Raw genomic sequence first — 55,773 nt, forward strand, 5'->3', positions numbered from 1 at the left:
CTGCGACCGTGAAGCGGTGCGCATCGAGCGGCGGATCGCCGACGCGCTGAGCCCCGCCGAGCGGCGCCAGCTCCGTGACCTGCTGGCCAGGTGCGTCGAGGCGATCCACGACTCCGGTCAGCCGGAAGCGGGCCGCCGAGCCGGTGGGTGAATATTTGCGTGACGCGCATATTTGCGTGGTACGCAAGTAGTGCTACCGTGGGTGGCATGACGGGGTTACGGGAGCGCAAGAAGGCCGAGACGCGGGCGGCGCTCGGCTGGGCCGCGATCCATCTCACCGCTGAGCGCGGCTACGACAACGTCCGCGTGGAAGACATCGCCGAGGCGGCCGGGGTGTCCCCACGCACCTTCAACAACTACTTCTCCAGCAAGGCCGAGGCGATCGCCTCCCGCCACCTCGACCGGAGCCTGCGCACCGCCGCCGCGCTTCGCGAACGCCCCGCCGACGAGCCGCTCTGGGCGGCGCTCACCCAGGCCGCGCTCGAGCAGTTCACCCGCGGCCCCGAGGTCGAGGCGATGCCGTCCCCGGCCCACGCCCAGTGGGTGGCCGGCGTCCGCACCATGCTCGCCGAGCCCGCGCTACAGGGCGAGCGGCTGCGCGCCGTGGCGGTCGCCGAGGCCGAGTTGGCCGCCGCGGTCGCCGAGCGCACCGGCACCGACCTCGCCACCGACATGTATCCGAGGCTCGTCGCGGCGGCGGCCAGCGCCGCCGTCGCCGTCGCCATGCAGCACTATCTCGACAGCGCCGACCCGCCCACCCCGATCGAGCACCTCATCACCGACGCCTTCACCCAGCTCGCCGCCGGCCTCCCGGCGCCGCCCCGCTGACGCCCGACCTCGGCTCACGCACCGCCTCACCCACGTCCTCACCCGCGTACCCCGCGGTGGGCCGGCCGCGCGCCGCGCCTGCCGTGGCGATGACGCACGCCCGAAAAGGATCACGACTATGATCGATGTCCTCATCGTCGGGGCCGGCCCCAACGGCCTCATGCTCGCCTGCGAACTGGCCCTCGCCGGCGTCCACCCGGTCGTCCTCGAACGTCACGTCACGCCCACCGGCGAGCCCCGCGCCAACGGCCTCGTGGGCCAGGTCGTCCGCCTGCTCGACAGGCGTGGCCTCTACGCGCGGCTCAGCGGCGAGAGCACCCCGCCGAGCCCACGACCAGCCTTCGTCTTCGGCGCGTTCCCGTTGGACCTCACGATGCTCGCGGACAACCCGCACTACGTGCTCGGCGTGCCGCAGGCCCAACTCGAGGCCGCCCTCGCCGCCCGAGCCGCCGAGCTCGGCGTCGACCTGCGCCGCGGCCACGAGGTCGTCGACCTCCGCCAACGCCCCGACGCGGTCGAGGTCGACCTCGCCGACGGTACGCGGCTCAGCGCCCGCTTCCTCGTCGGCGCCGACGGTGGCCGCAGCGCGGTGCGCCGCCTCGCCGGCATCGACTTCCCCGGTGTCACGAACGACCTGTCGGTCTCCCGCACCGCCACCGTGACCGTTCCCGCGTCATCCCTCGACCCCGAGACCGGCGGCCTGCGCGTCCCCGGCTACGGCGTCGTCCCGCCGTTCCAGCACACCCGTACCGCACGCGGTCTGATCGTCTGGGCCCCGTTCCCCGGCCGTCCGGCGATCCTGAGCACGACGGAGTGGCCCGACACGCCGCCCGGCGACGAGACCCCGATGAGCCTGCCGGAGCTACGCGCCAGCGTCACCCGGGTGCTCGGCGTCGACGTCCCGGTCGGCGCACCGGACGGCCCCGGCCTGCTGCGGCGGCTGACCGGCGGCAACACCCGCATCGCCGCCCGCTACCGCGCCGGCCGGGTGCTGCTGGTCGGCGACGCCGCGCACGTGCACCCCGCGATGGGCGGTCCCGGCCTCAACCTGGGCCTCCAGGACGCCGTCAACCTGGGTTGGAAGCTCGCCGCCACCGTTCGCGGCTGGGCGCCGCAGGGCCTGCTCGACACGTACGAGAGCGAGCGTCGCCCCGTCGCCGAACGTGTCGTCATGTCCACCCAGGCCCAGTCGGCGCTCGTCGGCCCCGGCGACGAGATCACCGGCCTGCGGGAACTCTTCGCCGAACTGCTGCGCAAGCCGGAGGTGACCGGGCACATCGCGGCGCTGATGTCCGGCGCGGACATCCGTTACCCCGCCGACCCCGCGGACCCGTTGGCCGGTCGCTCCGCACCCGACGTGGTCGTGCACGGTGACCACGGCCCGGTGCGCCTCGCCGAGCTGACCCGCGTCGCCCGGCCGCTGCTGCTGGACTCCACGGGTGCCTACGGCGGGGTCGCCGCGCCGTGGCGGGACCGGGTCGACGTGATCACCGGCGCCCTGGAGGGCACGACAGCGACCGCGTTGCTCGTACGCCCCGACTGTTTCGTCGCCTGGTCCGCCGGGGACCCCGCCACGCTGCGCGCCTCGCTCACCCAGCACTTCGGCCTGCCGGAGTGAGAGGCCGCCAGTTCACGGTTGCCCGCCGCCCGCACGCGGATCAGGGCTTGCGCCGTAGTTCGCGCAACACGCCGTGCCGACGGGCGGCCCACACGAGCCGCCGGACGCTCGGATGCCGCACGAACAGCACGGCAACCTGGCGGATCAGACCGAACCGGTTGTCGCGTGCCTGGTTGTCGAGCGCCTGCCAGATCAGCTCGCGCACGGTGGCGCTGTCCAGCACGGCTCGCAGCTCACGCCGCACCGCGGGATCGTCGGCAGCCGAGGCGATGGCGACGGCCTGACCCGGGCGGTCGGCGAGCGGCTCCACCGCCGCCGCGACGAGTGGCCGGCGCACCTCGTCCTGCTCCAGCAGCAGCAACACGGCTTCCCGAATCTCCATCGTGTCCAGGGCTGAGCGCAGCAGGTTCACCAGGCTGCGCTCGACCTCGCGGTCATGATCCGCGACGGACAGCGTGGCCAGCAGTACCGCCACCTCGTCGAGATCGATGAGGTGGCGCAACCCGCTGCGGAACTCCGGCATGCCCCAGGCAACCTGGAGTGCCTTGACGAGATTGCGGTTCATGAACCATCCGCTACCCGAAAGCGACAGGCGGCGAAACCCGGCGGTCAGACGAATCGCCGGACCGGTAAACCGCGCGGGCCGACGCGGTGTCTTGCTTGGTGACGAGGCCCGGGAGGTCCGATGAGTGATTCGCGTGGGGCGGAGTTCGATGACTTCGTTCGCACACGGTCGGTGGTGCTGCTGCGGGTTGCCTTCCTGTTGACCGGGGATCGGCACGCGGCGGAGGACCTGCTCCAGGAGGTGTTGGAGCAGGTGTACGTGCGCTGGCGGCGGGTGCGGAGCAGCCCGGAGGCGTACGCGCGACGTGCGCTGGTGAATCGGTCGATCAACAGGTGGCGTTGGCGTGCCCGGCGTCCGGAGCGGGCGCTGGGTGACCACGACGGGGTTGCCCGGGACCACGCCGACGCCGTCGCGGTTCGTGAACTGGTCGTCGGGGCGTTGCGGGCGTTGCCGGCTCGGCAGCGGGCCGTGGTTGTGCTGCGTTACCTGGAAGATCTGCCGGTCGCCGACGTCGCGGCGGCCATGGGGTGCTCCACGGGTGCGGTGAAGAGTCACGCCTCGCGTGGGTTGGCCCGGCTGCGGGAGGCGCTCGCGGAATCAGGTCTCGCCATGCCCATCACCGAATCCAGGAGTGCGCGATGACAGTCAACGACAGTGAGGTGCGCGAGATCCTGCGTCGCGCGACGGATGACCTGGCCGTCCCGGCGGGGCTGCTGGGTGCGGTACGTCGGGGTGGAGGGCGCCGGTTGGTGCGCCGCCGGGCCGTGTTGGCGGCCGTCTGCGTGGCCGTGGTGGCCCTCCCCGTGGCCGGCGGGCTCCGACTGGCCGGCGACGGAGGTGCGGCGCCGGCCGTGGCGCCGCTGTTCGACGAGCCCACCCGCGGTGACCTGGCCGACGACGACGGCTACCTGCGGCAGGTCGACGAGGCGTGGGAGCGCCGGCTGAAGCATTTCGGTGAGACGAAGCGCGGCGAGCCGCACGTCGTCTGGGCCGGTAACACACCCGCTGGCCCGGCCGCCTACGTCGTGGGCGGCAGCACGAACGGCACATCCGTGGGGTTCGTCGAACCCACCGCCGACGGCCCACGCATCGGCACCCTGACGCAGGTCGACGGTTCCGGAACGGATGGCCTCGAGCAGGCGGCGCTGCTCGGATCGCAGCGCGACGTCCTGCTGGTGCTCGACTTCGGGCAACAGGTGGAGTTCTCGGCGGACCTGCGGTATCTACCCGACGGCAAGGTCGAGCGGACCTTCACTCCGGTGGCGTTCCGAGACGGCGCGGCGGTGCTGCCGGTGGCGCCGCAGCGCACGAAGCTCACCGTCGCGCTGTCCCGGACGCCGGTCAGCCCGGCGAACGTGATCCACATCAACAACACCGAACTGATCCTCGCGCCTGACGGCCAGGACCGGCCGGCGTCACCGCTGTTCCGCCACCTGTTGCCGGGCGCGCAGCAGGTGTGGGGCAGCGACCCGGCTGCCGAGCAGGTGAGCGCGCCAACCGAGGCCATCGCCGACTACCTCGACCCGGTGGGCGCGCACACGCACAACGGATCTCCCCGTCTGTCGGTCTACGGGGCAACCCCCGACGGCCGGCGGCTCCTCGTGGAAACCATCCAGTACGACGACGACCCGACCCGCGTCATCGCCCTGCTCGCCGGCAGGAACCTGCCCTTCGAAGTGGTCGCCAGCACGACTGTGGACTGGCTGGCGCCGCTGCCGGTGCGGCTACGACTGCCCGACGACCAGGGTGTTCTGGTCGCCGCCGAGGGGTCGGCGTTGAGTTACCGGGTCGCCGGCGGTCAGTGGCAGGACGCCGGCCGTAACGCGGCGCTCCTTCCCGCCGCCGCCACCGACGTACGTGTCAGTGGTGCCGACGGCACCACGACAAGCGTCCCCGTCGGGTCCTGATCCAGGACCTCGGCAGCGGCTTCGCCGAAACCGGGGTGTCCGTCGAGCCCGGACACCCCGGTTTCAGGAAGACCGAGTCGATCAACGTCAGGGGCGGTTGTGCACGAACCACGCGTCTCCGGCGGGCAGGGCGACGGCGACCTCCCACCGGCTCAGCTCGAGGTTCGGGGCGAGTGCCTTGAGCTGGCCGGCCGCGGCCCACGCGTCGTCGCCCGCCGTCGGGCGACGACCCACCTGGAACTGGAGCATGGTGCCCCACGACGCGACCAGACGGGCATCCCACAGGTGCCGCCACTGCGCCAGCACCTCGGCGAGCTGCTGCTGGTCCTCCCGGGTCAACGCACCGAAGAAGTCCACCCAGTACGCGGAAGCGTGCACGTCAGCGGTGGGCAGCAACATGAGCAGAACGCTGTCCGGCGTGTACCAGTAGTCGTACTGCGTCACCAACCGCACGCCATCCAGCACCCGGGCGTGCAGCTCGGTGTCGGCGAGCAGCCGCTCGTACAGGGTCCGTTCCAGCTCGGGGACCGGAGTCGGCAGCACCACATCCGTCACCAGGGCCGACAGGTCGACACCGGCCACGCCGCGCGCGTGGAACTCGATCTCGTCCTCGTCGGCCACGTGGTCCTCGCTGTAGTGGCGGAAGGCCGACCAGGGTTCGGAGGACCGCGCGGCCTCGACGAACGCGTGCAGCTCCGACGTCGACGGCCCCCGCTCGGGCTCCGGCCGAATCGTCATCGTGTCGTCGAAGTCGTCGGTGACCAGGACCGGCAGCCGTCCGGTGACCGGCACCAGTGCGTCGGCCGCCTGCCACGCCTCCCGCAGGCGCTCGGGGTCGAGGTCGGCGACGAGGACCGTGCCCGACGGGCCGTGCCCGATCGGCAGACCGGCAAGTGGCGTGCCGACGAATGCCGCTTCGATCTGGTCGAGGTCGTTGCGCACGGCGAGAGTATCCCCGACTTGACCCGCGTTCGTGGGGCGCGGACGGCTCCGGCACTCGGCGGTCGGCTGCCCGATCCGAGCGCCCAGACCCTGGTCAGAGGAGCCGGCCGTCGTGGGCGAGCAGGGCGATCTGGGTACGGTTGTCGAGATCCAGCTTGGTCAGGATGTGCGAGACGTGGGCCTTCACCGTCGTCACGCTCATCAGCAGTTCACCGGCGATCTCGGCGTTGGAGCGCCCCTGGGCGATGGCCAGCACGACGTCGCGTTCCCGGGGCGTGAGCAGGGCCAGGCGCTCGCGCGCCCGCTCGTAGGACGCGGCCCCGGAGGCGACCCGCTGCATGAGGCGGCGCGTCACGCCCGGAGACAGCATCGGGTGACCGGCGGCGACCGCGCGGACGGCCTGGCTGATCTGCTCCGGCGGGGTGTCCTTGAGCAGGAAGCCGCTGGCACCGGCGTGGAGGGCTCGCACGACGTGCTCGTCGGTGTCGAACGTGGTGAGCACGATGATCTCGGGTGGCCGGTGCCGGCGACGCAGGCGCTCGGTGGCGGTGATGCCGTTCACGCCGGGCATCCTGATGTCCATCAGCACCACGTCGGGCATGTGCCGGTCCACAGCGGTGATCGCCGTGGCGCCGTCGGCGGCCTCGCCCACGACGACGATCCCGTCGGCGCCGTCGAGCATCAGCGTGAGCATCCCCCGGACGAGGGGATCGTCGTCGACGATGACGACCCGGATCGGACCCGTCACGTCGGCCACGGCAGCCACGCGGTGAGGTGGAAACGCCCCGCGGCGTCCACGTGGTGCGCGACGCGACCACCGGTGAGCGCGGCACGTTCGGCGAGCCCGATCAGACCGGTGCCGACGCTGCCGGTGGCGCCGCTGTCGGGCGTGGTCGGGTTGCTCACCGCGATGCTCAGGCCGGAGCCGGGCGCACCGCCGAACACCAGCCGGACCGGCTGCCCGGCCGCGTGCTTGCGGGCGTTCGTCAGTGCCTCCTGTGCGATCCGGTACGCGGTGCGGCCCACCGCCGGGGGAATCTCGACCGGCGGCCCGAGCGGGTCGTCGACCTCGATCTGTTGCCCGGCGGCCCGAGCCTCGTCGAGCAGGCGCGGCAGGTCGGCGAGGGTCTGCCCGGGCGGTGCGTCGGTCGGCGACTCGGCGTCGTCGCGGCGCAGCAGCGTGATGACCTCGCGCAGTTCGTCGAGGGCGTGGTGCGCGCTGGCCCGGATCACCCCGGCGGCGGCGCTGAGCCGCTCGGGCGGTGCGTCGGGCCGGTACTCCATCGCGCCGGCGGCCGCCGCCAGCAGTGACAGCCGGTGGGCCAGCACGTCGTGCATCTCCCGCGCGATCCGGCTGCGCTCGGCCGCCCGCGCCTCGACGACCCGTCGTTCCTGCTCCTGCTCGGCCCGCCGGGCCCGATCCCGCAGTGCTGCCAGCAGGGCGTGCCGGGCCTGCGCCCAGGTGCCCCAGCCGAGCAGGGCCGCGTACGCGATCGCCATCAGCAGCAGCCGCCACCCGTACGGCAGGCTGGGCACCGGCCGCCAGAACGCCTGTACCGCCTCGCCCGCCACGCCGACCGCCGCCGTCGTCGCTGCCTGCCGAAACGGCCGGTTGCGGGCGGTGAACAGCACCGCGAAGCTGGCCACCGGCGTGGCCACCGGGGAGAGCGCGACGAGCAGGCCGGCCAGCACGCCACCGATCTCCGGGCGGCGGACGACCACCGGTACGAGGATCAGGGCGGCCACCGCCAGGGCGACGTCGGTGCCGACCAGGGCGGCGGAGCTGGAGCGGGCGGCGGACCACAGCATGGACGCGACGAGGACGCCGACCGCCACGGTCGTCAGGCCCACCGGGACGGAACGCCACATCCTCGGCTGCGCTACCTCGCACGTCGCCGTATCCATTCGCGCAGGCTACTGGGCTCGCGGCGGGGCGGACCACCTCCTTTGGTAGTACGCCTCAGCGCCGGCGGACGTACGTGCCGCGGCGTCCGGACCGACGTGTCCGGCCGGCCACGGTCCGCAGACTCGGTGCATGACGAACAACCTTCTCCCACGACGAGCCGCGGTGGCGGCCGGCACGATCCTGGTGGCGACGGCCGAGTTCGCGCTTCTGCACTCGGTGGCGGGCGTCGACCTGGCGGTCCGGTCGGGAAGTTCGACCCGGCAGGTCACCGTGGCCGCGGTCGTCGTGGCCGCCGCGGTCGCGGCGCTGGCCGGTTGGGCGCTGCTCGCGGCGCTGGAACGCCTGACCAACCGTCCCCGTGTCTGGTGGACCTCGGTCGCGGTCGTGGTCCTGCTGCTGTCGCTCCTGGTCGGGCCGCCGAGCGGCGTCGGCGGGGGAGTGAAGGCGACTCTCGCGCTGCTGCACCTGAGCGTCGGCGTCGCCCTCATCCTCGGCCTGCCCCGCTCGCGCCCGAAGGGGCTGGACCGATGACCGCGCTGACCCTACGGAAGCAGGATGGCGCCTTCGTCCTCGACTCCGGGCCGTGCGCCTCGCTGCGTACCGGCTGGACCTGGCGGTGCGGTGAGATCCGCACCGGCACCGGCCGCTGGACTGTCGAACCGGCCGACCGCCGACGCATCGGGTTCATCGCCCGGGGCGAGCACGGCGTGGCGGTGCGACTCGACCCGAGTCGGTCACACGTGCCGGGGCCCGGCGGGGTGGCGCGTTGGTCGCCCGGTCGTGGCGGCGGTGAGCTGGTACGCGACGGGCACCGCATCGCGGTGCGTCTTTCTCGCCGATCGAGTGGGCCGATCCGCGTCGACGTCACCGGCGAGTGGGCCGAGGTGGAGTTGGTGGTGCTCGCCGCCTGTTTCGCGCTGATGAGTCAGCGGCGGCGGCGTATGTTGATCATGATGGCGGTCGTCAGCGGGGGGAGTGGGTGACCGCCGGGGCCTCGGGTCAGGTACGCGTCCGGAACGGGGCGAGCACGGCCCGGATCTGGTCGGCCGCGCCCCAGTCGTCGTCGAACTGCGCCAGTACGGCGAGGTGTTGTCGTAGCTGGATGATCGGCATCCGAGCGCGCCAGTCGGCGTCGAGCGCGGTCCGGTCCGCGTAGACCTCGAAGAACCGTCGCGCCTCCGGCGGGGGCGAGGTGGACCACACGTGGGCGAGGTCGACCTCGGCCCACGTGTAGGACACCGCCGGGTCGATGAGCGCCGGCTGCCCGTCCGCGGTGGCCAGGATGTTCTGGGTCCACAGGTCGCCGTGCGTCAGGCACGCGGGCCGGTCCGGCAGCAGGTCGGGCAGCCGGTGACAGAGCCGTTCCAGGGCCGCCCGGTCTGCGGCGTCGAGTGCCGCCTCCACCCGGGGCTCCCCGAGCCACCGGAGCAGCCGGTGCTCCGCGAAGAACACGTGGCCGTCGTCCTGCCACGTGTTGATCTGGCGGCGGCGGCCCAGCCAGTTGTCGTGGTGCCAACCGAAGCGGGGATGGGTCGTGTTCAGGTGCATGTCGGCGAGCAGGTGCGCGAGCCGCTCCCAGAAGGTCTCGCTGTGCGGCCTCGGGTGCAACACCGACAACACGAGCAGTCCACGGTCCGCCAGGAGCACCTCGGGTGTCGGCACGCCGCCGAGCTCGCGCAGGGCGGCAAGCCCGTCGGCCTCCGCCCGGAAGACGCCGTCGGCCGGCGCGTCGGCGAAGGCCTTGACGAACACCGGCGGCGCGTCCCGACGGGTGGCTATGCCCGCGACCGCCGCGACCCCGCCGGCCACCGGCTCCACCGCGACGACCTCGCCCATCCCGGCCGCGAGCAGGCGCTCCAACAGGATCGTCGTCGAGCGCATCAGGGCGCACTCCTCATTCTCGGCATGCTCGGTCACCACAGCCTAGGCGTTGGCGAACCACCTACCGGATGCGTCCACGGTGGACCGACCAGGATCTGCGCCGGCGATCAGCGCGCCGCTGCCGATCGCGTACGGGTCACGACTGCGGCGTCCCCTGTCCGTCCACCACCTGGATGATCGTCTTGCCCGGTGTACGGCGGGTGGGGGCAAATGCGGCGGCCGTTTCGGAAAGCGGGCGCACCGCCCCGACGACGGGGTTGAGCCGCCCGCTCCGGAGGCGCTGGGCGAGGTCGGTCAGCCGGGCGCGATCAGGTTCGACGACGAAGAAGATGGCTCGCCCGTTCCTCGGCTGGACGGTGGGCGGCATGGCGATGGTGACCAGGGTTCCACCCGGGCGTACCAGGTCGGTCGATCGTTCGAGGATGTCGCCGCCGATGACGTCGAGCACCACGTCCACCTCGCCGACGTGCCGCAGCTCGTCCGCCGCCAGGTCGACGAAGGTCTGCGCGCCGAGGGCGAGCGCGGCGGCGCGGTCGTCGGCGCGGCCGGTGCCGATCACGTGGGCGCCCACCTCCCGAGCGAGTTGGACGGCGATCGAGCCGACGCCACCCGCGGCGCCGTGGATGAGGACGGTCTGGCCGGTCGTCAGATGGGCGTGGTCGAAGAGCCCCTGCCACGCGGTCAGTCCGGAGATGGGAAGCGCCGCGGCCACCGTGTGGTCGATCCCGGCCGGGAGCGGGGCGAGGTTGCGGGCCTCCACCGCGCAGTACTCGGCCAGGGATCCGTTGCGAGCCCAGTCGGTGAGTCCGAACACCCGCTGGCCCACCGTGAGGCCGGTGGTGCCGTAGCCGAGTTCGACCACGACCCCGGACAACTCGTGCCCGGGGATGGTGGGGGTCCGGTCGCGGCCGGCGCGATCGGACCACGTTGCCGGCCAGTCGAGCTCTCCGGGCGTGAAGCCGGCGGCGTGCACACGCACGATGACGTCGTTCTCCGCGGCGTGCGGGTAGGGCATGTCGGTCAGGGTGAGCCCGCCGACACCCGCGCTACGGTCGCGCACGGTGATCGCTCGCATGCTCGAAGCCTTTCCAGAGAGTTCGTCGGTGGGCGTGCCGGTGGGGACCGGCGGTTCAGCTCGGCCAGGGCGATCCGACGATCCGCTCGACGGTCGTCACCCGCTGGAAGCCGGGGATGAAGTGTTCGAGGATGTCGGAGTTCACGGTGCCGTTCGTGGTGTCGGGACGATTCTTCAGCCCGTCGACGTGGGCTCGCAGAAACTCGTCCTTGAAGTCACCCCGTGGATGGGCGGCGAGGATGGCGTCCAACTGACCGCGGTCCAGTCCGTCCAGGCCGAGGCCGAGCACGTCGGTGAGGACACCGAGGTAGGTGGTGGCGATCTCCGGGCCCATCCGGTCGGGAACACCCGGCGTGGTGTGCAGCGCGATCGCCGTCCAGACGGTCTCGACGGCGGCCGTCGGGAAACCCCGGTCGAGGAGGAACCTGCGGGCGTGGTCGGCGCCATCGATCTCGAAGCGCTGCTCGACGTCGGAAAAGGGGGTCAGCAGACCGGAGTCGTGGAATATCGCCGACAGATAGAGCAACTCCGGGTCCGGTTCCACGCCAAGCCGGTGCGCGTGCATCAGGCCGAAGAGATAGACCCTGCGGGAGTGGTGGTAGAGGAGAGGCCCGGCCGTCTCCTGGATGTGCCTGGTCGCCTCCGTGACGGCTGTGGTGTCCGGAATCGCCAACCCCGCGATGACCTCTGGCATGGTTCCTGGCCTTTCGGAAACGTGTCGGTAGCTGCTTGCGACCCCATGCTGCCCCCCGATCGTCGTACGCCGCCGCCCTTCTCCGGCCAGGAAACCCTCATATCCGGACGGGCTGAGATCGCGGAGGTGCGGCCCGTCACACGGCGGCGTGCTACAGATGAATCGTGTCCATTCCTCCGGCTCGCCGGCCCGGTGCCGGTCGCGACCGTCGGAGCCGGGCCTCCCACCGCGCGCGTCCGGCGCCGAGCAGACCGCGGTGGTGAACGGCGGCCCCCATTCCGTCGCGATCCTCGTCTACGACGGAGTGACGTTGCTCGACGTCGCCGGCCCGGCGGAGGTGTTCAAGGAGGCGAACCGGTTCGGCGCCGACTACCGGATCATGCTGCTGTCGCCGACCGGCGCGGACGTCACGTCGAGTCTCGGGATTCGGATGGCGGTCGACGATGCCGTCTCCCCGGGGCCGGCTTTCGACACCCTGCTGGTGGCCGGGTCGGATCACTACCCGCGCGCCCACGTCCCCGTCGACCTGGCGGACGCCGCACGGATACCGGCGGCCACGGCCGGCCGGGTCGCGTCGATCTGCACCGGGGCGTTCGTCCTCGCCGCCGCCGGCCTCCTCGACGGCAAGCGCGCGACCACGCACTGGCAGGTCGCGCACGAGCTCGCCGCCCGGTGTCCGACCTGCCGGGTCGAGCCCGACGCGATCTACGTCCGCGACGGCACCACGTACACCTCGGCGGGAGTGACCGCCGGCATCGATCTGGCGCTCGCCCTCGTCGAAGAGGACCACGGGCCAGACCTGACGCGTGACGTCGCCCGCGCCCTCGTGGTGTACATGCAGCGTGCGGGCGGCCAGTCCCAGTTCTCCGCGCCGTTGCAGGGGCCGCCGCCGCGCTCACCGGCTCTGCGGCGAGTCACCGACCTGGTGACGGCGGACCCCCGCGGCGACCACTCACTCGGTCAACTCGCGAGACGCCTCAACGTGAGCACCCGACAGCTCACCCGGCTCTTCCACGACGAGCTGTCCACGACCCCGGCCCGCTACGTGGAGAGCATCCGATTCGACCTGGCCCGGGCGCTGCTCGACCAGGGCCACACCGCGACACAGGCCGCGACCCTCGCCGGGTTCCCCAGCTACGAGAGCATGCGACGGGTCTTCGCCAGGAAGCTGTCGATCAGTCCCGCCGCCTACCAACGGCGGTTCGGTACGGCTCGCCGCGCCCCCGAGGTCGGCTGAGCGCGCCCGTGCGGCCAGCTTCAGGGCCGGCTCCGTGGTTGGGCGAGGAAGCGCAGATACTCCACCCGGTCGAACGGGTTGCCGTCGGTGCGGGGGCGACACGGCGGGTCGCCGGACACCGGGCGGTCCCCGCCGGGTGCCGACGACCACAGCCCCTCCCCGCTGGACAGGTCCGGCAGCCGCCGCTGCGCCTCCGGTTCGCGCCGCGCCGGCAGCACCCCGCCGATCCGCCAACCTGCGGCGCTCTCGTCGGTGCCGTCGATCCGGGCGCCGAGCCGGCCCAGGTACGACGTGACCGCGCCGAGCCGGTCGGTCGGTACCTCCGCCTCGAACCGGCGGCACGGCTCGAAGACCCGGGTGCCCGTCTCGGCGAGCGCCCGCATGAGGACGTACGGCGTCAGGTCCCGGAAGTGCCCGGCCGTGGTGATCGGCGACCAGTAGCCGCTGTGGGTGAGGGTGACCCGGATGTCGGTGACCGGCCAGCCGTGGCAGCCCTGGTCGAGAGCGGCCCGGGTGGCCTCCTCGATGGCCTTGTGGAACGACAGCGGCAGCGAGCCGAGTTCGACCTCCAGCCGGTACTCCACCCCGGAGCCGGGTTCGATCCGGAGCCCGACCGTGCCGAAGAAGCCGTGCCCGATGATCTCCACCGCCGCGCCGGTGCCGGTTGGCCGCTCGACGTGCATCAGTCGACCCGACCCGAACTCGGCCTCGATCCCGTACGCCTCGGCCAGCGTGGCGGCCAGCACCTCCCGCTGCACCTCTCCGTAGAGCAGCACACTCGTGCCGCCGTCCGGGGCCACCCGGGTCCGGATGAACGGGTCGGTGTCCGCGATGTCGAGCAGCGCGGCGTGCAGGGCCAGCGTCCGGGCCGGATCACGGGGTCGCACCACCGCCTCCAGGGTCGGCGCCGGGAAGTACGACCGCCCGTCGAGGCCGGCCGGGCTGCCGAGCTGGTCGCCGAGGCGTACCCCGGTCAGGCCGGCGACGCGGGCGATGTACCCGGCGGTCAGCGCGGCCGGCGGATGGTCCCGCCCGGTCTGCTCGGCGCGGTCGGTGGCCGCGCCGACCACGTCGAGCCCGGTGATCCGAGCGCGGGTCGCGGTGACCCGGCCGTCCGGTTCCCGGCGGTACGCGACGACCCGCTGGCGGGCCCGGAGCTGCCCGCCGTACGAGCGCAGGTACGCCACGCGCTCGCCGGCCGGGTCGCGTTCGATGGCGAAGACCCGGGCCCGCGGCTCGGGTTCCGCCGGTGGTGACGTCGGGAGCAGGGTCGCGATGGCGTCCAGCAGCTCCGGTACGCCGGCTCCGGACATCGCCGAGCCGAACAGCAGGGGGTGGATCCGCCCGGCCGCGACCTGGACCCGGAGCACTCTGTCGATCCGATCCGGGTCGGGCGGCAGGTCGTCCACCAGGTCGGCCAGCAGCTCGTCGTCGTGCTCGGCGAGGGCCTCGGCGAGCCGGTGGGCGCCGCTGTGGTCGTACCGCGGATCGTCTCGCCGGAAGGTGGCCTCGGGGGTGCCGGGCGCGCGGACCGTGCCCAGCGGGGCGACGGCCGGGGTGAGCAGTCGGCGCACGTCCGCGACCAGCTCGTCGGTGCGGGCGCCCACCCGGTCGATCTTGTTCACGAAGATCAGTGTGGGTAGCCGGAGCGATCGGAGGATCCGCATGATCCGTCGGCTGTGCGGTTGCACTCCCTCGACGGCCGACAGCACCAGGATCGCCGCGTCGAGCACCCCGAGCGCGCGTTCGACCTCGGCCACGAAGTCGCTGTGCCCGGGGGTGTCGAGCAGGTTGACCTGGCGGTCGGGTAGTCCGAACGCGGCCACGGCGCTGCGGATGGTGATGCCCCGGCGGCGCTCGATGTCGCCGGTGTCGGTCTGGGTGGTGCCCGCGTCGACGCTGCCGAGCCGGTCGATGACTCCGGTGGCGTGCAGCAAGCGTTCGGTCAGGCTTGTCTTACCGGCGTCGACATGGGCGACGATGCCGAGGTTGATGGTCTGCATGGGCTGACGGGTCCTCGAAAGCTCGCGTCCGGATGGGCGGGAAGGTTTCGAGTCCGCGCATCGCCGTGCTCCCGTCGGTCGTTCGTTGCCCCTGGTGACGCCGGGCGGATGGTCGCCCGGGTCCAGCTTCGGGTCACGCTGGCACGGCCGGGGCCGACCGGTCCACCGAATAACGCGTGGGCGGCCGTCACGTGGCGTGATCCCACCCGGACGGGTGGCGCTTGATTACATCGCTTCGCGTCAATAGATTGAGGCGGGGCGTCGCCGAGGTTCCGGGTAACCGGGCGTCGGCGACTGACAGGTCCAACCCGAGCCGGGCATCGCGGTCGTACGCACCGACCAGCCGTTGTGGCGCGCCGCCGCGCCACATCCAGGGCGCGTTGGCGTGCCGCGTCCCGTCCAGGACGCGCGCCGCCGCGCCGCCACCCTCCCGCTCGATGGCAGAAGGACCTCTCATGACGATTCTCCGCGCCCGCCCCGGTCCGACCCTGGCGGTCGTCGCCGCACTGGCCGCCGTGACCGCGACCGGAACGGTCCTGCTCACCAGCCCGGCCGCAGCCGCCCAGGGCTGCCGGGTCGACTACACACCCAACCAGTGGCCCGGCGGGTTCACCGCAAACGTGAAGGTGTCGCCCGGCGACACCGCCGTCTCCAGTTGGACCGTCACCTGGACGTACGCCGGCGACGAACGTGTCACGAACGGCTGGAACGCCACGGTCAGCCAGTCCGGCTCGACGGTGACCGCCCGCAACATGTCGTACAACGGCAGCATCCCGGCCGCCGGGGTCGCCGAGTTCGGCGTGCAGGGCACGTACGGCGCCAGCGGTGGCGCGCCGACCGGGTTCAGCCTGAACGGCGTACCGTGCAACGGCACCGGGCCGAGCCCGACCGGCGTGCCCACCACGTTGAACCCGACGACGCCGCCGCCGACCAGCGCGCCACCGACGACGCCGCCACCCACCAGCGCGCCACCGACGACGCCGCCGCCGACCAGCGCGCCGCCCACGACGCCGCCGCCGACCACCCCGCCGCCGACCGGGTGTGCCGGGGCGGTGCTCTGCGACGGCTTCGAGAACCAGACCGGCTCCACGCCGTCCGGCGACTGGACCGTGGTGAACCCGGACTGTTCCGGCGCCGGCACGGCCACCATCGACACGGCCACCACGCACAGCGGCAGCCGGGCGGTCCGGATCAACGGCGCGGCCGGCTACTGCAACCACGTCTTCATCAGGTCCACCAAGAACCTCGGCAGCCTGGGCAGTGTCCGGTACGGCCGCATCTGGGTACGGCACACCACGGCCCAGCCCACCGAGCACACCACGATGATGGCGATGACCGACGCCGCCGACGGCAACAAGGACCTGCGGATCGGTGGCCAGAACGGCGCCCTGCAGTGGAACCGCGCCTCCGACGACGCGACCCTGCCCGAGCAGAGCCCGGCGGGGGTGGCGCAGAGCATTCCGCTGCCCACCAACCGGTGGACCTGCCTGGAGTTCATGGTGGACGGCTCGGCGGGTCAGCTCCGTACCTGGCTGGACGGCGCCGCCATCACCGGGCTGACCGCGGACGGCGTACCGACGCACGACATCGACGGCCAGTGGTACAACCGCACCTGGCGGCCCCAGCTCACCGACCTCAAGCTGGGCTGGGAGAGCTACGGCGGCGGGGCCGACACCCTCTGGTACGACGACGTCGCGATGGGGACCAGCCGGATCGGCTGCTGACCCGTCGAGCCGGGTGAGTCCGGCATGGTGGCTCACGTCCCCCTGCGCGCCGATCGGTCGACGCGCAGGGGGCACGTCACCGCGGGGCGGGGTTTCCCGATCCGTCGGCGCGTGGTTGGCGGCTCGTGGTCAGCCGCGTCGGCCTGCCCACAGCGGGCTGTCCACGTAGTGGTTGTCGTAGTGGTCCTGGGTCTCGCGGACGTCCTGCCAGGTGGCTTCGCCCCGGTGCACCGTGTCGAGCAGCCGGTAGTAGTCGAACCGGGGCTTGCCGGGGGTGATCACCACCAGAAAGTCGGCGTCCTGTCCGTCGGCGGGGGCGAAGGCGTGCGGGGTGTTCGGCGGGACGAAGAGCGTGTCTCCCCGGTGCAGGGTGTGCAACTCGTCGCCCACGAGCATCTCGAGGGCGCCGCCGAGCACGAAGAACAGCTCGCCGGAGCCGGTGTGCAGGTGTGGTGGCGCGCCGTCGGCGCCGTGCTTGAGCAGGGTGCGGTTGCTGGTCAGGGCGCCATCGGTGTGCTCCGGGTCGAGGAGCAGTGTGATCACGCTGGTCGGGTCGCTGTCGAGAACCTCGGCCTGGGCCGCGCGTACCAGTGTCATTGTCGACTCCCTCGATGATCGCTGATTTCTAGACATTAGATGTCCAGGAATGGTCGAGGCCAGAGAGGGTGATACTGATCCCAATTCCTGGACAGGTAGGGTCCAGGATTATGCGGATGAGTCAGGGTGTCGAACGGGCCCTCCACACGTGTCTCAACCTGAGCTGGCTGGACGCGCCGGTGCCGACGGGCGCCCTCGCGGCGTTCTACGAGCTGCCGCCGGCCTACCTGAACAAGTTGCTCCAGGCCCTGGTCCGGGCCGGGATCCTGACGTCGACCTCGGGTCCGCGCGGGGGTTTCCACCTGGCCCGTGCGCCGGAGACGGTCTCCCTGCTGGACATCGTCACCGCGGTCGAGGGCCCCGAGGAGCTTTTCCAGTGCGACCAGATCCTTCGCCACGGGCCGGGGGAGCACGCGGGTGTCGACTATCGGCAGTCCTGCGCGTTCGCCCAGGCCATGCGGGGCGCCGACCTGGCCTGGCGGCGGGAGTTGGCCGGCACGACACTGGCCGACGTCCGGGCCGGCGTCGAGCGCGGGCACCCCGAGGCGCCGGCCGACACCCGGGCCAGAATCGCGCAACTGCGCTAGGGCGTGTGTCGGTGTCCAGGCCGGCCAGGGGCTTTGACGCACGCGAGGTGTTCTGCCCGTGGACTCCGCAACTCGGGGGGTGAAAGGACCGCACCGCGCTCGGCGGGCCGCTGTGGCAGCGGCCCACCGGGCGGCCTGCGGTCGATCCGGTGGGCTTCAGTTTCCGGTGCAGGTGGCGGTGGTCCCGGTGCCGTTTCCGGTGCCCTGGAAGCCGAAAGCGGTGGTCTGGCCAGCGGCCAGTCGCCCGTTGTAGCTCTGGTTCGCGACGGTGATCGTGCCGCTGTTACCGGTGGCAACGCCGTTCCACACCGACGTGACCGAAGCTCCGCTCGGCAGGTTGAGCGAGACCCGCCAGCCGGTGAGCGCGGTGGTTCCCGCGGTGACGGTGACGGTGGCGACGAAGCCACCGTTCCACTGGTCCTGGACCGAGTAGACCGCGGTGCAGGCGGGGGTGCCGCCGGGCGGCGGCGTGGTCGGGGGTGGTGTGGTCGGAGGTGGTGTGGTCGGGGGTGGCGTGGTCGGAGGCGGCGTGGTCGGGGGTGGCGTGGTGGGCGGCGTGCCGTCGTCGAGCGTCAGGTTCTTCTGCTGGACGCTCCACTGGCCGCGGCACAGACCGCAGTTGGGGCCGACGAAGTTGGCACCGGCGGTGGTGTCGCCCTTCAGTCGCCATTTGAGGTAGAGCACCGCCACCCGGCCGAACTCACCGCCGTTGGGCTGGTCGTACGTGCCGCCGTGCCCGACGTTCAGGTTGCCCATGAAGGCGGGCAGCCCGGCTGGCAGCTTGCCCCAGTCGTCGATGGCGTTCGGGTAGGCGATGTCGCTGGGTCCGCCGACGAAGTAGGCGATCGGCTTGGTCAGTCTCCGGAGTTGGTAGTCGTCGGCATCGTTCAACAAGCCGCTGCTGAAGATGCCGGTCGTGGTGACGCGGGGGTCGTTGGAGACGGCGTAGGCCTCCAGGCCTCCGCAGGAGAAGCCCGCGACGGCGACCTTCGTCGTGTCGATCCTGTTGTAGTACTTGCTGCCCTGCCGGGAGTTCTCCGCGACGGCCCAGTCGATGGACTGGGTGAGCTGCTGGGAGTTGGTGGAGCCGGATCCGTTCGGAGCCCCGTTGGCGATGGCCAGGAAGCCGTGGGAGGCGATCTCGCGGAGGAAGTTGCCCTGGGAGAGGCCGTTGGCCGAGCAGCCGCCGTTGCCCCAGACGACGATCGGAAGGCGTTCGGACGGGAGCGTCTGTGGCCGGAAGATGGTGTGGTTGGCCAGGCTGGCCGAGGTCTCGTAGTCGGCGGGATAGGGGCCGGAACCGCCGATCGCGGCGTCCGCCGGTGTCGCGCCGAGCGCCATGAGCATGGATGTGATCGGGACGACGGCGGCCGCCAGTCCCACGCAGATCTTCGATCTTCTTCTCATTCACTCCTCCAGCGGATGCGTCGATCACGCTCCCGGCGCGGCGGTGTGGTGATGGCGCCTGCCCGCCGACCATGGGCCCCGCAGGCGATCCGAGGGGAGCTGTGCGTGCAGTTACTATCACTGTCGTAACGATAAGTGTCAATGTATGGCCGGATTGCTCGGCTCAGGTGGTGGAGGATTGACGCGATCGGGTGGTCAGGGCGTAGCCGGCGGTCGTGACGCCCAGCGCCACGCCCCAGCCGAGGAACACCAGCAGCGTGGCGGTCACCGCCCACCCGTCCAGCAGGTCCGACCAGGGCAGCTCGCCCGCGACCAGCCGGCCGACGAACACCACGCTGCTCAGCACGCCGTAGGTGACGAGCGTGAGCGCCACGGCCCCGGCCGGTGCCACCGCCAGCAGCCGGGGCACCGCACGACCACCCAGCCCCGGCACCCACTGCGGAAACTGTTGCCCCCACCGCTGCACCAGCCCGAGAACGAGCAGCCCGGCGAGCGGTGGGACGACGGTGATCGCCACCCCCGTCGTCGTCGAGAGGGTGTTGTTGATGTCGTTCAGTTCCCGCTCGGAGATGCCGAACGGAACCCCGAGCACCCAGAGCCCGTGTGGTACGGCCCAGCCGACCACCGGCAGCGTGACCGCCACGTACGCCCAGCGGCGCGTCCACCGGGGCACCGGCCGGTAGCCGGGAGTCACCGGCCCGCGTCGGGGACCTGACGCGTTCGCCAGCCCGGCGAACAGGATTCCACCGGCCAGCAGTGCGAGCCGGGCGCCGAGGTCACGCCAGTCCGAGGGACGTCCCGCCAACGCCGCCGGGACCTCGAAGAGCAGGTGCAGCGGGAACGCGGTGACCAGAAGCAGTGCCGCCGCGAGCCAGCTACCCGTGGTCGCGGCCCGGCCGGGGAGGCGGACCGCGCCCACGACCACGAGCGCGAGGGCGACGCCGACTGCCAGCGGTCCCCAGCCCGCCCAGAAGGGCAGTGTCTCGACACGGTCGGCGCCGCATCCCCCGGCCGGATCGACCAGATCGGTCCGGTCACAGGCGGTGTACGCCCATCGACCGCCGGCGATCCAGAACAGGCGCAGGGCCCCTTCGCCGACGAGGAAGAGGCCGCACGCCAGCGCCCACCGTCCTACCCGGTCGGCGGCTGCGGGTCGGTGCGGACGGGCGATACGGTCGGACATGTCACTCCCCTGTGGATGGTGCCGTGCCGGCTCACCGGGCCGTTGGTCTCGGCGACCAGCAGTCACACACCGGCAGTCATGAGTCGATGATCTGCGGCGGTGGACGACTCCTCCTCCCCGGCGCAGGGGAGCGCGCTCCCCCTGTCGAGGGGACGACCGCGGGCTCCGCTCAACCCGCCGTGTCGGAATGGACCTCCACGTCGTAGAGCAGCTGCACGTGGCGGCGGCCGTTGGTGATGCCGACGAAGGTCGGGTCGCCGGCCGGGGTACGACCCTGACGCCACGCCTCCGCCCGTGCCGCTTCCCGCGACTCGTGGTGTGTCTTGCCGTCCTGGTGTAGCCGCAGAACGCGTTGGGCGGTGATCCGGTCGCTGTCGAGGTGGATTCGGAGCAGGGGCATTCGCCAACCTCCTTGCCGACGTAACGGATCGCCGTCTGATGTTCATCTAGCTTACCGACGTTAAGTTGCCTGTCCACTGCACTAGGGTGGCGCCATGACCAGCGCAGATCCGGGCGTACCGCCGACGCCCCCGGGCAGGCCACGAGAGAGCCGTACGCCACCACCCGTGTGGCTACGCGAGGAGCCGTCTCGTACGCGACGGAAGGCGCCGCTGACCCTCGGACGCATCGTCGACGCCGCAGTGACCCTGCTGGACGAGCGTGGCGTCGAGGGTCTGACCATGCGCGGCCTCGCCCAGCAGCTCGACGTGACGGCGACAGCCCTGTATTGGCACGTGAAGACGAAGGACGACGTCCTGGACCTGGCCGTCGACCGGATCTTCGGCGACGTGCCCATTCCGGACGTGAGCGACAACTGGCTGGAGGACGCCCGGCTCCTCGTCCGAGCATGGCGCGCCGCGATGCTGCGCCATCCCTGGGCACCGAATCTGGTCGGACGTCCGATGCTCGGGCCCAACGTCCTCGCCCGCACCGAGTTCCTACAGGCGGCGCTCGTGCGCGGCGGCTGTCGCGGGCTTCCGCTCGCGGTGGCCACGCGGATGCTTGCCAACTACGTCATCGGCGCCGCGCTCACCGAAGCCACCTGGCACCGGACCGCGGACCCGCGGGCGCGGGCCGCCGCCCGCGACCACATCGCCGCGCGGGCCGACGAGTACCCGACCCTCGACGCCTCCGGGCACCTCGACGACACCCGGTGGGACGACGACCTGCTGTTCGAGGAGGGCCTCGACGGGATCCTTCGGGCAGCGGCGCGGTCCGGGCTGCCGCGCTGACCGGCGGGCCGCCGGCGGGACCGTGCGGACCGTCCACCAGCTCACGCGGCTCTGGCGCACGACCCCGACCGGCCCGGAGGCCCGGAGCCACTGGCTCCGGGCCTCCGGTGTCGCCCTTCCCTCAGGAAGGGCTGGTGCAGGTGATGGTCGCGGGTGGGGTGGCGCCGTTGCCGGTGGCGGTGAATCCGAAGGTGGTCGACGCGTTCGGGGCCAACGTGCCGTTGTAGGCGGCGTTCCGGACGGTGACGGCGCCCGTGGTGCCCGTGTTGGTGCCGCCCCAGAGGCTGCTGATGGCCTGTCCGCTGGCCAGGGTCAGGCCGACGGTCCAGCCGTTGACGGTGGCGGCGGTGCTGTTGGCGACGGTGACCTCACCCTGGAAGCCGCCCGGCCAACTGTTGACCAGGCTGTAGGTGGCGGCGCAGGTGCCCGGCTGCCCGGTCGGGGGCGGAGTCGTCGGCGGAGGTGTGGTCGGCGGAGGTGTGGTCGGGGGCGGCGTGGTCGGTGGAGTCGTGGTCGGCGGAGGGGTCGTCGGGGGAGTGGTGGACTGGAACTGACTGAAGAACCGCCAGATCTCCCCCGAGGTCCAGGTCCTGGAGTCGTTCGGGCCGGATCCGTCGACCGGGCTGGGGGTGTGGTCGCCGTCGAACGCGGCCCACTGCACGGGATACCCCGCTCGGCAGCCCGCGTAGGTGGTGGTGATGTGGGTGAGGCTGCCCCGGCTCGGTTCGCGCGGGCTCTGCGCGGTGCAGCCGTTGTTCCTGACGAAGGTGTCGCGCAACGACCGGCCCTGGGAGATGTTCAGCACGCTGTCGTAGATGCCGTGGATGCCGAAGTAGGGCACGGGTTGGGTGCCGCCGTTGCAACCGCTGAGATTGGCGCCGGACAGGACGGCGACCGCGCGGATGACCGTGGGTCGGGCGCAGGCCACGGCGTAGCTCATCGCCCCGCCGTAGCTCCAGCCCAGGGCGAACCGTTGGGTCGTGTCGACGCAGAGGTCGTTCTCGATCTGCCGCGAGATGTCGTCGAAGAGGGTCAGGTCGCGACCGTTGGTGTTGGCCCAACCGGCGTTGATGCCCTGGGGCGCGACGAAGATCGTGGTGTTGTTCGACAGCGGCGCGAGCCCGTAGTAGCCGGCCGAGGCGACGTTGCTGGCCGAGCCGTTCAGCCAGTGGAAGCCGAAGACCAGCCGGTACGGGTTGTTCCGGTCGTAACCGTCCGGGATCCGCAGGATGTAGGTGCGACTCTGCCCGCCGCTCTGAATGGTGCGTGTCCCGCTGGCGAGTGTGGGGGCCTTGCCGCAGCCGGCGGTGGCCGCGAGTGTGCCGTTCGTCGCGGCCACCGCCACTCCGCGCAGGCTGCCGTTCAGCACGCCACCGGCGGTCGCCGCGAGGAGAACCGCCGCGCCCGCGATGAACGAGAGGACTTGTCTATGTCTTGCCATTGCTCGACTCCTTGCCGTTTGTCGTCCTGTGGTGGTGGTGCGCGGTGCCGGCGACCCCGGCCGTGCCGCTGGTGATTCCGGGGTTGTGGATGGCGGCTCACACCCCACCGTCCGCTCGCCGTCAGCGAGTCGGATCGAGCCGGCGCGGCGGGCACGGGTGGTGTGCGGGCCGTACCGCCGCTGGCGGGTTGTCCGCGACGGGAAGGGGGAGCTGGGGCATGCCGTCGGACCGAGACTGTCCGACAACCACCTGCGGTCGCCTGGCATCGGCGGAGCGGCCCGGACTGGTCACCGACTGGCAAGGGCGGCCGGAGGGCGTCGCCCTCGGCATGCCTTGTCGATCGACTCAGGTGATCGGGAGCGTGCCCTTCACCCCCGCGCCAGAAGATAGCATGTCGTCTATATAATGCTCAACCGCCCGAGTCGTTCCCAGGCGCTCTGAGCAGGCGTCGTACGCCAGCGTGCCGCACTTGTGCCGCAGCCCCTACCGGACCGGACGAGTGGCCGGGGACGAGGCGCTTGCCTGCCGTGTCAAATCGACGCCGACCGCGTACCGTCAGGACGAATACCTGCGCCAGCTCGCCAACTCGTCGCGAGAGAAGTGGCCGGTCCACACGTTCGAGGCTGGGCCCGCTGACGTCCTGAGGACGGGGGAAGCGAAATGAACGTCGCTACCATTGTCGGCGGCCTCGTCGCGCTCTTCGTTGTCGCCGCAGCGATCGTGAGTCTGCGCAGACGTGGTGCCACACCCGACTCCGTCGGTCGACTCCTGAGACTCCTCGCGGTCGCCGCCACCGCCTGGATCGTCGTTGCGCTGCTGCCGTTCACGATCGATGACAGCGGTGCTGCCGCCTTCTACCTGTTGGGTGTGCCGGTGGTCGCGGTGATCTGTCCCCTCGTCGCGGACCTGGCCCACCGTGCCGTCGCCACGACCACCACGGTCGGGGCGCTGGTCATGCTGGCGTGGGCGCTCCTGCTGGGCCTCGGCATCGGTCTCCGGTTCGCCCTTCCGGCCCTGCTGCTGGGGGCGGCGGCGATAGCCACCACGGCCAGCCGTGGCGCGACGGTGCCGAGCAACCAGGATGCCTGAGGCCGGCTACGGCGCCGCCCCTACAGTTGCCGTTTGACGTCGGTCAACCGATCGCTGAGGAAGGCGCGCTCGACGTCGTTGTCGGTAAGGGTCAGCGCCTCTTCGTAGGCGGTCACGGCCTGGGGCCACCGCCTCAGTTGGCGCAGGAAGTCGGCGCGGGCGGCGCTCAGATATCCGTAGGTGGCCAGGGCCGGATCGGTGAGCATCGGCGTGAGCGCGTCGAGTCCGGCCTCGGGGCCGTCGCGTAGCCCGACCGCGACGGCGCGATTGAGGCCGACGACGGGCGACGGCCACAGCCGGAGCAATACGTCGTAGAGCCCGACGATCTCGTTCCAGTCGGTGTCCTGCCAGGTTGGCGCCTCGGCGTGCACGGCGGCTATCGCGGCCTCCAGGGCGTACCGGGTGGGTGGCCGTCGGCGCAGCGCGTCGGTCAACAACGACAGTCCCTCGCCGATGAGCTGCCGGTTCCAGCGCGTGCGGTCCTGCTCGGACAGCAGCACCAGCCGCCCGTCGACGGACAGGCGGGTCTCCTGCCGTGCCGTGGTGAGCAGCAGCAGTGCCAGCAGGGCGCTGATCTGGGTGTCGGTCGGCATGAGCAGGTGCAGCATGCGGGCCAGACCGATCGCGCAGTCCACCAGGTCCTGCCGCACCAGGTGCGCGCCCACCGGCGCGGTGTGGCCGGTCGTGAAGATGAGATGGACGACCTCGAGGACGGCGCCGACCCGCTCGCCGAGATGGTCCGGGCCCGGTACCCGGTACGGGATGCGGGCCGCCGCGATCTTCCTCTTGGCCCGGGTGATCCGGGCAGCCATGGTCGTCGGTGGCACCAGGAACGCACGTGCCACCTCCGGTGTGGACAGTCCGCACACCAACCGCAGGGTCAGGGCGACCCGCGCCTGCCGGGACAGTGCGGGGTGCACGCAGGTGAAGATGAGGCGCAGCCGGTCGTCGACCAGACCATCCTCGGGGCCCGGCACCGTCTCGTCCGCGACGAGCAACGGCATCTTGCGACGGAACACCGACTCACGGCGCAGGACGTCCCGGGCCCGGTTGCGAGCGATGGTGGTGAGCCAGGCGCCCGGCCGGTCGGGAATGCCGCTCTCGGCCCAGGTCTCCAGCGCCTGTGTGAACGCGTCCTGGGTGCACTCCTCGGCGAGGTCGAGGTCGCGGGTCAGCTGGGCGGTGGTGCTGAGCACCTGGGCCCAGTCGCGGCGGTGGGCCTGCGCGACCGCCGCGACGACCATGTCGTTCATCCGTGGTCGACCACCGGACGGATCTCCACGCCGCTGTGTGCCGCGCGCACCTCGGGCAGCAGTGCCGCCAGAGACAGCACCTCGTCCAGGTCGGCCGCCTCCAGCAGGTAGTAACCGCCGAGCGCCTCCTTGGTCTCCAGGAACGGCCCGTCGGTCGTGTCGAGCTGGCCGAGCGCGTCCGAGCGCAGTGCGGTGGCCGTGGGCGCCGGTTCCAGCTGTTGACCGCCGAGGATCCGCTCGCCGGCCACGGCGACGAACGCCACGTGGGCGGCGTCGTGCGCCTTCCACTGCTCGTCGGTCATGGCGTCCCACTGCTGCGCGTCCCCGTAGATGAGGATCATGTACTTGGCCATGTCTCGTATCCCATCGTGTGCTGGCCCCGTCGGTCGTGGCCCCTACTCTGACGACGAGCCAGGAGGGCTCCGGATCGACAGTCGGGACGACATTCTCGATCCGACGACCGGGGGATCATCGCAGGCTCCGAGAGGTGGAAACACATGACACGTGGACGCGTGTTGGTGATCGGTCTCGATCCGACCAGGATTACGGGCTGGGACCCGGCGCCGGTCGTGGCGGCGATAGCACGCGGTCAGGCCCGTTTCGACGATCTCGGCATCGAGGCCGACCTGTGCCAGGTGACGCCGGACGAGGGCGCGGAGAGGGTGATCGTCGAGGCGCTGACCCGCGGAGATTACGCCTGCGTGGTCGTCGGCGGCGGCATCCGCAAGCACGAGCCATTGCTCGTGCTCTTCGAGAAGGTGGTAAACCTCGTCCGGCAGCATGCTCCCGGCGCGGCCATCGCCTTCAACAGCAACCCCGAGGACACCGCCGACGCCGCGCTCCGCTGGCTGGGCTAGGCCGCACGGCACAACTGACGCCGCCGGCGGTGCCGCCTCCGCGAAACTCACGGAGGCGGCACCGCCGGTCGGGTGGTGGGGCGGGTTCAGCTACGGGTGGACCACTGCTGGTTCTGCTGTCCGTTGCAGGCCCAGAGGAGGAGTTTGGTGCCGTTCGCTGTCCCCGCGCCGTTGGCGTCGAGGCAGAGCCCGGACTGGACGCCGGTGATGGTGCCGTTGGAGTTGATGTTCCACTGTTGGTTGGTGCCGCCGTTGCAGTCCCAGATGATCACCTGGGTGCCGTTGGTGGTGCCCCGGCCGCTGGCATCGAGGCACTTGTTGCCGTACACCTGGAGTTGTTTGCCGGCGGTCTGGGTCCAGCGTTGGGCGGTGTTGCCGACGCAGTCCCAGAGTTGGACCTGGGTGCCGTTGGTGGTGGTGCCGTTGGGCACGTCGACGCAGCGGTTGGACTGGGCACCCACGAGCTGGACGCCCTGTTGCGGGTTACCGCCACCGGCCGGCGCGTACGCGGCGGCGGCGATGTTGGCCTGCACCGCGTCCTCGGTCGCGGCCGTCGGGTAGCCGGAGGTCAACACACCTTCGAAGAAGGTGCCCCGCCCGGTGATGCTGTTGTCGCCGCCGATGCCGAGCAGGATGGCCCCCTCCTTCTTCATCGGGTGGTAGCCGTTGGGCCGGCGCCCGTCGAAGTAGGTGGTCAGGCCGCCCGACTGCGCGCTTCCGCCCCGGATGGCCCAGTGGTTCGGCTCGCCCTTGACCATCGCGGTGACGAAGCGGTGGTTGATGGACGCGATGTTGTTGTACCCGGCGTTCACCCCGGAGAACAGCCCCCACTCCAGGTCGGCCATGATCCACGGCCCGGCGCCGGCGCCGTAGCCCCACTGCTTGTTGGCGCCGAAGTAGACGGTCTCCATGATGGCGCGCTCGTCGGCCAGGCTGTTCGTCTGCGCGTTGCCGTAGTCGAAGCAGCACCACTGGTTGTAGTGCGTGCCGTCGACGACGGCGTAGATGCCCTCGGGCTGGTCGCCGGTGGCGACACCGTTTGTGTTGTTGTTGCGGTAGCCGGTGCCGGGGGCGATGTAGACGCCGTACGCCTTCTGGCCACCGACGGTAATCGGGGCCGCCTTCGCGTCGGCGAGGTTGTCGTATCCGCCGGCGGCGGGGCCGACGAAGTAGCCCGGGGGTGCCTGGGTGAGGCGGTTGTTGCGACCGGACTGGTCGTAGAGGATGGTGATGACGCAGTTGGTGTTGGCGCAGAACGTGTCCTGCGTGGCGGCGTTGACGTAGCCACCCTCGCTCAGCACGCCGATGTCGCGGGTGGTGTTGTCCGAGGACCGCCGGACCTGGTAGAGCGGGCCGTTGTACGCGCCGTACAACGCGCGGGTGGTGCTGTGCGCGGCCACGCACGGGGTGCCACCCGAGGCGTAGATGTCGCACGGTCCCGTGCCGGCGGCGTGGGCGACGCCCGGCGCGTCCGAGACCACGTAGATGCTGGCACCGATGGCGAGAACCAGCATGGTCCCCGCAGCGGCCATCAGGCGACGCAAGCGTCTTTTCACATTCATTGGATCCTCTCGGCGGTGTGGTGGGGTGTGGTGGTAAGCGACATCACACGTCACACCTTTTTACATTAATGTGCGTCCATCTATTGCGCTACCTTCCGCGGCCCGCGCGTCCGGTTCGGCGCCCACCGACATCCACCTCGTCAGGCGCCGGTTCCACGACGTGTCGGATTCGCCGGCTGTGCCCGTGCTGGCTGCGGAACTTCCGGACTCGGGCCGGAGATTCCGGACGGATATGCTCGTCAGCGAAAGACGGTGCGTCCCCGTGTCGGGGCAATAATCGATTCGAGGGCGCGGTATGAACATCGGGGAGATCGCCCGTCGGGCGGGGGTGTCCCGCAGCACCGTGTCCTACGTGCTGAGCGGGAAGCGGACCGTGTCGGAGACGACCCGGCAGCGGATCCAGGCGGTCATCGACGAGCTGGACTACCGACCGAACGCCAGTGCCCGCGCGCTGAAGGAGGGTCGCACCCGCACCCTCGGCCTGGTGATTCCCCCGGCGAGCCAGCGGCTGACCGACATGCAGTTGGGGTTCGTCGCCAGCGTCGTCGAGGCGGCCGCCCGCCACGACCTCGATGTGTTGCTGTCCCCGTCCGGTGGTGACCATGACCGGTCGTTCGAGCGGATCGTCACCGGCCGTCGGGTGGACGGCGTGGTCCTGATGGAGATCCGCCTGGCGGACGACCGGGTGACCCGCCTGACCAGGGCCGGTCTGCCGTTCGTCACGATCGGGCGGATAGCCGAGCCGCACGAGATGAGCTGGATCGACATCGACTATTCCGGGCTGATCGCCCGCTGCGTGCACCACCTGGCCGATCTGGGGCACCGGCACGTGGCGCTTGTGAACCGCTCCGCCGAGCTGGTGGCCGCGGGTTACGGCCCCAGCCACCGCGCGCTGGCCGGCTTCCGGGCGGCGGCGATGGAGCGGGGCCTGACCGGTGTGGAGGTCTGCAGCGGCGACGACACCGCCGCCGGCGAGGCGTGCGTGGAACAGTTGCTCGTGACACATCCGGACGTGACGGCCGTCGCCACCATCAACGAGGCCGCGCTGCCCGGCATGCAGCGCGCGCTGACCGGCGCCGGCCTGTCCGTGCCCCGCGACTTCTCCGTCACCGGTGTCGCCGCCCAACACTGGGCGGAGGACTTTCGCCCCCCGTTGACCGCCGCGGACGTCCCGATGGTCGAGATGGGCGCCGAGGCCGTGGCGCTCCTGTTGGAGAGCATCGCCGCCCCCGACGCCGTGCCGCGCCACCGGCTGTACAGCCCGCCCATCTCGTTGCGCTCCAGCACCGGTCCGGTGCGGGCCCGGAGAGTCGACGCGGCTACCCCTTCGTGACCCGCCGTTCCTCCCGACCGGCGGCCAGGATCAGATAGCTGCTGGCCGTCCAGGTGTACGCGCGGTCCCGGAGCCCGGCCCCGGTCTCGGCGTCGAAGTTCTCCGCGAACCCGGACTTCTCGCACAGCGCCAGGAACCGTCGACTGATCTCGTCGGCGACCCTGGTCTGCCCGGCCCGCCGCAGGCCGTCCTCGACCAGGACGGTGGAGGGTGCCCAGATCGGGCCGCGCCAGTAGCCGTCGGCGAGGTAGTGCGTCGAGTCGACCGGCTCGGTGGCCAGCCCGTGGGTGGTCAGGTGGGTTTCGACGCCCCGGGCCAGCGCGGCGGCGACCGGGGCCGGCAGGTCGGCGCCGAGCGCGACGGGCATCAGGTCGAGCAGGCTCCGACTCGCCCGCCGCTGGCCGGTGTGCGGATTGCGGGCGGTGAAGCGTTCGCCGTCCCACAGGTCCCGCAGCATGGCGCCGTGGATCCGGTCGGCCTCCCGGGACCACTGCTCGGCGGGCTCACCCAGCTCGCCGGCGAGGTCGGCGAGGCAGCGCAACTGGGACACCAGGAACGCGGCGAGGTCGGCCGTCTCGAGGACCCGGTTGGCGTCGAAGGTGGTCGCGTTGTCCCAGCCGCTGTCGTTGCCGTGCTGGTAGTGGGGCAGGTCGTGGCCGGGGGCCCGACGCGCGTCGAGCCAGAACCGGGTCCAGCGGGCCAGCCGGTCGTACGTCTGCGCCAGCGCCGCCCGGTCCGGTGGCTGGGGAAGGCGTCGACGCAGGTGCCGCAGGGCCCAGCCGTGGATGGGGGGCTTGACGTAGTTGTGCAGGACCTCGGAGTGCGTCACCGAGTCGGGTAGGGCGCCGGCCTCGTCCTGGTGGTCGAAGGGCAACTGGAACTGGTGCCAGGCCAGCTCCGGCTCGCCGGCGGCCAGGGCGATCGCGTTGAAGCAGTGGTCCCAGCTCCACACCTTGTCCATCCAGTGCTTGGACATCAGGACCGCGGGCCGGGTGACGAAGCCCGCCGGGGCGACGGTTGCGGACCACAGGACGTAGGCGGCGAGTTCGGCGGCCGGGGTTTCCGCCCCGCGCCACGGTGCGACAGCGTCGACGAACGCGGTGAACTCGGCGGCCCGGTCGCGGCACAGTTGGTCGAAGGTGGCCGACCCGGCGTACGGGCGGCGTGCGGTGGCGTACTCCTCGATCGCGATCTCCCACGGTTGGTCGCCGGGAAGGTCCACGTGTCGGTCCGCGCTGCCGAGCGCCTCGACGCCCGCACTGGCCTGCAGCGCACCGGCGAGCACGGTGACCCGGTAGCGGCGACCGGTCTCGTACGAGGTGAACACGTGGGAGCCGTCGACCGGGTCGTGGTAGAGGTAGGTGCCGCTGAACGGGGTGAGGGTGGGCGCGGCCGCCGCCACCCGCAGGCCGAGGCGTCGGCCCCGGATCCGCAGGGTGTCCGGGCCGTCGTAGACGGCCTCGATCCGGTCGGTGCCGTTGCGCCAGGTCAGCAGCGCGGGCGTGGCGACGATCGTGGCATCGGTCGCCGCGGGGGAGAGCCGCAGTACGGGGTGTAGCCCGGTCTGGTGGGAGACCAGGTGCAGATCGTCGGCGTACGTCTTCTCGGCGACCACCGGGGAGATGTTGAACCAGGCTCCTCGGTAGCTGAACGGGATGTCCTGGACGGGGAACTCCGGACCGGACGGGGCGACGGTCATGGGTGGCGGATGCCTTTCTGTGGTGCGGGTGGTCAGTCCTTGACGGCGCCGGCGGTCACGCCCATCGAGACGTAGCGCTGGGCCAGGATCAGCAGCACCGCGGCGGGGATGGAGGCGACGACAGCGGTGGCCATGATGGCGTTCCACTGCTGGTTGTTGTTGCCGATGTAGTGGTAGATGCCGAGGGTGATGGGCTGCCGGTCGCCGCCGCCGGCGAGCGTCGAGGCGAAGATGAAGTCCGACCACGACCACAGGAACGCGAACAGCGACACCGTGACGATCGAGTTGCGGCTGACCGGGAGCACGATCGACCAGAAGGCCCGCAGCCGACCGGCGCCGTCGACCACGGCGGCCTGGAGCAGTTCGTCGGGGATTCCGGACATGAAGGCCGTGAAGATCAGCACGGCGAACGGCACCGCGAGCGTCGAGTCGGCCAGGATCAGGCCGGGCAGCGTGTTCAGGACGCCGAGACTGAGGTAGATGGCGTAGAAGCCCATCGCCATGATGATGCCCGGGATCATCTGCGCGATCAGCAGGACGAAGCTCAGTGCCGTGCCGCCGGGTGGCCGCAGTTTCGCCAGCGCGTACCCGGCGGGGGCGGCCAACGCCACGGTCAGCGCCACCGTGCCGAGACCGACCAGGAAGCTGGTGCCGAGGTACGGCAACTGCTGGTCGAGGACGGCCCGGTAGCCGTCCAGCGTGCCGTTGGTCGGGAACAGGTGTGGGGGACTGGCCCGCATGTCCTGGTCCCGGGTGAACGACACGTTGATCATCCAGTAGACGGGGAAGAGCATCAGCCCGGTCAGCACCAGACCGACGGCGGTCTTCCACCAGACCCGAGGTGTGGAGGTGGTCATGGCTGGTTCTGCCTCCGCTGGATCCGGATGTAGACGAGCCCGGCGATCAGGGCCATCACGATGAGCAGGTTGCCGACGGCCGCACCCGGACCGAACTCGGGCAGCAGGTTGCCGAAGCCGAGTCGGTAGGACCAGGTCGCGAGCGTGGCGGAGGAGTTGCTCGGGCCACCCTTCGTCATGATCCAGATGATGTCGAAGACCTTCAGCGTGTAGATCAGCCCCAGCAGCAGCGTGATCGCGGAGACGGGGCGGAGCAGCGGAAAGGTGATCCCCCAGAACCGTTGCCAGCTCGACGCGCCGTCCAGCGCGGACGCCTCGTACATCTCGACCGGAATCGCCTGTAACCCGCTGTAGAGCACCACCAGGTTGAACGGGATGCCGATCCAGATGTTCGCGATGATCACCGAGGCGAGCGACCAGCCCGGCGAGGTGAGCCAGTTGACCGGGTCGATCCCGACGACACCGAGCGCCGCGTTGACCAGCCCGGAATCACTGTTGAGAAGCCACGACCAGGTCGAGGCCGAGACGATCAGGGGCAGCAGCCACGGTACGAGGATCAACGCCCGCAACGTGCGCGACAGCGGGAAGTGCTGGTGGAAGAAGAGCGCCAGGGCCATGCCGATGACGAACTGGAAGACGAGCGACGCGGCGGTGAAGATCAGGGTGTGCGACAGGGTGGATCCGAAGGCCGGATCGGTCAGGACCGTCCGGTAGTTGTCGAGGCCGGCGAAGGGCGCGCCGCCCTGCACGAACGAGCGGACGGTGTACTCGCGCAGGCTCAGGTCGAGATTGCGGTAGAGCGGGTAGGCGTAGAAGGCCACCAGGTAGAGGGTGACCGGCGCCAGGAAGCCCCAGGCCAGCCATCGGTTGGGCCGGCGGGCGCGGGACGGCGGAGGCCCGGGTGGGGCGGACTTCGCCGCCCCACCCGGATCCGGTACGGCAGTGGAGCTGTGTGTCGAGGGGAGCATGGTGTCGGTTCGGCGCGGTTACCTGGTCGCGGCCTGGGCGGCGGTCAGCGCGTCCTTCGGTGACTTCCCACCGCTGAGGGCCGACTGCACCGCGGTCCACAGCGATTCCGAGATCTTCGGGTACTTCGTGCCGAGGTTGTCGCCGGTGCGGCCCTTGGCCGCCCGGACCGCCTCCACCCAGACCTTGAGCTTGGGGTCGGCGGCGGCCTGCCGATCCTGCACGGCCGTGACGGGTGCGACGTAGGACAGCGTGGTGTCGGTGGTGAGCAGGTTGTCGGCGTTGGTGAGGCAGGCGACGATCTTCTGCGACGTCTCGTACCTGGCGGTCTTCTTCTGCACCGGAATGGAGACGAACTCACCGCCGGTGGGCGCCGGCGCCGGCCCGCCCGCGTTGGCCGGGATGGCGATGGTGCCGTAGGAGAAGCCGAGCTTCTCCGCGTTGGCCAGCTGCCAGGTGCCGTTCTCGGCGAACGCGAAGTCGCCGGTGGCGAACTCCTGCCAACTCGTGGTCTGGGTGTTGTTGATGACCGAGTTCGGGGCGAGGCCCTGCTTGAGCCAGTCGGTCCAGAGCGTCAACGCGGACACCGCCTGCGGTGAGTCCAGGCTCGTCAGTTGGGCGCCCGAGCCCCAGAACCAGGGCAGGAACTGGAAGCTGCCCTCCTCGGTGCCGATCGCGGAGAAGGTGATGCCCTTCTTCCCCTTGGCCTTGACCGCGTTCAGGGCCGTGGTCAGCGACGCCCAGTCCTTGATCGAGGCCGGGTCGACACCGGCGGCCTTCAGCAGGTCCTTGTTGTAGTAGAGGGCGAGGGTGTTCGCGCCGATCGGCACCCCGTACGTCTTGCCCGCGCTCTGGCCGGCGCCGAGCAGGTTCGGCGCCATGGCCGAGACGTCGAGCTTGTTGTCCTCGGTGGTGGTGAGCGCGCCGGCCTCGGCCAGTGTCGAGATGACCGGGTTGTCCACGATCAGCACGTCCGGCGAGTTGCTCTGCTGGGCGGCGAGCAGGGCCTTGTTGGTCAGGTCGGTGGTGTCGTAGCCGGTCCGCTCGACGGTCGCCGCCCCCGCCGAGGTGCCGCACTTCTTGAGCAGTGCGACCCACTCGGAGTCGGCGGCGAACTGCGGATACGGGTCCCAGACGAGGTAGGCGCCGCCGTCGCTGGCCCCGTCGTCGGAGGACGACGAGCAGGCGCTGCCGGTCACCGCGGCAAGGGCTATCACGGCGACGGCGGCCAAGCGCCGTCGACGACTGAGTCCTGTCATGTGTTGCCTCACTTCAGTCGATCGTCAGGTGGGTGTGCGGGTTGACCGTCGCGGGGTCGGACACCGTCCGACCATGAGGCGAACCGATTCGACAAATCGGTTCGCACGAAGATAGGTCCGCCGCTGTCGGCTGGTCAAGAGATGATCGGGTGTTCCGAAGGCTGCGCTGTGAAACGCCACCTTCACCGTGTCGTCACTTCATTGACATGGTTCAGTTCCTGGTCCTACGATCCGTGCGAATCGATTCGCAAGCAGCCCTCCGGAGAGCGTCCCCCGCGCCCCACCAAGGAGCCGCCCGTGAAAACCCCGTCCCCCGGCAGGTCAGGCCGAGCCCGCGCGCTCGCCGCCCGACTCGCGGTTGGCCTGCTCGCCGCCACCGCCGCCGTCACCGTCGCCGCGCCTCCAGCGCAGGCCGGCAACGAGTCGATAAGCGTCAACTTCGCCACGGACAACGGCACGCCTACCTACCGCGCGTCCGGCTGGATCTACGGCATGACCGAGAACGCCAGCGGTCCGGCGGACCACTTCTACCGAGACGTCAAGTTCCAGTCCATGCGCGCCGGCGGCGCGCAGCTCCCGGGCAGCGGCTGGGTCGGCGGCACCTACGACCGCCGGTGGAACTCCACACTCGCCCAGGCACGTCGGACCACTGCCCTCGGCGGGAAGTTCATCATCCTGCCGCACGACCTGTGGGGTGCCGACGGCGCCGGAATCTCGCGCTTCCCCGGCGACAACGGCAACTGGACCGACTACGACAACTTCCTGACCCGGCTCATCGGCGACGTCCGCGCGTCCGGGCTGAACGTGCAGTGGGACATCTGGAACGAACCCAACATCACCATCTTCTGGAACCGCCCGATCTCCCAGTACCTCGAACTGTGGCGCCGCACCTACCAGCGCCTCCGGGTGGAGTTCCCCAACCAGCTCATCGTCGGGCCGAGCTGTGCCTGCGTCCCGTCGACGAACCACGCCTTCTGGAACCAGTACCTGGACTTCGTCCGCTCGACGAACACGGTGCCGGACATCATCAGCTGGCACTCGCTGCCGGGCGACCCGGTCGCCAACGTCGCCGCGGCCAACGCCACCCTCGACCCCCGTGGCATCGCCCACCCACGGCCCTACCAGATCAACGAGTACGGCGCGCCCGACGAGCAGAACCCGGCCGACGGCGCCTGGTACATCGCGCGGCTGGAACGGGCCCGGGCCGACGGCCTGCGGGCGAATTGGGCCAGCGGGGGCAGCCTGCACAACGACCTCGGCAACCTGTTGATCCGCAACTCGGCCGGGCAGCACCAGCCCAAGGGTGAGTGGTGGAACTACCGCTTCTACGCCTCCCAGACCGGGCAGATCGCCGGGGTCACGCCCAGCCAGTCGTACGACGCGTTCGCCACGAAGGCGGCGGGCGTGGCCAAGATCCTGATCGGTGGTGGTCGTACCACCGGGAACCTGACCGTCAACCTCCAGGGCCTGGACACCACGAGCGGCATCGTGCAGAACAACCAGGTTCGGGTCCTCACCCAACGCATCCCGCACAACGGCGGCGGTGCCGTGGCGGGGCCGATCACGGTCTCGAACAGCGTGGTCGGCGTGTCCAACAACAACGCCACCGTGACCGTGCCGTACACCAACCAGACCGACACCTACGCCGTCACCCTGCTGCCCCCGGCCGACGCCAGCTTCCAGTCGGTGGCGGTGGCCCAGCACTCCCAGCAGTGCCTCAACAACACCGGCCTGAGCACCGCCGACGGCAACGGCCAACAGCAGAACTACTGCGACGGCGGCGACCAGCAGCTCTGGAACTTCAGCCCGGTCGCCGGCGTGGCCAACACGTACACCGTGGTCAACCAGCAGAGCGGCAAGTGCCTCGAGGTCAACGGGGCGTCCACCGCCGACGGTGCTGCCGTGAGCCAGCGGACCTGCTTGAACAGCTCGAACCAGCAGTTCACCCTCCGCAGGGTGACCTACTCGGGCAACGACTCGCACGACTACCAGCTGGTTGCCCGACACAGCGGCAAGTGTGTGGATGTCAACGGCGTTTCCACGGCGGCTGGCGCAACTGTCCTCCAGTGGACCTGCAAGGCGGTCAACCAGAACGGCTCGTTGAACCAGACCTGGCGGCTCCTGGGGCGGTAGTCGTCCCGGGAGAAGGTGACGCGCTGGCCGCCCGCCCCGCGGTCAGCGCGCCACCTCCCGCGCTGCATTCATTGACATGAATAAAATAAAGGTCATACGATTCGCTGCGATTCGCCATGCCACCACCCGCCCGTGGCGCGTCGACGATCCCCCCGCGCTTTCACAACTCCGAGGAGCCACCTCGTGCGAACCCCGTCCCGCAGCGGGCCAGCAACAGCCCGCGACCTCATCCCGAGACGCCAACGCGTCCGACGTCTGACCCTCCTCGCCGGTGCCCTGGCCGGGGTGCTCGTCGTCGTGGGCATCGGCGTCGGCACCGCCCCCACCGGCTCGCCCTTCGCCGCCGACGCCGCCGCGGCGGCGACCATCGCGCCGGGGCAGAGCACCCGGATCGTCGGCACGCCGTCCGGTCGCTGCCTCGAGGTGCCCAACTCCAGCACCACCAACGGCACCCAGACGCAACTCTGGGACTGCAACGGCGCCGCCGGCCAGACCTGGACCTGGACGTCGAGCAAGCAACTCCAGGTGTACGGCAACAAGTGCCTGGACGCCTCCGGCCGGGGCACCACGAACGGCACCCAGGCGATCATCTGGGACTGCAACGGCCAGAACAACCAGCAGTGGAACGTCAACAGCAACGGCACCATCACCGGCGTGCAGTCCGGGCTCTGCCTCGACGCCAACGCCGCCGCCACCGCGAACGGCACCAAGGTCATCCTCTGGGCCTGCAACGGTGGCGCCAACCAGCAGTGGGCGTCGCCGAACACGCCGCCGACCTCCGTGCCGCCGACCTCCGAGCCGCCGACCAGCCCCCCGCCGAGCGGTGCGCGCCCGTGTGACATCTACGCCTCCGGCGGCACCCCGTGCGTCGCGGCACACAGCACGACGCGAGCGCTCTACGCGGCGTACACCGGCAACCTCTACCAGGTCCGGCGCTCGTCGGACAACACGACCCGCAATGTCGGGCTGACCGGCACGGGTGGCACCGCGAACGCGGCGACCCAGGATTCGTTCTGCACCGGCACCACCTGCGTCATCACCGTCGTCTTCGACCAGTCCGGGCGCGGCAACGACCTCTGGTACCAGGGGTCGAGCGTGGTTCCGGGCAGCCCGCAGAGCAGGCCGGCGGTCGCGACGACCGAGTCGTTGACCGTGGGCGGCGCCAAGGCGTACTCGCTCTACATCAACCCCGGCAACAGCTACTGGCGCGACGGGCACCTCACCGGAGTGCCGACCGGGGCCGCTCCCGAGGGCATGTACATGGTGACGAGCGGCACCCACGTCAACAGCGGCTGCTGCTTCGACTACGGCAACAGCGAGACGACCCGCAAGGCCGACGCCGCCGGTGCGATGGACGCCATCAACTTCAGCAAGCAGTGCTGGTTCGGCGGCTGCTCCGGCAGCGGACCGTGGGTGCAGGCAGACCTCGAGTGGGGTCTCTTCCCCGGTGGCAGCCAGAGCTGGAACCCGAACCAGCGCGCCTTCACCAGCAAGTTCGTGACCGCGACCCTGAAGAACAACGGCACGAGCCGCTTCGCCATGAAGGGCAGCGACGCCACGTCCGGCAGCCTCTACACGCTGTACGACGGCTCGCTCCCGCCGGGCTACAGCCCGATGAAGAAGCAGGGTGCGATCATCCTGGGCAGTGGCGGTGACTGCTGCAAGCCCGACGGCGGCGCGAACCTGAGCGCCGGCACCTTCTACGAGGGGGCCATGGTCGCCGGCTACCCGTCCGACGCGACCGAGGCCGCGGTGCAGGCCAGCATCGTGAGTGCCGGCTACCGCTAGCCCGACAACACGTGCGCCGGTCACCACGAGTTGGTGACCGGCGCACGTACTCGTCGACTCCCGCCCGGCCGGGGCCGCCGGCACTGCGGGGGAGGCACGGATGGCGTGCCGTCCCCGTCGTGCCGGTGTCAGGCCACCGAGCAGGACGCGCCGTTGAGGGTGAACGCGTTCGGCTTGGCGGTGTTACCGGTGTGCGTGGCCTGGAAGCCGACGGTCACCGATCCGTTCGCGGGTATGCCGGCGTTGTAGGCGACGTTGCGGGCCGTCACCTGCCCGGAGTTCGGGGAGTAGGAGGCGTTCCAGCCCGAGGTGATGCTCTGACCGCCGGGCAGGGTGAACACCAGGGACCAGCCGTTGACGGCACTGGCGCCGGTGTTCGTCACGGTGATGTTCTCGGTCAGCCCGTTGTTCCAGGCGTTGACGGCGACGGTCACCCGGCAGGCGCCGGAGTCCGGCGGCGGCGTGGTCGGGTTGGGCGGCGGCGTGGTCGGGTTGGGCGGTGGCGTGGTCGGGTTCGGCGGTGGCGTGGTCGGGTTGGTCGGGTTGGTCAGGCCGAAAAACCCGATGGCGGACGCGGCCATGCCGCTGGCGGGCAGACTGTGCCCGGCGCCCTGGATGCTGTACGCCTCGACCTGGACCGTGCCGCTGCTGTCGGCGTACCTGCGCCGGTTCCAGTTCGGCTGCGGAGTGTCGGTGGAGGTCGGCGTCTGGCCCAACCCGAACACGTTCGTCCACTGCTCGATCGACTCCTGCAAGAGCGAGTACGGCACGAGTGTGTCGTTGGTGCCGTGCCACAACTGGACGCGCGGGCGGGGCCCGGAGTAACCGGGGTACGCCTGGCGGACCGCGTCGCCCCACTGTTGCGGCGTACGGTTCATGTTCCCGCCGGTGCACTGGCTGCTGGTGGGTGGGAAGTCGGCCGCGTTGGCGAAGCAGGTGAACGGCACGCCCATGAACGCCGCGCCGGCCCTGAACACGTCGGGATAGAGGGCCAGCATGTGGTTGGTCATCATGCCGCCGGAGGAGCTGCCGGTGGCGTAGACCCGGTCCGGGTCGGCGGCGTACTGCTGTTGCACGTGCCGGATCATCGAGATGATCGACACCGGGTCACTGCCGCCGCCGCGCCGCTTGGCCGCGTCCGACCAGACGTCGAAGCAGTTGCCGAACCCGGCCTGCTGGGTCGCGGACGGGTAGATCACGATGAACCCGTACCGGTCGGCAAGGCCGGCGAACTCGCTGCCTGAGTAGAAACCGGGGCCGGACCCACCGCAGCCGTGCATCGCCACGATTGTCGCCGGCCGGGCCGGGCGGTTGTCCGGCACGTAGACGTGCATCCGCATCCGACCCGGGTTGTCACCGAAGCTCGTCACCTCGGTCAGCGACGCCGCGTACGCGGGTTGCGTCGCGGGGACCGCCAGTCCGGCCGCCACCAGCGACGCGGCCAGGGCGAGCAGCAGTTTTCTTCTGATTCTCAACGGACGACTCCTTCGATTGCCTGTGCAGGCTGTGGGTGGCCGCGCGATCGGGTCGCGGGTCTGCCCGAGGCCCGCGGTGATCGCGCGATGCCCGCTACCGGTGGCTCGCCCTGCCCGACTCCGGACCACATCGCGTGGCGATTAGTGTTCTCCTCGGGCCAACAAGTGTCAATCGAATGCCTTCGATCAAAGGTCGACCGGTGACTCCCCGTTCGACGGCGGTCCGTCTACAGTCGTCACACCGTCCCTGAAGAGCACGGAGCGCCTGTGGCAAGCCCGTTCGACATCGACGAGATCTATCCCGACGACGGGGGCCAACAGCTCCGGCTGCCCCGGCGGCAGGTCGGCAACTCGCCGCAGGGCGTCGCGGTGACCCTGCTCGCGGACTACACCCTGCGGACTCGTGCCGCTCTCCCGTCCGCCGCCATCGTCGCGCTGCTCGAGGAGACCGGGGTGACCACGGCCGGCGCGCGTACCGCGATCAGCCGGCTGGCCCGCCGTGGCGTCCTGGAGGGCAGCCGGCTGGGACGGCGCAGCTCCTACCGGCTCAGCCGCGCGGCCGCCGCCAACCTCTCGTCCGGCGGCAACTGGATCCTCGCCTCGACCAGCTCGACCGTGCGGTGGGACGGCTGCTGGACGATCGTCGCGTTCTCGCTGCCCCAGGACCGGAGCGCCCAGCGTCGGGCCCTTCGTGCCCAACTGCGGTGGCTCGGATACGCGCCGTTGTACGACGGGCTGTGGATCTCACCCGAGGAGCTGACCCCTGCCGCTCGCGCACAGCTCGACCAGCTCACCCTCGGTGCCGTCACGGTGTTCCGCGGCCGGCAGGCAGCCATCGGGTCCGCCATCCACCGCGCCCCGATCGAGGCCTGGGACATCGCGGAGATCGGCCGGAACTACCAGGCGTTCCTTACGCACTGGACGGCGGTGCTGCCTCGGGTGGCAGCGGGGGAGATGGAGGGTGCCGCCGCGGTACGGGCCCGAACCGAGGTCATGGACACCTTTCGGCGTTTTCCCGTCCTCGATCCGCAGCTGCCCCTGGAGCTGCTGCCGAAGAAATGGCTCCGGAGGCCGGCGCGGGAGTTGTTCGAGGCCGTCTACGACGGCCTCGCGGCACCGGCCGAGCGGCACGTCCGGGCGGTCGTCGCGCGGTTCACCGACTGCGAGCTGCCCGGCATCGAGGCCCACACGACCGCCGACATCCTGGCCGGAGTGCACCCCGCCAGGAATCCCGCGGAACCGGCGCGCGGCGGATGCGCGTGTTGATGGCGGCCCGCCGCGCGGTGGACCGGTCGGCTGGTGCGTGGTCCGACCCGGGCGGGCCACGGCCCGCCCGAGGGTGACCGCCGCCGTACGCAGGGTGGCCGCGGTCCGGTTGGTCCGCGGCCCTGTGAGCGATAACAGAGTCAGCGCGACCGGCGCGTGCACGAGGTGCGACCGGCGCGGTTGGCTCCCCACCAGGGCAGCGCGTCAGGACGACGGTGACGAGGCAGGCTTCGGCGGAACCTGACCTCGACAGCATCGATACGGGCTTATGTTACGTCTTGACGAACGGCATGTTATCGCTCACCCTCGATATCGAGGAAGGCAGCACGTGTGGCTCACCGGGCGAGCCGCTGTCGCACCTCACGGTCACGACGTTCCCCAGGGCATGCGGACGTCGATCACGCACCCTCGGCAGCGTCAGCCGGCCGGACGACAGGTGTCGGTACGTGCCGATGCGAGATCCACGTCCCGGTTCCGTTGCGACCACCACCGTTGCGACCACCACCGAAAAGGAACGACATGAAACCCAAGAGAACTCTGCTGGCGGCGGCGTCCCTCGCCGTCGCACTCACCGCGGGCATGACGGCGGTGCTCGCCCCCACGGCCAGTGGCGCCGGCACGACTCTGAAGGCGGCAGCGGCCGAGAAGGGTCGCTACTTCGGTGCGGCCGTCGCGGGCCAGAAGCTCTCCGACAACGCGTACGTGACGATCCTGAACCGCGAGTTCAACAGTGTCGTGGCCGAGAACGACATGAAGTGGGATGCGACCGAGCCGCAGCAGGGTCGGTTCAACTACACGGGTGGTGACCGGCTGGTCGCGCACGCGCAGGCCAACGGCATGAGTGTGCGGGGCCACGCGCTGTTGTGGTACCAGCAGGAGCCGACCTGGGCGCGGGACATGTCGGGTAGCCCGTTGCGCAGCGCGATGATCAACCACGTCACGCAGGTGGCGACCCACTTCAAGGGCAAGATCTACGCGTGGGACGTGGTGAACGAGGCGTTCGCCGACGGTAACAGCGGCGGGCGGCGTGACTCGAACCTGCAGCGCACCGGCAACGACTGGATCGAGGCGGCGTTCCGGGCGGCGCGGGCGGCGGATCCGGGTGCGAAGTTGTGTTACAACGACTACAACACCGACGGGATCAACGCGAAGTCGACGGGGATCTACAACATGGTGCGGGACTTCAAGTCCCGTGGCGTGCCGATCGACTGTGTGGGTTTCCAGTCGCACCTGGGCACCTCGTTGGCCGGTGACTACCAGGCCAATCTGCAGCGTTTCGCCGATCTCGGCGTGGACGTGCAGATCACCGAGCTGGACGTGATGGGCGGCGGCAACCAGGCGAACATCTTCGCCGGTGTCACCCGTGCCTGCCTGGCCGTCTCGCGGTGCACGGGCATCACCACGTGGGGTGTGCGTGACTGTGACTCGTGGCGTGGGTCGGACAACGCCCTGCTCTTCGAGTGCAACGGTAACAAGAAGGCCGCGTACACGAGCGTCCTGAACGCCCTCAACGCCGGCTCGACCACGCCCACCACGCCTCCGCCGAGCAACGGGGTGGACACCAGTGCCTGGTACGTGTTGCTGAACCGCAACAGCGGTAAGGCGTTGGACCTGTACGCCTCCGCAACCAATGACGGCGCCCGGATCAGCCAGTGGTCGCGCAACAACGGCACGAACCAGCAGTGGCAGTTCGTCGACTCCGGTGACGGCTTCTACCGGGTGAAGTCCCGACTCTCCAGCAAGGTGCTCGACGTCAGCGGCCGCTCGACCGCCGACGGTGGGGCGATCGTGCAGTGGTCCGACCTCAACGGGACGAACCAGCAGTTCCGGCTCGCCCAGTCGGCCGACGGTTACCAGCGCCTGATCAACCGCAACAGCGGCAAGGCCGTCGAGGTGCAGGGCTCATCCACGGCTGACGGCGGCAACATCGTCCAGTACGCCGACTGGGGCGGCAACAACCAGCAGTGGCAACTCGTCCGCATCGGCTGACGACCGTCACGATCCAGCGGGAAACCGTAGCGGCTCGCCCCTTCCGTCGGGGCGGGCCGCTACGCCCGCACACCCCCCAACGTGCCGACGCCACCACCAGACGCTGGCACACACCCCCAGGGCACGCGCGCGTTCCGCTCGTAGGTGACCCCGATCGAAGGAGTGGACCATGAAGGCCATCGGTGAGGTTCGTCCCGCCTCTCCACCGAGACGTCGTTGGCGGTCAGGGTTGGCCGCCGCAGCGGCCGCGCTCATGGCGGCCGGCACACTCGTCGCGGTCAACGCGGCGCCCGCGGCGGCGGCGACGGTGGACACCAGCGCCTGGTACGTCCTGGTCAACCGCAACAGCGGCAAGGCGTTGGATCTGGTCTCCTCGGCCACCAACGACGGCGCCCGGATCAGCCAGTGGACGCGCAACAACGGCGCGAACCAGCAGTGGCAGTTCGTCGACTCCGGTGACGGCTTCTACCGGGTGAAGTCCCGGCACTCCGGCAAGGTTCTCGACGTCAGCGGCCGCTCGACCGCCGACGGCGGGGCGATCGTGCAGTGGTCCGACAACAACGGCACCAACCAGCAGTTCCGGTTGGCCGACTCGGACGGCGGCTACGTCCGGCTGATCAACCGCAACAGCAACAAGGCCGTGGAGGTGCAGGGCTCGTCCACCGCCGACGGCGCCAACATCGTGCAGTACGCCGACTGGAACGGCACCAACCAGCAGTGGCAGCTCGTCCGCACGGACGGCAGCAACCCGCCGCCGTCGGGTGGCAGCGGGTGCGGCAAGGCGCCGACGCTGGCCAGCGGCACGCACACGATCCAGAGCAACGGCAAGAGCCGCACCTTCATCCTGCGGGTGCCCGCCAACTACAACAACAGCAACCCCTACCGGCTGATCTTCGCGTTCCACTGGCGCGGCGGCACGATGCAGGAGATCGCCTCCGGCGGCACCAGCGGGACCCCGTGGTCCTACTACGGGCAGCAGGAGCAGTCGAACAACAGCGCGATCCTGGTCGCGCCCCAGGGGTTCGGCAACGGCTGGGGCAACGCCGGCGGTGAGGACATCGTCTTCGTCGATGACATGATCAGCCGGATCGAGAGCAGCCTCTGCGTCAACCCGAGGCAGCGGTTCGCCCTCGGCTTCAGCTGGGGCGGCGGCATGAGCTACGCCGTGGCCTGCGCGCGGGCCAACGTCTTCCGCGCCGTCGCGGTCATCTCCGGTGGGCAGATCAGCGGTTGCAGTGGCGGTACGCAGCCCATCGCGTACTTCGGGCTGCACGGCATCTCGGACAACGTCCTGAGCATCTCCGGTGGCCGGGCGTTGCGCGACACGTTCGTCCGGAACAACGGCTGCACCGCGCAGAGCCCGCGCGAGCCGGCGGCCGGCAGCCGCACGCACGTCACGACCACGTACTCGGGCTGCCGGGCCGGTTACCCGGTGCAGTGGGCCGCGTACGACAACGGTCACATGCCCGGCCCGGTCGACGGCACCTATGCCGAGAGCGGCATCACGACCTGGACCAAGGGTGAGATCTGGAGGTTCTTCGCGCAGTTCTCCTGACCGGCCTTGCCGACCTGGTCGGCCTCTGGCGGCGCCTGCTCCCGTACCTCGGGGGTGGGCGCCGCTTCGTCGTCCGGCCGGTCAGCGTTGCAGACGAACCGGCTTGCCCGAGCCGCTGCGGCGGACCAGCCAGGCCTCGGTGATGTGGGTGAACATCGCACCGGCGGCACCCTCGGAGTCGTGCGCGGCGATGCGTTCGTAGATGCGCCGGTGGCCCCGGTTGGACGCCACGCACAGCGAGCGTTCGGTCCGGCCCATGTAGCGGGCGGTGTTGATGACCTGGCTCTCCAGTGCCCGCACGACGCCGCGAGCGATGCGGTTACCGGACGTCTGCATGATCGCGTCGTGGAAGGCCCGGTCGTGCTCGTGGTAGGTGACGTGGTCGTCGACGAGCTGGTCCATCTGGTCCACCATGACGCGCAGCCGGTCGATGGTCTGCGCGTCGGCGAGCCGGGCGGCGACGTTAGCCATGTCGGATTCCAGTACGCGCCTGGTGACGACGAGATCGTCGAGGATGGCGAGGCTGTCGTCCTTGGCGATCGTGGCCCCGAGGACGAGCTCGTCGAGCATGTCCCACTGTGCCGCAGGGGTGACCATGGTGCCGGCGCCCTGGCGTACCTGCACCAGCCCCTTCTCCTGAAGGATCTTGACTGCCTCGCGGACGACGGTCCGGCTCACCGAGAAGGTCTCGCAGAGGATCGGCTCGGGAGGTAGGGACGTCCCGGACGGGTGCACGCCACGTACGATGCGCTCCACCAGTTCGGCGGTGACCGCTCGGGCCAGGTTGGTCGGCCGACGCACCCATGCCGGTGTCACCGGGCTGTTCAGGGCCGTCTCCTGCGATGGCGTCATGTCCCCTCCGAAAGGCTCGCCGTGGCACGACGTCTGGCTCAGTGTACGGCTGAGTATTGACGTCACACGTCATACGAGTTACGTTCCGGGCAACATTGGCACGGCGGCGCGTCCGCCGGCCACCCCACTTTCTGAGGTGACAACTGATGAGACAGCGCGCAATATGGTCGGCCGTCCTCGTTGTGGGCCTGGCCCTGGCCGGTTGTGGAAGTGCTAGCGATTCAAGCTCGTCAAGCGGGTCGGACAGCAAGCTCGTCGTGTGGGACTGGAAGTCCGGCGAGCCGTTCGCCAAATCCTATCTGGACAAGGCTAAGGCCGATTTCAAAAAGAAGCACCCAAAAGTCGAGGTCGAGTTCGTAGCGCAGCCCTTCGACCAGTACTACACGCTGCTCGGTGCGGCGATCCAGTCCGGCAAGGGCCCGGACGTCATGCTGTTCAACGGCGGTGGCCAGATTCGCGACCGGGTTGACGCGTTGGTGCCGATCACCGACTACGTGGCCGAGGACAAGCAGCGGCTGGCCGGTTGGGACGCGTTCACCAAGGACGGCAAGGTCTACGGCGCCCCGGTGACGCTGCAGGGCTATCCGATCTACTACAACAAGGAGATCTACCGCAAGGCCGGCCTCGACCCGGCGACCCCCGCCGCCACCTGGGACAAGTTCGTCGCCGACTGCGCCGCCATCTCCAAGGCCGGCTCCAAGTGCTTCGCCCTCGGCAACAAGGAGGGCGTCGGCATCCAGTTCTGGCTCTCCAGCATGGGGTCGGTCACCCTCACGGCCGCGGAGTACGACGCCTGGATCACCGGCAAGCGCGACTGGAACTCCGCAAACGTCAAGCGGATCTTCCAGCTCTGGAAGGAGACCGGCGACCGGAAGATGAACAGCGACGGCGCCAACTCGACCGCGATGTTCAACGACTCCTTCGCACTCTTCCAGTCCGGTAAGGCCGCGCACGTCATGGGTCTGATGTCGGACGTGGGGCACTGGCAGGACTTCAACGAGTTCCTCACCGCGGAGAAGCTCGGCGTCATGAAGGCCCCGGTCGTCACCGCTGGCACCACCCCGAGCCTCCCGTACGACGGTGGCATCGGTTACGCGGTCGCCAAGTGGACGAAGGACCCGAAGGTGGCCGCCGACCTGGTGCGCTCCCTGAGCTCGGCAGACGCGTTGAAGGCCTTCTACGCCGACGCCGGTGCGATCGCCGCCGACACCACCATCGACGTGTCCGCAGGCGGGCCCGCGGTCTCCACGATCGTCGGCGAGTTGAAGAGCGGCAAGCCCGCTCTGCACGTGGCGCTCTCCTCGAAGACGCTGGACCTGATGGGGCGCCTCTCCCAGCAACTGCTCAGCGGGTCGATCACCGTCGACGAGGTGGTGAAGCAGTTGGCCGCTTCCGACCAGGCGGGCTGACCCTCGTGTCAATTGGAAACACGCAACCGTCGGTCCGTCTGGCTCAGGCCGGACGGGCCGGCGGGGCGGGGCCTACCCCCGCCACCCATCGGCATGGTGCGCAGCCTCGTCGCGCCCGCGGCGGCCTGCGGGCCGAACGCTTCGCTCCCTACATCCTTGTCGCTCCGGCCATTCTGATCATCGTGGTGCTGCGGCTCTATCCGCTGCTCCTCGGCGTCAACTTCTCCTTCACCGGCGACGGTGCGCAGAACGGGACGGCTGTCGGATTCGGCAACTACCGCGAGCTGTTCCACGATCCGCTGTTCCGGACCGCGCTGAGCAACGTCGGGCTGCTGGTGCTGTTGCTCCCGGTGGCCGTGGCCATCCCCGGCCTGCTCGCGACGTTCATCTACCTGCGGGTGCCCGGCCACCGCTTCTACCGCAGCGTCTACTTCTTCCCCGCGGTGCTCTCGCCGGTCATCGTCGGCGCGATCTTCAACCTGCTGCTCGCCTTCGACGGTCCTCTCAACGCCATCCTCGGGTCGTTCGGCATCACTCCGGTGGACTGGCTCGGTGACCCGGACATCGCGATGTTCATGGTGGTGGGCGTGCACATCTGGGCCACCTTCGGAATGGCCCTGGTGGTGTTCCTCTCCGGCTTCGCCACCCTGGACCCCGCGCTCCTGGACGCCGCCCGGGTGGACGGGGCGTCGCTACGCCAGGTGGTCTGGCACGTGATCGTCCCGGGCCTCTCGCGCACCATCCAGTTCGTCTTCGTGACCACGATGATCGGGATGCTGACCTCGATGTTCGGGCTGCTCTACGTCATGACCAGCGGCGGGCCGGAGGGGTCGACGTACCTGCCGGAGTTCTACATCTGGAAGCAGCAGGGCCAGATGAACCGTCCCGCTCTCGCGTCGGCCGCGTCGACGATCCTCTTCATGATCATGCTCGTGGTGGGGCTGTTGCAGATCAAGCTGCTCGAACGATCCGGAAAGGAGGATTGATGTCTCGGGCCCGCCTGGGATGGTGGTTGATCGCCATCCCCATGTCACTGCTCGCGCTGGCGACGATCTACCCGCTGCTCTTCACCGCCAACGTCGCGATGAAGACCCGCCGTGACTACATCCTCGACCGGTTCTCCCTGACCGACGCCCTGCGCTGGGAGAACATCAGCACGGCGTGGAACAGCGTCGGCATGGGCCGCTACTTCGTCAACTCGCTGCTCGTGGTGACGGTGTCGGTGCTCCTGCTGCTGCTGCTCGGGTCGATGGCCGGCTTCGCGCTGAGCCAGCTGCGGTTCCGTGGCTCGTCGGCGCTGTTCCTGGGCTGCCTCGCGGGGCTCTTCATCCCGTTCCAGGTGATCATGGTGCCGCTGTCCCGGATCATGGCCGACGCGGGGCTGATCGACACGTACCCCGGTCTGGTCCTCGTCTACGTGGCCCAGTTCCTGCCCTTCACCGTGTTCCTGATGACGAGCTACTACCGGGGCATCCCCCCGGAGATCGTCGACGCGGCACGGATCGACGGCAACACCGTGTACGGCGTGTACCGCCGGATCATGTTGCCGCTGGGCACCCCGGCGCTGCTGTCGGTCGGCATCCTCAACGCCCTGTTCTGCTGGAACGACGTCCTCATGGCGCTGGTGATGATGCCCTCGGCCGATCACCGGACGCTCATGATCGGGGTGACCTCGTTGCGGGGGCAGTACTCCGACAACATCCCCACGTTCGCCTCCGGCGTGCTGATCGCCGCCATACCCGTCCTGTTGGTTTACCTGTTCCTCCAGCGCCAAATTGCCGACGGTGTAGCCGCCGGTTCCACGAAGGGTTGACATGCGGATCACGGGATATCGGACGCTCACCACGGTCCAGGAATGGGGGCGGCCCGTCGGCGATGCCAACGGGGTGTTCCCCGACGGGGTGGTTCCGGTCTCGATCGTCATCGTCGACACCGACGAGGGCGTCTCGGGAGTCGGCCTCGGGCCGCACGTCGAGATCGAGCGGATCTTCGCAGCTATCGAGGGCGAAGACCCCCGTGCCGTGACGACCCTGTACGACCGCATGTTGCGGCACACCTTCAAGGCGGGCCACGCCGGCCCGGTGTTCGGCACCATCGGCGCACTGGACACCGCGCTCTGGGACATCAAGGCGCAGGCCGCCGGCGAGCCGCTGTGGCGGCTGCTGGGCGGACGTGACCGGCGGGTCAACGCCTACGCGTCCGGGCTGGACATCGGGCTCTCCGACGACGAACTCGTCGCCGAGTACGAGGTCTACGCCAGCCACGGCCTGCGCGCCGCGAAGCTCAAGGGCGGTCTCGACATCGAACGCGACCGGCACCGGCTCACCCTGGTCAGGGACGTCCTGACCGAGGCGGGGCACGGCCGCCGACCGGGTCTCATGCTCGACGTCAACGAGGCCTGGACCCGCAAGCAGGCCGTCCGGCACGTCTCCGAGCTCGAACGCTCCCTCGACCTCATCTGGATCGAGGAGCCCGTCCGACGCTGGGACGCCGAGGGCCTCGCCACCGTCAGCCGAGGGGTCTGCGCGTCGGTCGCCACCGGGGAGAACCTCACCGGGCTCGAACAGTACCGTCCGCTGCTCGCCGCCGGCGCGGTCGACGTCGTCCAGATGGCCGCCGTCTGGGGAGTCACCCACTTCCTGCGGGCGTCCGCCCTGGCGCACGCGTACGACCTGCCGGTCAGCCCGATCGGCAACAGCCCGATCGGTCTGTTGCACGCCGCGACCTCGGTGCCGAACCACCTGACGAGTGAGTTGCAGGACCTGCACCCACCGGTCGGCGTCTCCGTCGACCTGCACGTCGAGGACGGCGCCTTCATTCTCGGCGACGCACCCGGACTTGGTGTCCGCATCGACGAGGAGCGGATCCGGACGGCCAACCACCGCCCGTGGGCGCAGACGGCCGAGAGCCCCAACGTCCGGCCGGAGCGGGCCGGTCGACGCCTGCTGGGCGGGATCGACGGGGTCGTCCCCACCCGCCAGGTGCCCGTCGTGCCGCTGAACTACCGCAACGAGGTGTCGCCCACCGGGCGGCACTGAGCTGACCGACAGAAACAGTGAACGCGTGGGTGCACCGCCATCGCGGTGCACCCACGGCCATGTCCGGTCGGCACGAACGACGTGCCGGCCGTCGAGACGGAGGATCGATGAAGGCAGTCGTCTACCGGGGGGCGCGAGACCTCGGCATCGAGGATCGCGAACCGGTTCCGCCGGGCCCCGGCCAGGTGCGGATCGAGGTGGCGTACACCGGGATCTGCGGCACCGACCTGCACATCTACCACGGAGACATGGACGCTCGGGTCGGTGACTCGGCGATCATCGGGCACGAGATGTCCGGACGGATCGCGGCCGTCGGGCCGGACACCACCGGCTGGACCATCGGAGCGCCCGTCACCGTGCTGCCGACCCGGCCGTGTGGAAAGTGCGCCGCCTGCCAGCGCGGGCACTCCCACGTCTGCCACGCCATGAACTTCCTCGGTATCGACTCACCGGGCGCCATGCAGTCCTACTGGACCGTGCCGGCGGAACTGGTTCTGCCGCTCCCCGAGGACCTGCCGCTGGACCACGCGGCGCTCGTCGAGCCGGTCGCGGTCGCCGTACACGACGTCCGCCGGGGCAACGTGACCGCCGACGACCAGGTGGTCGTGGTCGGCGGTGGGCCGGTGGGGGCGCTCATCGCGGTCGTCGCGCAGGGCCGCGGCGCGCGGGTGCTCCTCGTCGAGCCGGACCCGTTCCGGCGGGAGGTGGCGGCCGGGATCGGGATCGAGGCCGTCGACCCGGGAGCGACAGATGTCGTGGCGCTTGTCAACGAGCGCACCAACGGCGCGGGCGCCGACATCGCCTTCGAGGTGTCCGGCTCGGCCGGTGGCGTGACCACCGCGGTCGACGTCCTCACCACCCGCGGTCGGCTGGTGATGGTGGCGATCCACCCCCGGCCCCGCGAGGTGAACCTGCACCGGTTCTTCTGGCGCGAGCTGGAACTCCTCGGCGCGCGGTTGTACCAGCGCGACGACATGGTGGAGGCGATCCGGTTGGTCGCCTCGGGCGCGATTCCGGCACAACAGCTCATCTCCCGGGTGGAGCCGGTCGAGGCGGCCGGCGCCGCCTTCACGGCACTCGAGGGTGGCGGCGTGATGAAGGTGCTGCTCGACCTGCGGGAGGTGGGCAAGTGACGGCCCTGTTCGACCTGTCCGGACGCGTCGCCGTGGTGACTGGCGCCCGACGCGGCATCGGCCTCGCCATGGCCGAGGCCCTGGCGCTTGCCGGCGCCGACATCGTGGGCGTCTCCGCCCAGCTCGAACCGGATGGCAGCGAGGTCGAACGCCGGGTACGGGCCGCCGGCCGGCAGTTCACCGGCCTGCGTGCCGATCTCGGCGACCGGGCGGCCGTACACCAACTGGCTCGGGATCTCACCGCTCTCGGGCCGATCGACATCCTGGTCAACAACGGCGGCACGATCGCCCGCACCCCGGCCGCCGAGCACCCGGACGAGATGTGGGACCACGTCATCGAGGTGAACCTCAGCAGCCAGTTCATCCTGAGCCGGGAGATCGGCCGGACGATGGTCGAGCGTGGCCACGGGAAGATCATTTTCACAGCCTCGCTGTTGAGCTTCCAGGGCGGCATCACCGTCCCCGGCTACGCGGCGTCGAAGTCGGGCATCGCCGGGCTCACCAAGGCGCTGGCGAACGAGTGGGCGGCCCGCGGGGTCAACGTCAACGCCATCGCCCCCGGCTACATCGCCACCGACAACACCCAGGCGCTGCGCGAGGATCCCGACCGCAACGAGGCGATCCTCGGCCGGATTCCGGCGGGCCGGTGGGGTCGCGCCGACGATCTCGGCGGTGCCACGGTGTTCCTGGCGTCGTCGGCGTCGGACTACGTCAACGGGGTCGTGCTGCCCGTCGACGGCGGTTGGTTGGGCCGATGACGGGCCGACCGGTGCCGCCGGTGAGCCTCGTCGGCGAGCCCGCTCACCACGTACCCGGGTGGGCGGCGTCATGAGGACGCGAGCGCTGCCGCGTGCCCCGCGGGTACGTCTCACCGAGCTGGGTTTCGGCGCGGCCCAGGGCGGCAACCTGTACCGGGGGACGACGGACGAGGAGTTCGCGACGGCGGTCGACGCGGCGTGGGCGGCGGGCGTGCGGTACTACGACACCGCGCCGCACTACGGACTCGGGTTGTCCGAGCGCCGCCTCGGCGCCGCGTTGCGCCAGCGACCGCGCGACGAGTACGTGGTGTCGACGAAGGTCGGACGACTCCTGGTGCCGTCGCCCGAGAACGCCCACGAGCAGGACTCGGACGGGTTCGACGTGCCCGCGAGCCACCGGCGGGTGTGGGACTTCAGCCGCGACGGCGTTCTTCGCTCGATCGAGGCCAGCCTCGAGCGCAGCGGGCTGGACCGGATCGACATCGCCTACCTGCACGACCCGGACGACCACTGGGAGCAGGCCGCGTACGAGGCCGTGCCGGCCCTTGTCGACCTGCGCGATCAGGGCGTCGTGGGCGCCATCGGCGCGGGGATGAACCAGTCGGCGATGCTGGCGCGGTTCGTGCGGGAGACCGACGTCGACGTGATGATGTGCGCCGGGCGCTACACCCTGCTCGAACAGGGTGCGGCGGACGACCTGTTGCCGATCGCGGAGAACCGGGGGGTGGGCGTGGTCATCGCTGGCGTCTACAACTCGGGGTTGCTGTCGCGAGACCAGCCGCCGGCCGATGCCGTCTACAACTACCAGCAGGCCCCGCCCGAGGTGATCGAGCGGGCGCGGCGGATCGCTGCGGTCTGCGAGACGTACGGGGTGACCCTGCCGCAGGCGGCACTCGCCTTCGTTCGCAGGCACCCGGCCGTGGTCTCGACGGTGGTCGGCGTCCGCACCGAGGTGCAGATGGCCGAGACGGTACGACGGTCCGAGGTCGCCGTACCGGAGGAGCTGTGGGGCGCCCTGACGACGGCCGGGTTGCTCGCCGAGGCGCCCGGTCCGGGCGCGGCGAGCCAACCGAACTGACGAAGACGTCCCGGCCGGGACCGGCTCCGACTATCGGACACCGGTCCCGACCGGGACGTTTTGCGTTACCGCGTCAGCGGCAGGTCACACTGCGGTGAACCGCCACTGCTGGTTGGCCGCGCTGTGGCAGGTCCACTGCAACAGTCGGGCGCCGTCGGCGGTGGACGCGCCGTTGACGTCGACGCAGAGGCCGCTCAGCACGCTCTTCACCGTGTACACGCCGGAGGTTCCCGTCGCGGTGGCGGTGAACTTCTGCTGGTTGCCGTTGTTGCAGGTGGCCTGCTGGAGGAAGGCACCCGCAGCGGTCGAACTGCCGACCACCTCGACGCACTTGCCGCTGTGCACCGCCTTGAGGTAGAGCGCGCCGTTACCGGCGTCGACGGCCTGCCACCTCTGGTTGTTGGCACCGGTGGAGGCCCACTGGGTGATCTGGGCGCCGTCGGCGGTGGAGACACCGCTGACGTCCATCAGCTTGTTGCTGTGCTGCGCCGTGACCGTGTAGGTCTTCCCCGCCAGGCCACCGCCGGTACCGGTGCCGGGTGTCCCGACGCCGTTGCCGCCGAAGGTGTGCGAGTCCAGATCGAACGAGTTGCTGCTGTTCTTGAACACCATGTAGAGCGTCTGTGTCCCGCTGGAGGCGGCGACGCTCACCGGAGTCGTGGACTGGTAGTTGTCCCAGCCGCCGGTGTTGGGCACCGTGGTGGTGGCCAGCAGGGTGCCGGTCGGCGAGCCGGCGCGCAGCTCGATCGAACCGCCGCCGGAGGGCGACGACACCCGGTAGCTGACCGTGGAGATGCCCGACAGGTTCATCGGGCTGAACGCGATCCAGTCGTTCGTGGAGATGTCACCGACGCGCTTGGTGCTCTCCGCCGCCGCCTGGTCGACGACCCGGATGCCGGACATGCTGCTGAAGTACTCGGACTGCTTGTGCTTCGGCTGCAGGATCGCCTGTGCGGTGCCGGTGAGCGGGGATCCGCCCCCCGAGCCGCCGTTGTCGGTGTACCGGGCGTTCAGCACGTAGAACAGGTTGGCGCCATCGGGGTGCCCACCGAGCAGGTCGGTGGAGATGGTGCCCGAGCAGCCCGGGTACTCGGTGGTCTCGTGCGCGTGGTCGTCGTGACCCAGCGCCGGGTTGAGGAACACCTTCGAGCAGTCGACGGTGCCGCCGTCCGGATCGGTCACGGTGATCTGGTACGGCACCTTGTCACCGAAGGTCAGCATGCCGCCGTTGCCCGGTGTGGTGATGGTGACCACCGGGGCGCTGTTGCCGACGGTGATCGGGACGTTGGCGAAGCCGGTCTTACCGGTGCTGTCGGTGACCTTCAACTGGGCCGTGTAGTTGCCGTTGGCGGTGTACGTCTTCGACGGGTTGGCCGCCGTCGACGTGGTGCCGTCGCCGAACGTCCACAGGTAGCTCAGCGTGTTGCCGTCCGGGTCGGACGTGCCCGCGCTGCTGAACTGGACGGTCAGCGGCGAGGAGCCGCTGGTGGGTGTGCCGGTCGCCTTGACGATCGGTGACCGGCCGCCCTGGTTGTAGTCGATCCGGTAGAGCCCGGAGTCGCTGTTGCCGCCACCGAAGTTGGTGCCCCACTCCAGCAGGTAGAGCGAGCCGTCCTTGCCGAACTCCATGTCCATCGGCTTGTTGAAGTTACCGGCGGGCAGGAACGGGTTGGTGCGGGTCACCGCCGAGGAGGAGTCGAAGTGCACCTCCTTGACGTAGTTGCGCGCCCACTCGTAGAAGAAGTGCACGCCGTCGTAGTAGGGCGGGAACTTCGTCTCGGACGGGTTCGACGCGTCGTAGCGGTAGACCGGGCCGCCCATCGGGGCCGAGCCGCCCGAGCCGAGCTCCGGGAAGGTCGTCGAGGCGGGGTAGCCATACCAGATGTTGGGCATGACGACCGGCTTCAGGTTGACCAGACCGGTGTTGTTCGGCGAGTTGTTGACAGGCGCCGAGCAGTTGAACTTCGCGCCGACGACGCCGGTGTCCGGGTTGTACGGTGCGTAGGGCTGGTTGTTGCCGTGGCAGAACGGCCAGCCGTAGTTGCCGGGCGTCTTGATCACGTTGAGCTCGACCAGGCCCTCAGGACCACGGTTGGTGGTCGGCGGATTGCGGTCCGGTCCGTAGTCCGCCAGGTAGACCCAGCCGTTGGCGGGGTCGATCGAGAAGCGGAACGGGTTGCGGAAGCCCATCGCGTAGATTTCCGGCTTGGTCTGCGCGGTGCCCTGCGGGTAGAGGTTGCCGGTCGGGACGGTGTAGCCGCCGCTGGCTCCGGGGCGGATGCGCAGCAGCTTGCCGCGCAGGTCGTTGGTGTTGCCCGCGCTACGGGCGGCGTCCAGGTTGGACTTGCCCGAGCGCCAGTCCAGCGGGGCGTAGCCCTGCCAGTTGGGGTCGAGGTTCGGGGGCGTGTCGTCACCGGTGCCGATGAAGAGGTTGCCGTCCGGACCGAACTCGATGTAACCGCCGGTGTGCCCGGGCTCCGGGAACGTCCGGTCCCGGTACGCCGGGATGTCGATGATCGTCACACCGCTGGACATGTTCAGCGTGTCACCGCTCATCGTGTAACGGGAGACGCGGTTGACGTCGGTCGAGCTGCTCGCCGGCGAGTGGTAGAGGTAGACGTACCCGTTTGTGGCGAAGTTGGGGTCCAGCGCCATGCCGGTGAGACCGTCCTCACCGCCGGTGTAGACGCTCAGCGTCCCGGCGGTCACCGTGCTGTTGGTGGACGGCTTGAAGATCTTCAGCTGTCCGCCACGCTGGGCGTAGAACACCCGTCCGTCCGGAGCCACCGCCAACGCCATCGGGTCGACGGTGTTGTCGTCGAGGGTGCGCTTCTCGAAGTTGCCCCAGACGGTGCCGCCGCAGTCGCCGGGCGCGTTGCCGGCGGCCCACTTGATGCCGCCGAGGACGTGGTCGCGGAAGTACGTCTCGCTGTAGGAGGCGATCGCGTGACCCATCGCCGTGGCCCACACCCGCCCGCCGGCGGTGTTGCGACACCAGGAGATCGGGTGGTCCGGGCCCATCGCCCGGGCGCCCGGGTTGTAGGTGCGCTCGTCGGCGGTCACCAGCACGTGCACCTTGCCACGCGGGTTGGAGTCGAAGTTGTACCACTCCTCGCTGCGGTTCCACTTGTCCGGCAGGCCGGCCGTCGACGGGTGCTTCTTGTCGGCGACGATGGCGGTGCCGGGCAGCACGCCGGGGGAGTGCTCCGGCATGTGGGCGCCGCCGTTGATGGTGTTGTCCCACCACGGGTATTCGGTGTCGATGCCCATGTCGGTGGCGTTGTGGATGGCCACGATGCCCTTGCCGCTGGCGAGGTAGCCCTCCACCGCCTGGCGTTGGGCGGCCGAGGTCCAGACCATGCCGGAGGTCTGGAGCATCACGATGACGTCGAAGGTCGCCAGGTTGGCGGCGGTGAAGACGCTCGAGTCCTCGGTCGCCACCACCTCGAAGTTGTTCGCTGCGGCCTGCTGCTGGAGCATGGAGATCCCGGCGGGGATCGAGTCGTGCCGATAGCCGGTGGTCTTGCTGAACACCAGGGCGCGGAAGGCCGGGGCGGCCGACGCCGGTGGGGCGAGTCCGAGAGCCAGTAACAGGC

General features: G+C 70.3%; 49 protein-coding genes (2 of these 49 running past the window's edge). 26 read left to right on the forward strand and 23 right to left on the reverse strand.

The window, feature by feature from the left end; translation table 11 throughout:
- From ACPXBU_RS08495 to ACPXBU_RS08505, 3 genes are all read left to right on the forward strand, one after another.
- Window positions 1-151: the 3' portion of a MarR family winged helix-turn-helix transcriptional regulator gene (locus tag ACPXBU_RS08495; protein WP_425758002.1), read on the forward strand. 308 nt of this gene lie to the left of the window's left edge; only the last 151 of its 459 coding nucleotides appear in the window; the start codon falls outside the window, past its left edge; its stop codon occupies window positions 149-151.
- Window positions 152-207: 56 nt separating this feature from the next.
- Window positions 208-828: a TetR family transcriptional regulator gene (locus ACPXBU_RS08500; protein WP_425757613.1), complete on the forward strand. Its 621-nt coding sequence runs from the start codon at window positions 208-210 to the stop codon at window positions 826-828.
- 118 nt (window positions 829-946) lie between these two features.
- Window positions 947-2,446 carry an FAD-dependent monooxygenase gene (locus ACPXBU_RS08505; RefSeq protein WP_425757614.1) on the forward strand — a complete coding sequence of 500 codons (1,500 nt, stop codon included), beginning with the start codon at window positions 947-949 and terminating at the stop codon, window positions 2,444-2,446.
- A 40-nt stretch (window positions 2,447-2,486) separates the two neighbouring features.
- Here ACPXBU_RS08505 and ACPXBU_RS08510 read toward each other — a convergent pair whose 3' ends face one another.
- Window positions 2,487-3,011, reverse strand: a complete 525-nt coding sequence (locus ACPXBU_RS08510) for a hypothetical protein (protein WP_425757615.1) — start codon at window positions 3,009-3,011, stop codon at window positions 2,487-2,489.
- A 120-nt stretch (window positions 3,012-3,131) separates the two neighbouring features.
- On the opposite strand from ACPXBU_RS08510, the gene ACPXBU_RS08515 reads away from it, so the two are divergent.
- Together ACPXBU_RS08515 and ACPXBU_RS08520 are read left to right on the forward strand one after the other, a co-directional pair.
- Complete coding sequence (locus ACPXBU_RS08515; RefSeq protein ID WP_425757616.1) at window positions 3,132-3,653, forward strand: SigE family RNA polymerase sigma factor; 522 nt, start codon at window positions 3,132-3,134, stop codon at window positions 3,651-3,653.
- On the forward strand, window positions 3,650-4,918 hold the full coding sequence (locus tag ACPXBU_RS08520) for a hypothetical protein (RefSeq protein WP_425757617.1): 1,269 nt from the start codon (window positions 3,650-3,652) through the stop codon (window positions 4,916-4,918). Before ACPXBU_RS08515 ends, ACPXBU_RS08520 begins: the two co-directional genes overlap by 4 nt.
- Before the next feature lie 87 nt (window positions 4,919-5,005).
- Here ACPXBU_RS08520 and ACPXBU_RS08525 read toward each other — a convergent pair whose 3' ends face one another.
- The 3 genes from ACPXBU_RS08525 to ACPXBU_RS08535 all read right to left on the reverse strand — a co-directional run bounded on the left by ACPXBU_RS08525 (window position 5,006) and on the right by ACPXBU_RS08535 (window position 7,765).
- A complete protein-coding gene (locus ACPXBU_RS08525) occupies window positions 5,006-5,860 on the reverse strand; it encodes a DUF4253 domain-containing protein (RefSeq protein WP_425757618.1) in 855 nt (284 codons plus the stop codon).
- A gap of 94 nt (window positions 5,861-5,954) precedes the next feature.
- Window positions 5,955-6,617, reverse strand: coding sequence for a response regulator (locus ACPXBU_RS08530; RefSeq protein ID WP_393367211.1), 663 nt, complete (start codon window positions 6,615-6,617; stop codon window positions 5,955-5,957).
- The gene (locus ACPXBU_RS08535) at window positions 6,605-7,765 is read right to left on the reverse strand and encodes a sensor histidine kinase (RefSeq protein ID WP_425757619.1); all 1,161 of its coding nucleotides are present in this window, start codon (window positions 7,763-7,765) and stop codon (window positions 6,605-6,607) included. The genes ACPXBU_RS08530 and ACPXBU_RS08535 overlap by 13 nt, the downstream gene beginning before the upstream one ends.
- 130 nt (window positions 7,766-7,895) lie before the next feature.
- Between ACPXBU_RS08535 and ACPXBU_RS08540 the strand changes: the two genes are divergently transcribed.
- Window positions 7,896-8,297, forward strand: a complete 402-nt coding sequence (locus tag ACPXBU_RS08540; protein WP_425757620.1) for a DUF6069 family protein — start codon at window positions 7,896-7,898, stop codon at window positions 8,295-8,297.
- Complete coding sequence (locus tag ACPXBU_RS08545) at window positions 8,294-8,749, forward strand: hypothetical protein (protein WP_393367214.1); 456 nt, start codon at window positions 8,294-8,296, stop codon at window positions 8,747-8,749. The genes ACPXBU_RS08540 and ACPXBU_RS08545 overlap by 4 nt, the downstream gene beginning before the upstream one ends.
- A 16-nt stretch (window positions 8,750-8,765) precedes the next feature.
- Here ACPXBU_RS08545 and ACPXBU_RS08550 read toward each other — a convergent pair whose 3' ends face one another.
- From ACPXBU_RS08550 to ACPXBU_RS08560, 3 genes are all read right to left on the reverse strand, one after another.
- Complete coding sequence (locus tag ACPXBU_RS08550) at window positions 8,766-9,647, reverse strand: fructosamine kinase family protein (RefSeq protein ID WP_425757621.1); 882 nt, start codon at window positions 9,645-9,647, stop codon at window positions 8,766-8,768.
- A 136-nt stretch (window positions 9,648-9,783) separates the two neighbouring features.
- Window positions 9,784-10,722: an NADP-dependent oxidoreductase gene (locus ACPXBU_RS08555; protein ID WP_425757622.1), complete on the reverse strand. Its 939-nt coding sequence runs from the start codon at window positions 10,720-10,722 to the stop codon at window positions 9,784-9,786.
- Between the two features lie 55 nt (window positions 10,723-10,777).
- Window positions 10,778-11,416 (reverse strand): HD domain-containing protein, encoded by a 639-nt coding sequence (locus ACPXBU_RS08560; protein ID WP_425757623.1) that lies wholly within the window; start codon window positions 11,414-11,416, stop codon window positions 10,778-10,780.
- Between the two features lie 157 nt (window positions 11,417-11,573).
- Between ACPXBU_RS08560 and ACPXBU_RS08565 the strand changes: the two genes are divergently transcribed.
- Window positions 11,574-12,653, forward strand: coding sequence for a GlxA family transcriptional regulator (locus tag ACPXBU_RS08565; protein WP_393367219.1), 1,080 nt, complete (start codon window positions 11,574-11,576; stop codon window positions 12,651-12,653).
- A gap of 20 nt (window positions 12,654-12,673) precedes the next feature.
- Here the strand turns inward: ACPXBU_RS08565 and ACPXBU_RS08570 are convergent, their stop codons facing one another.
- The gene (locus ACPXBU_RS08570; RefSeq protein WP_425757624.1) at window positions 12,674-14,656 is read right to left on the reverse strand and encodes a GTP-binding protein; all 1,983 of its coding nucleotides are present in this window, start codon (window positions 14,654-14,656) and stop codon (window positions 12,674-12,676) included.
- A gap of 455 nt (window positions 14,657-15,111) precedes the next feature.
- Between ACPXBU_RS08570 and ACPXBU_RS08575 the strand changes: the two genes are divergently transcribed.
- The gene (locus ACPXBU_RS08575; protein ID WP_425757625.1) at window positions 15,112-16,380 is read left to right on the forward strand and encodes a cellulose-binding domain-containing protein; all 1,269 of its coding nucleotides are present in this window, start codon (window positions 15,112-15,114) and stop codon (window positions 16,378-16,380) included.
- A 129-nt stretch (window positions 16,381-16,509) separates the two neighbouring features.
- On the opposite strand, the gene ACPXBU_RS08580 is transcribed toward ACPXBU_RS08575, so the two are convergent.
- A complete protein-coding gene (locus ACPXBU_RS08580; RefSeq protein WP_425757626.1) occupies window positions 16,510-16,977 on the reverse strand; it encodes a cupin domain-containing protein in 468 nt (155 codons plus the stop codon).
- Between the two features lie 116 nt (window positions 16,978-17,093).
- On the opposite strand from ACPXBU_RS08580, the gene ACPXBU_RS08585 reads away from it, so the two are divergent.
- Window positions 17,094-17,564 carry an RrF2 family transcriptional regulator gene (locus tag ACPXBU_RS08585; RefSeq protein WP_425757627.1) on the forward strand — a complete coding sequence of 157 codons (471 nt, stop codon included), beginning with the start codon at window positions 17,094-17,096 and terminating at the stop codon, window positions 17,562-17,564.
- 156 nt (window positions 17,565-17,720) lie between these two features.
- Here ACPXBU_RS08585 and ACPXBU_RS08590 read toward each other — a convergent pair whose 3' ends face one another.
- The 3 genes from ACPXBU_RS08590 to ACPXBU_RS08600 all read right to left on the reverse strand — a co-directional run bounded on the left by ACPXBU_RS08590 (window position 17,721) and on the right by ACPXBU_RS08600 (window position 20,554).
- Entirely contained in the window at window positions 17,721-18,971 is a 1,251-nt protein-coding gene (locus tag ACPXBU_RS08590; RefSeq protein ID WP_425757628.1) for a cellulose binding domain-containing protein, read from the reverse strand.
- A 163-nt stretch (window positions 18,972-19,134) separates the two neighbouring features.
- Window positions 19,135-20,154: a hypothetical protein gene (locus ACPXBU_RS08595; protein ID WP_425757629.1), complete on the reverse strand. Its 1,020-nt coding sequence runs from the start codon at window positions 20,152-20,154 to the stop codon at window positions 19,135-19,137.
- Between the two features lie 169 nt (window positions 20,155-20,323).
- A complete protein-coding gene (locus ACPXBU_RS08600) occupies window positions 20,324-20,554 on the reverse strand; it encodes a hypothetical protein (RefSeq protein ID WP_425757630.1) in 231 nt (76 codons plus the stop codon).
- 94 nt (window positions 20,555-20,648) lie between these two features.
- On the opposite strand from ACPXBU_RS08600, the gene ACPXBU_RS08605 reads away from it, so the two are divergent.
- Window positions 20,649-21,386: a TetR/AcrR family transcriptional regulator gene (locus ACPXBU_RS08605; protein WP_425757631.1), complete on the forward strand. Its 738-nt coding sequence runs from the start codon at window positions 20,649-20,651 to the stop codon at window positions 21,384-21,386.
- A gap of 121 nt (window positions 21,387-21,507) precedes the next feature.
- Here the strand turns inward: ACPXBU_RS08605 and ACPXBU_RS08610 are convergent, their stop codons facing one another.
- A complete protein-coding gene (locus ACPXBU_RS08610; protein WP_425757632.1) occupies window positions 21,508-22,827 on the reverse strand; it encodes a cellulose binding domain-containing protein in 1,320 nt (439 codons plus the stop codon).
- 661 nt (window positions 22,828-23,488) lie between these two features.
- Between ACPXBU_RS08610 and ACPXBU_RS08615 the strand changes: the two genes are divergently transcribed.
- Window positions 23,489-23,917, forward strand: coding sequence for a hypothetical protein (locus ACPXBU_RS08615; RefSeq protein WP_425757633.1), 429 nt, complete (start codon window positions 23,489-23,491; stop codon window positions 23,915-23,917).
- A 20-nt stretch (window positions 23,918-23,937) separates the two neighbouring features.
- Here ACPXBU_RS08615 and ACPXBU_RS08620 read toward each other — a convergent pair whose 3' ends face one another.
- Both ACPXBU_RS08620 and ACPXBU_RS08625 read right to left on the reverse strand, forming a co-directional pair.
- Window positions 23,938-25,170 (reverse strand): RNA polymerase sigma factor, encoded by a 1,233-nt coding sequence (locus tag ACPXBU_RS08620; RefSeq protein WP_425757634.1) that lies wholly within the window; start codon window positions 25,168-25,170, stop codon window positions 23,938-23,940.
- Window positions 25,167-25,523 carry a YciI family protein gene (locus ACPXBU_RS08625; RefSeq protein ID WP_425757635.1) on the reverse strand — a complete coding sequence of 119 codons (357 nt, stop codon included), beginning with the start codon at window positions 25,521-25,523 and terminating at the stop codon, window positions 25,167-25,169. The genes ACPXBU_RS08620 and ACPXBU_RS08625 overlap by 4 nt, the downstream gene beginning before the upstream one ends.
- A gap of 144 nt (window positions 25,524-25,667) precedes the next feature.
- Here ACPXBU_RS08625 and ACPXBU_RS08630 point away from each other — a divergent pair, with 144 nt between their 5' ends.
- Window positions 25,668-26,027: a hypothetical protein gene (locus ACPXBU_RS08630; RefSeq protein ID WP_393367232.1), complete on the forward strand. Its 360-nt coding sequence runs from the start codon at window positions 25,668-25,670 to the stop codon at window positions 26,025-26,027.
- Window positions 26,028-26,113: 86 nt separating this feature from the next.
- Here the strand turns inward: ACPXBU_RS08630 and ACPXBU_RS08635 are convergent, their stop codons facing one another.
- The gene (locus ACPXBU_RS08635) at window positions 26,114-27,559 is read right to left on the reverse strand and encodes an arabinofuranosidase catalytic domain-containing protein (RefSeq protein WP_425757636.1); all 1,446 of its coding nucleotides are present in this window, start codon (window positions 27,557-27,559) and stop codon (window positions 26,114-26,116) included.
- A 325-nt stretch (window positions 27,560-27,884) separates the two neighbouring features.
- On the opposite strand from ACPXBU_RS08635, the gene ACPXBU_RS08640 reads away from it, so the two are divergent.
- Window positions 27,885-28,922 (forward strand): LacI family DNA-binding transcriptional regulator, encoded by a 1,038-nt coding sequence (locus tag ACPXBU_RS08640; protein WP_425757637.1) that lies wholly within the window; start codon window positions 27,885-27,887, stop codon window positions 28,920-28,922.
- Here the strand turns inward: ACPXBU_RS08640 and ACPXBU_RS08645 are convergent.
- Genes ACPXBU_RS08645 through ACPXBU_RS08660 form a run of 4 tightly spaced genes read right to left on the reverse strand, consistent with a single transcriptional unit; the run spans window position 28,909 to window position 33,703 of the window.
- The gene (locus tag ACPXBU_RS08645; protein WP_425757638.1) at window positions 28,909-30,621 is read right to left on the reverse strand and encodes an amylo-alpha-1,6-glucosidase; all 1,713 of its coding nucleotides are present in this window, start codon (window positions 30,619-30,621) and stop codon (window positions 28,909-28,911) included. The genes ACPXBU_RS08640 and ACPXBU_RS08645 overlap by 14 nt on opposite strands.
- Window positions 30,622-30,653: 32 nt before the next feature.
- Window positions 30,654-31,478, reverse strand: coding sequence for a carbohydrate ABC transporter permease (locus tag ACPXBU_RS08650; RefSeq protein ID WP_425757639.1), 825 nt, complete (start codon window positions 31,476-31,478; stop codon window positions 30,654-30,656).
- On the reverse strand, window positions 31,475-32,446 hold the full coding sequence (locus ACPXBU_RS08655; RefSeq protein WP_425757640.1) for a carbohydrate ABC transporter permease: 972 nt from the start codon (window positions 32,444-32,446) through the stop codon (window positions 31,475-31,477). The genes ACPXBU_RS08650 and ACPXBU_RS08655 overlap by 4 nt, the downstream gene beginning before the upstream one ends.
- Before the next feature lie 18 nt (window positions 32,447-32,464).
- Complete coding sequence (locus tag ACPXBU_RS08660; protein WP_425757641.1) at window positions 32,465-33,703, reverse strand: sugar ABC transporter substrate-binding protein; 1,239 nt, start codon at window positions 33,701-33,703, stop codon at window positions 32,465-32,467.
- Between the two features lie 297 nt (window positions 33,704-34,000).
- Between ACPXBU_RS08660 and ACPXBU_RS08665 the strand changes: the two genes are divergently transcribed.
- On the forward strand, window positions 34,001-35,836 hold the full coding sequence (locus ACPXBU_RS08665; RefSeq protein ID WP_425757642.1) for an RICIN domain-containing protein: 1,836 nt from the start codon (window positions 34,001-34,003) through the stop codon (window positions 35,834-35,836).
- A 183-nt stretch (window positions 35,837-36,019) separates the two neighbouring features.
- Window positions 36,020-37,624 carry an arabinofuranosidase catalytic domain-containing protein gene (locus tag ACPXBU_RS08670; protein WP_425757643.1) on the forward strand — a complete coding sequence of 535 codons (1,605 nt, stop codon included), beginning with the start codon at window positions 36,020-36,022 and terminating at the stop codon, window positions 37,622-37,624.
- A 128-nt stretch (window positions 37,625-37,752) separates the two neighbouring features.
- On the opposite strand, the gene ACPXBU_RS08675 is transcribed toward ACPXBU_RS08670, so the two are convergent.
- A complete protein-coding gene (locus ACPXBU_RS08675; protein ID WP_425757644.1) occupies window positions 37,753-39,099 on the reverse strand; it encodes an extracellular catalytic domain type 1 short-chain-length polyhydroxyalkanoate depolymerase in 1,347 nt (448 codons plus the stop codon).
- Window positions 39,100-39,366: 267 nt separating this feature from the next.
- Here ACPXBU_RS08675 and ACPXBU_RS08680 point away from each other — a divergent pair, with 267 nt between their 5' ends.
- The 3 genes from ACPXBU_RS08680 (at window position 39,367) to ACPXBU_RS08690 (ending at window position 43,909) form a co-directional block, all read left to right on the forward strand.
- A complete protein-coding gene (locus ACPXBU_RS08680) occupies window positions 39,367-40,365 on the forward strand; it encodes a PaaX family transcriptional regulator C-terminal domain-containing protein (protein WP_425757645.1) in 999 nt (332 codons plus the stop codon).
- A gap of 519 nt (window positions 40,366-40,884) precedes the next feature.
- Window positions 40,885-42,354, forward strand: coding sequence for an endo-1,4-beta-xylanase (locus ACPXBU_RS08685; protein ID WP_425757646.1), 1,470 nt, complete (start codon window positions 40,885-40,887; stop codon window positions 42,352-42,354).
- A 169-nt stretch (window positions 42,355-42,523) separates the two neighbouring features.
- Window positions 42,524-43,909 carry an RICIN domain-containing protein gene (locus ACPXBU_RS08690; RefSeq protein ID WP_425757647.1) on the forward strand — a complete coding sequence of 462 codons (1,386 nt, stop codon included), beginning with the start codon at window positions 42,524-42,526 and terminating at the stop codon, window positions 43,907-43,909.
- Window positions 43,910-43,990: 81 nt separating this feature from the next.
- Here the strand turns inward: ACPXBU_RS08690 and ACPXBU_RS08695 are convergent, their stop codons facing one another.
- On the reverse strand, window positions 43,991-44,761 hold the full coding sequence (locus ACPXBU_RS08695; RefSeq protein WP_393367246.1) for a FadR/GntR family transcriptional regulator: 771 nt from the start codon (window positions 44,759-44,761) through the stop codon (window positions 43,991-43,993).
- 257 nt (window positions 44,762-45,018) lie between these two features.
- On the opposite strand from ACPXBU_RS08695, the gene ACPXBU_RS08700 reads away from it, so the two are divergent.
- The 7 genes from ACPXBU_RS08700 (at window position 45,019) to ACPXBU_RS08730 (ending at window position 52,177) form a co-directional block, all read left to right on the forward strand.
- Window positions 45,019-46,170 (forward strand): ABC transporter substrate-binding protein, encoded by a 1,152-nt coding sequence (locus ACPXBU_RS08700; RefSeq protein WP_393367247.1) that lies wholly within the window; start codon window positions 45,019-45,021, stop codon window positions 46,168-46,170.
- Between the two features lie 182 nt (window positions 46,171-46,352).
- A complete protein-coding gene (locus tag ACPXBU_RS08705; protein WP_425757648.1) occupies window positions 46,353-47,156 on the forward strand; it encodes a carbohydrate ABC transporter permease in 804 nt (267 codons plus the stop codon).
- Window positions 47,156-47,983: a carbohydrate ABC transporter permease gene (locus ACPXBU_RS08710; RefSeq protein WP_393367249.1), complete on the forward strand. Its 828-nt coding sequence runs from the start codon at window positions 47,156-47,158 to the stop codon at window positions 47,981-47,983. The genes ACPXBU_RS08705 and ACPXBU_RS08710 overlap by 1 nt, the downstream gene beginning before the upstream one ends.
- A gap of 1 nt (window position 47,984) precedes the next feature.
- Window positions 47,985-49,208 carry a mandelate racemase/muconate lactonizing enzyme family protein gene (locus ACPXBU_RS08715; RefSeq protein WP_393367250.1) on the forward strand — a complete coding sequence of 408 codons (1,224 nt, stop codon included), beginning with the start codon at window positions 47,985-47,987 and terminating at the stop codon, window positions 49,206-49,208.
- 107 nt (window positions 49,209-49,315) lie between these two features.
- Entirely contained in the window at window positions 49,316-50,341 is a 1,026-nt protein-coding gene (locus ACPXBU_RS08720) for a zinc-dependent alcohol dehydrogenase (RefSeq protein WP_425757649.1), read from the forward strand.
- Window positions 50,338-51,099: an SDR family NAD(P)-dependent oxidoreductase gene (locus ACPXBU_RS08725; RefSeq protein ID WP_425757650.1), complete on the forward strand. Its 762-nt coding sequence runs from the start codon at window positions 50,338-50,340 to the stop codon at window positions 51,097-51,099. The genes ACPXBU_RS08720 and ACPXBU_RS08725 overlap by 4 nt, the downstream gene beginning before the upstream one ends.
- Window positions 51,100-51,169: 70 nt before the next feature.
- Complete coding sequence (locus ACPXBU_RS08730; protein ID WP_425757651.1) at window positions 51,170-52,177, forward strand: aldo/keto reductase; 1,008 nt, start codon at window positions 51,170-51,172, stop codon at window positions 52,175-52,177.
- An 84-nt stretch (window positions 52,178-52,261) separates the two neighbouring features.
- On the opposite strand, the gene ACPXBU_RS08735 is transcribed toward ACPXBU_RS08730, so the two are convergent.
- Window positions 52,262-55,773 carry the 3' portion of a ThuA domain-containing protein gene (locus tag ACPXBU_RS08735; protein WP_425757652.1) on the reverse strand. Its footprint extends 37 nt past the window's final position, so 3,512 of the gene's 3,549 nt are visible here — the last part of the coding sequence; its start codon lies off the right edge, out of view; it ends in the stop codon at window positions 52,262-52,264.

The organism is Micromonospora sp. DT231 (assembly GCF_049847025.1).
GTDB lineage: Bacteria > Actinomycetota > Actinomycetes > Mycobacteriales > Micromonosporaceae > Micromonospora.

Coding starts and splice junctions, on each gene's coding strand:
- ACPXBU_RS08660 (WP_425757641.1), bottom strand. CDS start 33,703: ATGACAGGACTCAGTCGTCGACGGCGCTTGGCCGCCGTCGCCGTGATA.
- ACPXBU_RS08595 (WP_425757629.1), bottom strand. CDS start 20,154: ATGTCCGACCGTATCGCCCGTCCGCACCGACCCGCAGCCGCCGACCGG.
- ACPXBU_RS08655 (WP_425757640.1), bottom strand. CDS start 32,446: ATGCTCCCCTCGACACACAGCTCCACTGCCGTACCGGATCCGGGTGGG.
- ACPXBU_RS08645 (WP_425757638.1), bottom strand. CDS start 30,621: ATGACCGTCGCCCCGTCCGGTCCGGAGTTCCCCGTCCAGGACATCCCG.
- ACPXBU_RS08715 (WP_393367250.1), top strand. CDS start 47,985: ATGCGGATCACGGGATATCGGACGCTCACCACGGTCCAGGAATGGGGG.
- ACPXBU_RS08505 (WP_425757614.1), top strand. CDS start 947: ATGATCGATGTCCTCATCGTCGGGGCCGGCCCCAACGGCCTCATGCTC.
- ACPXBU_RS08520 (WP_425757617.1), top strand. CDS start 3,650: ATGACAGTCAACGACAGTGAGGTGCGCGAGATCCTGCGTCGCGCGACG.
- ACPXBU_RS08535 (WP_425757619.1), bottom strand. CDS start 7,765: ATGGATACGGCGACGTGCGAGGTAGCGCAGCCGAGGATGTGGCGTTCC.
- ACPXBU_RS08695 (WP_393367246.1), bottom strand. CDS start 44,761: ATGACGCCATCGCAGGAGACGGCCCTGAACAGCCCGGTGACACCGGCA.
- ACPXBU_RS08600 (WP_425757630.1), bottom strand. CDS start 20,554: ATGCCCCTGCTCCGAATCCACCTCGACAGCGACCGGATCACCGCCCAA.
- ACPXBU_RS08625 (WP_425757635.1), bottom strand. CDS start 25,523: ATGGCCAAGTACATGATCCTCATCTACGGGGACGCGCAGCAGTGGGAC.
- ACPXBU_RS08510 (WP_425757615.1), bottom strand. CDS start 3,011: ATGAACCGCAATCTCGTCAAGGCACTCCAGGTTGCCTGGGGCATGCCG.
- ACPXBU_RS08650 (WP_425757639.1), bottom strand. CDS start 31,478: ATGACCACCTCCACACCTCGGGTCTGGTGGAAGACCGCCGTCGGTCTG.
- ACPXBU_RS08630 (WP_393367232.1), top strand. CDS start 25,668: ATGACACGTGGACGCGTGTTGGTGATCGGTCTCGATCCGACCAGGATT.
- ACPXBU_RS08620 (WP_425757634.1), bottom strand. CDS start 25,170: ATGAACGACATGGTCGTCGCGGCGGTCGCGCAGGCCCACCGCCGCGAC.
- ACPXBU_RS08515 (WP_425757616.1), top strand. CDS start 3,132: ATGAGTGATTCGCGTGGGGCGGAGTTCGATGACTTCGTTCGCACACGG.
- ACPXBU_RS08610 (WP_425757632.1), bottom strand. CDS start 22,827: ATGGCAAGACATAGACAAGTCCTCTCGTTCATCGCGGGCGCGGCGGTT.
- ACPXBU_RS08540 (WP_425757620.1), top strand. CDS start 7,896: ATGACGAACAACCTTCTCCCACGACGAGCCGCGGTGGCGGCCGGCACG.
- ACPXBU_RS08570 (WP_425757624.1), bottom strand. CDS start 14,656: ATGCAGACCATCAACCTCGGCATCGTCGCCCATGTCGACGCCGGTAAG.
- ACPXBU_RS08635 (WP_425757636.1), bottom strand. CDS start 27,559: ATGGCCGCTGCGGGGACCATGCTGGTTCTCGCCATCGGTGCCAGCATC.
- ACPXBU_RS08720 (WP_425757649.1), top strand. CDS start 49,316: ATGAAGGCAGTCGTCTACCGGGGGGCGCGAGACCTCGGCATCGAGGAT.
- ACPXBU_RS08565 (WP_393367219.1), top strand. CDS start 11,574: ATGAATCGTGTCCATTCCTCCGGCTCGCCGGCCCGGTGCCGGTCGCGA.
- ACPXBU_RS08575 (WP_425757625.1), top strand. CDS start 15,112: ATGACGATTCTCCGCGCCCGCCCCGGTCCGACCCTGGCGGTCGTCGCC.
- ACPXBU_RS08550 (WP_425757621.1), bottom strand. CDS start 9,647: ATGCGCTCGACGACGATCCTGTTGGAGCGCCTGCTCGCGGCCGGGATG.
- ACPXBU_RS08545 (WP_393367214.1), top strand. CDS start 8,294: ATGACCGCGCTGACCCTACGGAAGCAGGATGGCGCCTTCGTCCTCGAC.
- ACPXBU_RS08605 (WP_425757631.1), top strand. CDS start 20,649: ATGACCAGCGCAGATCCGGGCGTACCGCCGACGCCCCCGGGCAGGCCA.
- ACPXBU_RS08590 (WP_425757628.1), bottom strand. CDS start 18,971: ATGAGAAGAAGATCGAAGATCTGCGTGGGACTGGCGGCCGCCGTCGTC.
- ACPXBU_RS08615 (WP_425757633.1), top strand. CDS start 23,489: ATGAACGTCGCTACCATTGTCGGCGGCCTCGTCGCGCTCTTCGTTGTC.
- ACPXBU_RS08685 (WP_425757646.1), top strand. CDS start 40,885: ATGAAACCCAAGAGAACTCTGCTGGCGGCGGCGTCCCTCGCCGTCGCA.
- ACPXBU_RS08690 (WP_425757647.1), top strand. CDS start 42,524: ATGAAGGCCATCGGTGAGGTTCGTCCCGCCTCTCCACCGAGACGTCGT.
- ACPXBU_RS08710 (WP_393367249.1), top strand. CDS start 47,156: ATGTCTCGGGCCCGCCTGGGATGGTGGTTGATCGCCATCCCCATGTCA.
- ACPXBU_RS08640 (WP_425757637.1), top strand. CDS start 27,885: ATGAACATCGGGGAGATCGCCCGTCGGGCGGGGGTGTCCCGCAGCACC.
- ACPXBU_RS08560 (WP_425757623.1), bottom strand. CDS start 11,416: ATGCCAGAGGTCATCGCGGGGTTGGCGATTCCGGACACCACAGCCGTC.
- ACPXBU_RS08730 (WP_425757651.1), top strand. CDS start 51,170: ATGAGGACGCGAGCGCTGCCGCGTGCCCCGCGGGTACGTCTCACCGAG.
- ACPXBU_RS08585 (WP_425757627.1), top strand. CDS start 17,094: ATGAGTCAGGGTGTCGAACGGGCCCTCCACACGTGTCTCAACCTGAGC.
- ACPXBU_RS08500 (WP_425757613.1), top strand. CDS start 208: ATGACGGGGTTACGGGAGCGCAAGAAGGCCGAGACGCGGGCGGCGCTC.
- ACPXBU_RS08555 (WP_425757622.1), bottom strand. CDS start 10,722: ATGCGAGCGATCACCGTGCGCGACCGTAGCGCGGGTGTCGGCGGGCTC.
- ACPXBU_RS08580 (WP_425757626.1), bottom strand. CDS start 16,977: ATGACACTGGTACGCGCGGCCCAGGCCGAGGTTCTCGACAGCGACCCG.